A 55,431-nucleotide genomic window follows, 5' to 3' on the forward strand; every position below is an offset into this window, starting at 1 on the left:
CCCTGCACCCCCCAGCCGCGGGGGTCGGGTCCGCCGCCCCCCCCGCCCCCCCCCGCCGGGCCCCCCGCGCCGGCGTCTGGGGGGCGCGGCCCGCACGGCTGGGCGGCACGCTCGAAACGCGGTCGCGACGCGGCGAAACCGTGCTGGCCCTGCATGTGCCCGCCGACGCAATTCCAGGAATGGCATGAACGGTTTTCCGCTCGCACTCACGTGAAAACGAGGAGATAGGCGGTTCGACATTGCCGCAGGCGACGAACCGCCTTGAGCCCGGCATAGCTAGTTTCAACGATATCGCGAGCCGGGCTTTCGCGGGATGCTGCAGGCTGGAGAGATTCCAGCGCAATCGGGTTGTGCCGGACACGATGGGATTGACATGGGCCGGAAAGAAACCACTGAACTCATCAAGAAGGGTAAGGAAAAGATCCTGCGCCTGGGAGCCCCGCTTGCCGTCTCGCAACCGATACATCGGATGCCGCCACGCAATCTCGCCCGTCCTCGGCAAGCTAATGGTCCACTAGTGGCCCTTCTGACCCGTCTTCTATGCGCGAGCGCGCTGGGGGCCGCCATGGCTGCACCGGTCCTGCTGACGTTCTCGCCATCTGTGGCACGGGCGGATGGCGGCGCGGGTGCTAGTGGCGCGGCCGGAGGGCAAGGATACACCGGCGCCAATGGAAGCGACAGTACAGGTACGGGCGGCGGTGGCGGCGGCGCCGCCGGCGGGGGTGACGGCGGAAAAGGTGGGGACGGTGCCCAAGGCGGAGCCGGAGGCGCCGGTGACCTCGGCAGCGGCACGACCACCGGCGATGGTGGCGCCGGCAGCGGCGTCTTTGGCAGTGGAGGGGGGGCGGAGCCGCCGGTGCCGATGGTGGAGGAGGTGGTGCAAGCGGCGTTGCCAGCGGCGCTTTCCTGACATTGAGCGGCTACGATGGACAAGGTGTTGCAGGCGGAAACCCGGGTGGCTCGGGGGGGGGCGGCGGGAGGTGGCGGGGGTGGCGGAGGCAACGGCAATGGGGCTGGCACTTCAGCGATCTCGATCGGTTCAACCGACCTGCTCCTGGGTGGCGGCGGCGGCGGTGGCGCTCTCGGCTATACTACAAGCAACAACGGCGCGCTGACGTTTGGCGGCGGCGGCGGCGGGGCCGGTGGCTATGGGGCTATCGTGACGGGCGGCGGCTTGCAAAACACCAACAGCGGGACGATCAGCGGCGGCGGCGGCGGTGGCGGCCCTGGCAGCAAGGCTGGCGCAGGAAATGGTGGTGATGGAGGCGTTGGCATCATCTTCACCAATGGCGGAGAAACCTTCACCAACAGCGGCACCGTTGCGGCCGGCGGCGGCGGTGGCGCCAGCTTCAGCTTCAGCGACGATATTCTAACCGCCGGGCCCGGAGGCAATGGCGGCGTTGGCGTGATCTTTGCCGGCGGCGGCGCCACCTTGATCAACAACGGCGTGATTCAAGGTGGCAATGGCGGCGGTGGGGGCGGCAGTGGGGTTGGAAGCACGGCCGTAGGCGGCTTCGGCGGTAATGGTATCGTCATGTCGGGTGGCGGCACGATCGAAAACCGCGGCACTATCCAAGGCGGTGCCGGGGGCTTTTCCGGCAGCAACAACGGATCCGCGAATCGCACAATTGGAGGATATGCCATTATCGGAGCCGGCCTGACCGTGACCAACAGCGGCACCATCGCCGCAGGTCCTGGGCGCCTCCCTAGCATCCAGTTCACCGGCGGCGTCAACGCGCTGGAACTGCGGGCAGGCTCGGTGATTACCGGCGCTGTGTGGGCGTTCAGCGCGGCCGACACGTTGAGGCTCGGCGGAAACGTCGACAGCAGCTTCGACGTCTCCACGATCGGGCGGCAATACCGGGATTTCGGCATCTACGAAAAGACCGGCACCGGCACATGGACCTTGAACGGCAGCACCAGTGAGGTGACGTCGTGGACCATCGGCCAGGGCACGTTGTCGGTGTGGTTGGACGCCCATCTCGGAGCCGCCTCGGGCGCCCTGACATTCGACGGCGGCGTGCTGCGGGTCATGAGCACTATGTTCACCGCCACCAGCCGCACGATCAACTGGGGCCCCGGGGGCGGCGGCTTCGACATCGCCGACAGCGCCAACAACTTCACCGTGAGCCAGGCACTGACGGGCCAAGGGGGGCTCACCAAGCTCGGCGCCGGAACCCTGACGCTGACCGGCATCAACACCTATTCCGGCGGCACCGTCGTCAACGGCGGCACGTTGAGGATCGGCGGCGACTGGGCGCTGGGCGATGTCTCGGGCGCCCTGACCTTGAACGGCGGCGCGCTGCAGGTGACGGGCAGTCCCCTCAATTTCACGCTGGAGCGCCAGGTAATCCTCGGCGCCAATGGCGGTACCTTCGATGTCGGCGCCGGCAAGAACCTGATCCTCGACGGCGTGGTTTCGGGTGACGGGCAACTCGCCAAGACCAGTTCCGGCACGCTGACGCTGAACAGCGCCAACAGCTATTCGGGCGGCACGGCGGTGCGCGGCGGCGGCCTTGTCGTGGCGGCGACAGGTGCGCTCGGCGACGGGCCGGTCACGATAAACTCGAACGGAAGCGGGGGATGGGCCAAGCTCTATTTCTCGGGCAACGACGCCGCCAATCCGGTCAGCGCCCAGGATCTCTCGATCACCGTCGGGTCAGGCGACCTCAACTTCCAGCGCAATGCGACGGCGGGCGCGGCCACCATCGTCCTGGCGAAGGACGGCTACGGCGGGCTCAATTTCAGCACTGGAACCGATGCCGGCACGGCCAGCATCACCAATCAGGGCGGCGGCTTCGTCGCCTTCACGGGGGCAAGCGCCGCCAACGCGACCATCGTCAATGACGGCCTGGGCATACCGTATTATTTCAGCCGGACAACCTTCGACGGCGATTATTCGAGCAATGTGTCTTCCTCCGCCGGAGAGGCCACGATAACCAACCGGAATGGCGGCTCGACCGTTTTTTACGGACATTCGGACGGCGGAACCGCGACGCTGGTCAACGAGGCCGGCGGCACGCTCGATTTCCAGGGATCGTCGCAGGCGCAGGACGCTACCGTCGTCAACGGCGCCGGCGGCAGCGTGCTGGTGCGCTTCCGGGACCAGGACTCGGTGCTCGATGTCGGCTCGCTGTCGGGCGACGGAGCCATACAAATCGACGATTCACAGCTTTCGCTCGGCGCGCTCGGTCATGACGACGTCATCGGCGGCGTGATTTCCGGAAACGGCTCCCTGACCAAGACCGGCACGGGCAAGCTGACGCTCAACGGACAGAACAGCTATGCGGGCCCGACCACCGTCGGCACGGGAACGCTGGTGGTGGGCGACGCCAGCCATGGCGACGCGAGCCTCGCCGGCGATGTCACGGTGGATTCCGGCGCGCGCCTTGGCGGAATTGGCACCATAGGCGGCAATGTCACCATCCTCGGCACGCATGGCGTCGGCAATTCCATCGGCGTCCAGACGGTCGGCGGCAACTATGTCAATCACGGCATATTCGAAGTCGAGGCGACCCCATCCGGCGCCGACAAGCTGATCGTCGGCGGCACGGTCGACATATCAGGCGCGACGCTCAACCTGGTCCTGACGCCGGCGACAGCCGAGAGCTGGAACCTGCGCAACGGGCCGTACACGATCATCCAGAACAATGGCGCGGCCGATGTCGCCGGCACCTTCGCCTCCGTCGGCAACCTCAACGACCTTCTCTTCCTCGACCATCTCATCAACTACAAGGGCGGCGACGGCAACGACATCACCCTCACCTTGGCGCGCAACGACGTTGCGGTCGCCAACGTCGCCACCACCGGCAACCAAATCGCGACCGCCGGAGCCCTCGACCGGCTGGGCGAAGGCAGTGCGCTTGCATGGGCCATGCTGCTGATGACCGACAAGGATGCCGCGCGCCTGGCGCTCGATGCCGCGTCGGGCGAGGTTCATGCCTCGGCCAAGGGGATGCTTATCGAGGACAGCCGCTTCGTCGCCGATGCCGCAACCGCCCGCGTCCGGGCGGCCATGGGCGACGTCACCGCTCCCGCCATGCCAGTGATGGCTTATGGCGAGGGCGGCCCGGAGCTGGTCGAGGCCGACACCAGCCGTTTCGTCGTGTGGGGGCAGGCTTTCGGCTCCTGGGGCACGGCGAGCGGCGACGGCAATGCCGCCGGCCTCGACCGCTCCACCGGCGGCTTCCTCGCCGGCGGCGACACCGCGATCGGCGAAGCCTGGCGGGTCGGCCTGCTGACCGGCTACAGCCACGCCAGTTTCGACGTCGACGATCGTGCCTCTTCCGGCTCCAGCGACACCTATCACATCGGCCTTTATGGCGGTGGACAGTGGGATGGCCTGGGCCTGCGCGGCGGCGTCGCCTACAGCTGGAATCGGATCGACACCAGCCGCAACGTCGTCGTTCCAGGCTTCGCCGATGCGCTGACGGCGAAGTACGATGCCGGCACCGCGCAGGTCTTCGGCGAGGCCGGCTATCGCGTCGAGACGCGCATGGCTGCCTTCGAGCCCTTCGCCAGTCTCGCCTATATCAACCTGCACACCGACGGCTTCGCGGAAAAGGGTGGCGCCGCGGCGCTCACATCCGCGGCCTCGACCACCGAGACCACCTTCACCACGCTCGGCTTGCGTGCCACGGCGGGCTTCGACCTCGGCGGGGTGCAGGCAACCGCGCAGGGTACGCTAGGCTGGCGTCATGCCTTCGGCGACACCACGCCGACTACGGACATGGCCTTCGCCGGTGGCGACCTCTTCACCATTGCCGGCGTGCCGATCGCCAAGGATACAGCCATTGTCGGGGCCGGGCTCGATTTCCGGATCGCCGACAGAACCACGCTGGGGATCAGCTACTCCGGCCAGTTCGGGACGAAAGCGGCCGATCAGGGCGTTCGCGCCACGATGGAAGTGCGGTTCTGATTTTACGGCTTGCGCGTCAGCCTTCGGCAGGAACCGCTTTCGGCTTGCCCTCGCCATCCAGCGCCACCATGACGAAATCGGCATGGGTGACCTTTTCCATCAGGTCGGAGAGGTAGCGCTGCGCCCAGGCCTCGACCTTGAGCGTCATCGACGTGCGGCCGACACGCTCGACATGGGTGTAGATGCACAGCGTGTCGCCGATCTTCATCGCCTTGGCGAAGGACATCTCTTTCACCGCAGCCGTCACCACGCGGCCCTTGGCGCGCTCGGCGGCACGGATGCCGCAGGCCAGGTCCATCTGCGCCATCACCCAGCCGCCGAAAATGTCGCCGGCCGCATTGGCATCCGAAGGCATGGCCAGGGTGCGCAGCGTCAGATCGCCAAGCGGCCGTCCTTCAGCGTAGTGCACCATGGGAGAATTCCTTCGAGACCGGCCGCCCTCGATCCCGTATCGTCACGGCGCCCGAAGGTCAACGCGCCACGACATGGCCACAGGCTCCGAACTGACAAAAGACCTGCGACTGCCGGGTCGCGGTGTCGGCAGCTTTTTTGCCGGCAGCTTTTCACGATAGGAATTTTTTCTAGACTCAGTGACCTCAGCTATGGTACATTTTTGCCTATGGTGCTGATTTGCGCCAGTGACCCGCCGCACAGGCGGGTTTTTCGTTTGATGCACCGTCAGCCAACGCCCGGCGAAGGCTCCGTTAACCCGAGTTGGTGGGCTCTGGCATGGCGATGGGTGGAAGACGGCAATTCGCATCACCCGGCGAAGGTCGATCAGAAATAGCGCCTGAGGTTCGTGCGAATACGATCGAGCACGCTGTCCCCGGAAAGGTCTGGAGAAAATTCCTTGCCGGTGATCGCCTCATAGGCCTGCGCATAGACCCGCGAAGCCTGTTCGACGATCTCGTCGGGTATCTCTGGAATCGGGTCCTTGTAAGGATCGCATCTGGCCGAGACCCAGGAGCGGATGAAATCCTTGTCAAAACTCTCCGGCCGGCTGCCGCTGGCGAGCGCCTGTCCGTAGCTCGATGCGATCCAGTACCGGCTGCTGTCCGGGGTGTGGATTTCATCGGCAAGAATGATGGTCCCGTCCTTGTCGGTGCCGAATTCGTACTTCGTGTCGGCGAGGATCAGGCCGCGTTCGGCGGCGCGCTGCTGGCCGCGGGCGAACAGCCGCAAGGCGTAGTCCGATACGGTATCCCACTGCGCCTGCGTGAGAAGACCCTGCTCGAGAATCTCCGCTTTGGACAGCGGTTCGTCATGGCCGCCATGCGCGGCCTTGCTGGTCGGCGTGATGATCGGCTCCGCCAGTCTTTCATTGTCGCGCAGGCCGTCCGGCAGGCGGATGCCGTACATGTCGCGGTCACCGCGCTTGTAGCGCGTCAGGATCGAGGTGCTGGTGGTGCCCGCCAGATAACCGCGCACGACGATCTCGATCGGCAGGATGTCGAGCCTTGTGCCGACGACGACGTTCGGGTCGGGGTATTCGAGAACATGGTTCGGGCAGATGTCGGCGGTTTCCTCGAACCAGTAACGCGCCGTCTGAGTAAGGATCTCGCCCTTGTAGGGGATCGACGTCAGGATGGTGTCGAAGGCACTGAGCCGGTCGGTGGCGATGATGATGCGCCGGCCATCCGCAAGGTCGTAGTTCTCGCGGACCTTGCCGCTGTAGTGGCCCGGCAGTTCGGGAATGAACGCGTCAGGAAGGGTCCGCATATGATTTCCTGCCTTCCGCAGAGTGGCCGATCCCATCGCATAAGCTGTCGCCCCGGTGCATATCAAGCGCGATTGTCGGGAATCCCCGTAAACTAGGCCAGTTCGGCGGTCGCTTTTTTCACAACTGATGCCGGATGGCGCGGCGACTTCGGAATGCCGTCGCGTCTAGGCTGCAGCCAATTTTCCGGAGCCGCCCGCATCATCATGCAGACCTATGATTTCATCATCGTCGGCTCCGGCTCGGCCGGCTCGGTCCTGGCCGAAAAACTCTCGGCCTCGGGACGCTTCTCGGTGCTGGTGCTGGAGGCCGGCGGCACAGACCGCCGCTTCTACGTCCAGATGCCGCTCGGCTACGGCAAGACCTTCTTCGATCCCGACGTCAACTGGAACTACAAGGCCGAGCCGGACCCGGGCCTCGCCGGCAATGCCGACCACTGGCCGCGCGGCAAACTGCTCGGCGGTTCGAGCTCGATCAATGCCATGGTCTGGATCAGGGGCGCGCGTGAGGATTTCGATGCCTGGGCAGCCGCCGGCAATCCTGGCTGGGGCTATGACGATCTGCTGCCCACCTTCAAGGCGCTCGAGGACAACCAGGCCGGTGCCGACACATGGCGCGGCACGGGCGGCCCGCTGCATGTCACCGACTGTTCGGACGCCGTCCACCCGCTGACCAAGCGCTATCTCGCCGCCGGCCAGCAGGCCGGCATGCCGCTCAACCCGGATTTCAATGGCGCCGTCCAGGAAGGCGTCGGCATCTACCAGATCTCGACCCGCAACGGCCGCCGCATGTCGGCGGCGCGCGCCTTCCTGCGCCCGGCGATGAAGCGCGGGAATGTCCGCGTCGAGATGAAGGCGCTGGCGACAAAAATCCTGTTCGAGGGCAAGCGTGCCGTCGGCGTCGAATACCAGCAGAACGGCGAGATGAAGACGGCGCGTGCCGGCCGCGAAGTCATCCTGTCAGGCGGTTCGATCAACTCGCCGCAATTGCTGCAGCTGTCCGGCGTGGGGCCGTGCGCCCTGCTCAAAGGCCTGGGCATTCCCGTCGTCCATGCCAACGAAAATGTCGGCGCGCATCTGCAGGACCATGTCGGCATCAACTACACCTTCAGGGGCCGGCTGCCGACGCTCAACCAGACGCTGCGTCCCTGGTGGGGCAAGCTGCTGGTCGGCATGCAGTACATCCTGACCCGCTCCGGCCCGCTGTCGCTGTCGATGAACAATGCCGGCGGCTTCTTCCGCACCGACCCTGCGGCGACGCGGCCCAACATGCAGCTCTATTTCCAGGCCTTCTCGACCGTCATTCCCAAGAGCGGCGAGCGCCCGATCCTGACGCCGGACCCATGGCCGGGCTTTTCCATCGGCCTGTCCAACTGCCGGCCGTCGAGCCGTGGAGAGATCATGATCCGCTCGGCCAACCCACGCGACTACCCCAGGATAACGGCCAATGCCTACTCCACCAATGCCGATGTCGAGGAGATGCTGTCAGCGGTGAAATTCGTGCGCAAGATCGCCTCGATGCCCGCCATGGCCGAGATCATCGAGGAAGAGGTCCTGCCCGGTCCCTCGATCACCTCCGATGCCGATCTGGTCCAGGATTTCCGGAAGCGCTCGGGCACCGTCTATCATCCGGTCTCGACCTGCCGCATGGGGCCGGATCCCGCGCGCGCCGTCGTCGACCCGCGTCTCAAGGTGCATGGTCTCGAAGGCTTGCGCGTCATCGATGCCTCGATCTTTCCCGACAACATCACCGGCAACACCAACGCCGCCTCGATCATGACGGGTTGGAAGGGCGCCGAACTGGTTCTGGAGGACCAAGAATGAAGATCACCGACGTCAAGACCTGGGTTGTCGGCAATCCGCCGCCCGGCATCGGCGGCAAGTATTTCATCTTCGTCAAGCTGACCACCGATGGCGGCGTCGTCGGCTATGGCGAGGCCTACAACGCCACCTTCTCGGCCCATGTTACCGCCCGGATGGTCGAGGACATGGCCGAGCGCTATCTCATCGGCCGCGATCCGCACGACATCGAGAATTTCTTCCGCCGCGCCTATTCCTCCGGCTTCACCCAGCGCCCCGATCTGTCCGGCATGGGCTGCCTCTCGGCGCTGGAAATGGCCTGCTGGGACATCATCGGCAAGGAAGCCGACAAGCCGGTCTATAAACTGCTCGGCGGCCAGGTGCACGAAACGCTGCGTTCCTACACCTATCTCTATCCGCACAGCGGCAGCGTCCATTCCGAGGATGCGCACGGCAAGAACGTCTACAACGATCCAGATCTCGCCGCTGCCTGTGCGCTCGAATATGTCGAGCAGGGTTTCAATGCCGTCAAGCTCGACCCCGCCGGCCCCTACACCGCCTTCGACGGTCATCAGCCGCGCCTCGTCGATATCGACCTGTCCACCCGCATGATCAAGGCGATCCGCGAGGCGGTCGGCACCCGCGCCGACATCCTGTTCGGCACGCACGGCCAGTTCACCGCGTCTGGCGCGCTGCGCATGGCGCGCGCCATCGAACCCTATGATCCCTTGTGGTTCGAGGAGCCGGTGCCGCCTGATATGCCCGAGGTGATGGCGCAGGTCGCCCGCGGCACCTCGATCCCGATCGCAACAGGCGAGCGGCTGACGACCAAGTTCGAGTTCGCCCGCGTCATCGAGAACCGCGCAGCGACCATCCTGCAGCCGGATCTCGGCCGCTCCGGCGGCATTCTCGAAACCAAGAAGATCGCCGCCATGGCCGAGGCCTACCACATCCAGGTCGCCCCGCATTGCTATTGCGGGCCGATCGTCGGTGCCGCCAACATCCAGCTGGCGGTAACGCTGCCCAATTTCCTCATCCTGGAATCCTTGAAGCAGTGGGACGGTTTTCACGCCACGCTGCTTACGAAGAAGATCGAGTGGCAGGACGGCAAAATCATCCCGTCGAAGGAGCCCGGCCTCGGCGTCGAGCTCAACGAAGCGGTCTGCGACGCGCACCCCTATACGGGCAAGGACCTGCATCTGCAGATGATGCAGACGCCGTTGATGCCGTGAGGTGTGAAGACTTCTTGGCAATACCGCCTGCAGAAGCCCCCTCACCCAGCCTCCGCTTTGCTCGGCTGACCTCTCCCCGAGGGGAGAGGAGACCGTCGGCGCCGAAGCGGTCGGATGAGGGGGCCTTTGGCGCACGCTTACCGGACCGCACATTAGCCGAGGACAAGTCATGAGCGACCGGCAAAGCTACGCCTTCATCGGTCTTGGCCACCTCGGCGGCAACCTTGCCGCCAGCCTGATCCGCAACGGCTTTGCCGTCACCGCCTTCGACCGTGATCCCGCCGCCGTGGGGCGCCGGGGGGGGGGCGGGGCCACAGCGGCAAGCAGCCCCGCCGAGGCCGCCGCACGGGCCGGCAACGCCATCTCCTGCCTGCCCTCTCCGAAGGTCAGCGAAGCCGTGCTGGCGGGCGCCGATGGTCTGCTGGAGGGCCTGCCCACAGGCGGCACCTGGATCGAGATGTCGACCAACGGCCGCGACGAGATTCTCCGCCTCGCGGCCCTCGCCTCGGCCAAAGGCATCGAGACCCTGGAATGCCCGGTCACCGGCGGCGTGCATCTGGCGGCGGCCGGAAAGATCACCGCGCTGGTCGGCGGCGATCCAGCGCTCTATGCGCGCCATCGCCCGGCAATCGAAGCGATGTGCGCGAAATCGTTCCTGATGGGGCCGGTCGGCTCGGCGGCGGTGATCAAGGTGATCACCAACATGCTCGCCTTCATCCATCTCGTTGCCGCCGGCGAAGCGCTGATGCTGGCCAAAAAGGGCGGGCTTGACCTCGCCCAATCCTACCACGCCATATCAGCCTCCTCCGGCAACAGCTTCGTCCACGAGACCGAAAGCCAGCTCATCCTCAACGGCTCCTACGACATCGGCTTCACCATGGACCTGGCGCTGAAGGACCTCGGCTTCGCGCTCGCCATGGGCGAACAGTCCGGCGTGCCGCTTGAGCTGGCATCGCGCGTCAACGCGATTTTTCAGCAAGGCAAGGCCGCCTATGGCGGCAGCGCCTGGTCGACCCACATCGTCAAATTGCTCGAAGATATCGTCGGCACTGACCTGCGCGCGCCGGGCTTCCCGGCCAAACTCGAACTCTGACGCCGGCTGGATATCAAGCGATTTCAGTGCGTTGGCTGGATTGGCGGATTCATTTGAATCAATCCGTTAACAGCTTGATTCAGTATCTGAGCGTCAACGCACCCGGCAGGATCTCGAAGGTCGCGGGTATGCGTCCCGGCGACTCGCCGTCTACGTCGACCAGCGCGCCGTTCTTTTCGGCATCGCCGAGCGGTTCGACCACGACTTTCCTGCCGCGCAGGATGGTGATCGCAGGATGATTGCGATGCCGGCCGCCATAGAGCAGCCGGATGTCCCAGATCAGCTTCAGCTTGCCGGCCGCGCGCAGGATGACGATGTCGAACTGCCCGTCTGTGAACTCGGCGTCCGGCGCGATCATCATGCCGCCGCCGAAGAACTTTCCGTTTGCCACCGCCACCAGCGCCATGCGCGCTTCGACGGGGACGCCGTCGTCGACCGTTATCCTGACCTCCTGGAAGCGGTAGCGGATGAACTCGACCACGGTGCGCCACAGGAACAGCGCCTTGGCCGACATCCTGCCCTTGCGCTTGTCGGCATTAACGGCGCGGTCAGTGGCGCCGGAAAGCCCCAGGCTGGCGATGTTGATGAAATGCCGGCTGGCCAGCGCGCCGTGATCGTCGACGTAGCAGATGCGTCCGGCATCGACCTTGCGGGGCTTGGCTTCGGCGATCCGCTTCAGCACGGCATCGACCTTTTTCGGCAGACCTAGCCCACGCGCGAAATCGATGCCGGTGCCGCATGGCAAGAGCCCAAGCTCGGTGGTCCGGCCACTTTCCCTGGACGCTTGCAGCAGCCCGTCGGCCACTTCGCTGGCGGTGCCGTCGCCGCCGGCCGCGATCACCAGGTCGAAGCCAATCATCGCGAGATCGATTGCCAGCCTTTCGGCGTCACCTTCCGCCTGCGTTTCGCGCAGCTCGAATTCGCCAAAATGCTTTTTCAGCGACACGGCGACATCAGGCCAATGCCGTTTCAGCCGGCCGCCACCGGCAATCGGGTTGAGAACCACTCCGACTTTCAAGCAACCCTCCCGCAAGGATCGAGGCGCTCGGCGCCTCGAATCCTTGCCGGCATTGAAGACTGCACCCGCCCGCAGAGCAAGGCCGAATGTCCGCCGATGACGCCATCGTGGCGGACAGGAAAAATTTCGTTATCCCAGCTTGATCCCCGATAATCCCGTTATCCACAGGCCTCCGGCCATTCCCCAGGACCCTTGCCCGGCGTAGGTTAAACCCATCTCAGGCGGCTACCGGTCATCAAGCCGAAAGGCGAAGTGAAGGCGGATTTCCTGAGGCCCGTACGGCCCGAAGCGAGAGCAGGCTTGCCTGTTTCGAGGGACGGAGCCGAGACCTACGGGGCCGCGGAAAGCGTGCCAACGCCGACGGCGGACCGATGCTGCCATGAAGGACGGCAAAAACCTTCGATGGTGCGCAGGGCAAAGCCCGCAAGGGTGGAAACCGGCGTGGTCCCGAACGGACGCTGCTCTCGGGCGGCGGACTGGCAGGACCGTCAAAATCAAGGCCGGCAAGGCGCGACGACTTTACGGAAGTTGCTGCCGCGACCGTGTCCTGATCTGACAGGGAGGCGCTGGGAGAAATCCCGGCGCCGACTGTCTTTTTGCCCTCGATATCTTTCGCCGGCGATCTCGCGGGCGCCGCTTCACCGCGCGCCAAAATCGGTTAGTATCCCAGCCTCAGAGTCTGTTTTCAGGCGGACTCTTCGAGGGGGATACTTCATGACGCTCATCCAGAAGCTTGCCGTCGCCTATGCCTTCCTGTTCTTCGGCGTCGTCGCCATTGGCTACATACCCGCGTTCAATGACGCTGGCGGCAATCTGTTCGGTCTGTTTTCGCTGCAATGGTATGACGACCTGCTGCACGCCTTCTCCGGCGTCTGGGCGCTGGCCGCCGCCTTCATCTCGCACCGCCAGGCGGTGTTCTATTTCAAGCTGTTCGGTTCGGTCTACCTGTTCGATGGCGTGCTCGGTCTGGTCACCGGTTCCGGCTGCCTCGATGCCGGTATCTTCATCAACGGCTTCCGCTCCCTCAACGATATCGAATTCCCGGCCCGCTTCTTCGCCAACCTGCCGCACCTGGTCATCGGTGGCTTCGCCGTCTATGTCGGCTTCCGGCTGGCCAGGCGCATACACGAACACTTCGCCACGGCCTGATCTGGCATGTTCCTGTTCCGCTGGCTGAAGCGCATCATCAAGACGATCCTGTGGGTGATCGTCCTCGTCATCCTCATCCCGATCGCCGGGCTGAGCTACGGCTTTCTGACGACGTCGTCGCTCGACAAGACGCCGCTGCCCGGAATTGCCGATGGCGCGCCGCCCAAGGCGCTGGCCGACAAGGTCCGCGCCGAGATCCCCTTCTACCAGCGGCCGGAGGAATCGACCTTCCTCACCTATCCGGAATGGGCGATCGTCTACGCCGCGCGCGAATATGCCGGCTTCGTCGACAAGGACCAGCCGAGCGGCTTTCCCTACTGGTCCTATGTCGGCCGCTTCTGGCAGGACTACGCCATGGTCATCCGCGCCAGTTCTGCCTACAAGTTCAACTACGCCAACCACCAGATGCTGGTCATCATCGGCACCAGCCACTCGATCGAGCATATATTGCAGTGGGCCTATGAGAACACGGTCGGCCGCATCACCGAGGCGACGACGGCCAAGCGCACCGCCGCCGACATCTATCAGGCCAAGCTGGCGGCGGACTATGCAGGGTTTCTCGACCAGGTGCCCTGGTATCAGTTCCCCTATGCCGAGAAGCGCGCCGGCCTGTTTGCCGTGCAGCCGGCGCCGGGAGACAGCTCGATCCGGACCAGCGAACGCAAGCTGGCGTTCGGCCTCGCCGACACCATCAAGCAGGGCTATGCCGACCTGATCACCAAGGCGCTCGCCGCGACGATGGACCCTGCCTTGCTCGACGTCCATGTCTGGGCCAAGGGACCCGTCGGCGAAGCCACCCGCAACGAGCCCGACACCTTGCTCGAACGCGACATGGGCGCTGACGGCACCATCTTCGTCACCAGGCGCTATCAGGTCTTCACCGAAATGATCCCGCGCCTGATCGACAAGGGCGTCTCCTTCGTCGAGATCGGCGGCAATGACGAGATCATGGTCACGGTGCTCTCCACCGATACGATCGCCATCCCTGAAGGCATGCGCATCCTGTTCAGCTATCCGCTCCCGGCCGATCAATCCACGCGCCGCACCGGGCTGACCGTCGCCGTGCGCAAGCTGCATCTCGTGCTGCCGGCGCTGATCAAGGCTGGCGCCAGGCTTGAACACGTCTACGACTACTGAGGCCTTTCGGCCACGCCCGGCCAGGATTATGCATTTCCTGGGCTCCGCCACGCCCATTCCACAATCGCGGCCAAATCCCGCCTTGTTCGCGCGCGAAGGAATGGGAAGAAATGGATGGGTTGCCGGGGGCATCTCGAAGGGACAAGACCGTGATCAAGACCGCCCTTGTCGCTATGACCATTGTCGGCTGCGACTGCGACGCCAAGCTTTGCGAATATATCGGCGAGACGCCGGCCAAGTGGTCGACCGTCGCCGAGTGCGAAGCGGCGATGAAGAGCCAGATGCTGCACGAGCGCAATTTCAACTATCCGCTCGTCTCCGGCATTTGCCGCACGAAGGGTTCGTCGTCCTCCTCGCAACTGGCCGCGACCGCGTCGCGCCCGGAGCTGAAGCCGGCCAGCCGCGTTGTCAGAACCGAAAGCCCGCTACCGCCTGAATTGAGCCACCGGCCGAGCGTCTCGGTCGGTTCGCCGACGACGGCCATGGAAGCCGACGCCGCCCGGCCCGTCGCCTATGAACAGGTGGTCGATGGCGGAACCGGCGTGCTCTATCGCACCAAGAACGGCTACGCCGTGGTCAAGACCGATCTCGGCCGCGCCGCCTCGGCGACCGCCGATGCCGCGAAACGCTCCGTGAACTGGCTGGCCGGCTTGGTGCCAAAGGGGCTGTAGTCCTGCTAGCGTCTCGGTTTGACGACCGCTTAATCAGGCAGGCACATAGGTCAACCTGATTACGTCATCGCCGATCAAATCGCTGGCCACAAAGCGAAGCGGCGGCCGGGGGCCGGCGAAGAATGGCTTGCCATGACCGAGCACGAACGGGTGGAGGTAGAGTTGATATTCATCGATAAGACCAAGGTCGGTCAGGCTTCGTGCCAGGTTTGGTCCGGAAACTGAAATCTCCCCGACGAGCTCAGCCTTAAGCCCACCTATCACCGCCTCACGTCGTCCCCGACAAGTGTGGCGTTGGGGCCGAGCGACTTCAGAGAGCGCGACACAACCCACTTCGGTTGGCTCCGCCACGCCGCCGCGAATTCGTGCGCCTCCGCGCTCCATTCAGGACTGTCTTCGTCCCAATAACGCATGACCTCGTACATGCCGCGACCGTAAACACTGCCGCTCAAATTGCGCACTTGCTCTATCCAGTGACGAAAGATTGTCGGGCCTGACGGCATTTTCTGGTGGTCGACATAGCCGTCGAGGGACTGGTTCATTCTGAAAATGAGCTTCGCCATGCTGCAGGATCTCCAACATCCGGATCGTCAGAATAACTTGAGCCGCCGTTATGCAAAAGTATGGATTCCCCCCCGAAACCCAAACTGAGAGACGAGCCTAGTCCCGCTGCAGCTTGACTTTCAGGCTCTGCCAGAACTTGTCGATAAGCGGCTTTTCGGTCGCTGCATCCTCGCCGGCAACGCGGGTGATGAACAGCAGCCCCCGATCGGCCAGGCCGAAGCCGACGATCTCGAAATCGGCGGTGTCGGTGCGTGTCTTCACCTCGGCGCGAATCCCGGTCAATTCCTTGCCGTCGGCGAGTTTGCGCGTCGTCGGCTCCTGCGTCAGCTTGGCGCCGGCCTGCACCGATTCCTTGGTCATCTCCTGCAGCATCAGCTGGTTGAGCGACACCGGGTTCATCGTGCCATATTCCTGCACGACGACGATCGTGCCGAGAGCCGACGCCATCAGATACTGCGTGATATCATCGCCGAGATCGGTCTTGGTCACCGAAATGCTGCTGGGGTGAACGAAGGAGAAAACGCTGCCGGAAAAGGTGGCGAAGTCGTTGCGCTCGAGCGTCACCTTGCTGTGCTTACCGCCGGGTAGCGTCACATCAGTGCTCTCGCCGGGATCGATATCGATCGTTACCCCGTCGATGGTCAGCTTGAAGGCTTTGAGATCCTCGCCCCCGGCCGGTCCAGCGCACAGCGCGATGAGGGTGAATGCCGCCGCCGATACCATGCGCATGGCTGTTCTCCTGCTTCTTATGCCACCCCGCTCAGCGCCTTGATGGCACGGTAGAAGGTCGAGGAAAACAGTTCCGTAGGGTCATACTGCCGCTTCGCCGCCAGGAAGGCCGGCAGTTCGGGATAGGAGGCCAGCAATTCCCTGGCCGTATAATGCAGCTGGTAAGGCAGGAAGAAGCGCCCGCCATGCTTGATCGTCACGTCGATCAGCGCCCGCGTCAGCGCGCGCATCCTGGCATTGCCGTCGGCATCGGTCGGCTGGTTGATGTAGAGCACTAGCGAATAGGCTGGCTCCGGCGCGTAGGTCAGCGCCACATCCTCCTTGTGGACGATGCGCACCGAAGCATTGAGCACCGGCAGCGTCTGGTTGCGCAGGATCTCGCGCGCTTCCGCGATGAATTCGACATAGGCGGCACGTGGAATAAAATATTCGTGCAGGATGTCGGTCTCTTCTATTTGATCGTTGAAGAGATAGGGCACCGAATCATGCATCGGGTTGTTGCGGGTGACGAGACAGGCCTCGCCCTCGGCCATGGCCGAAGTACGCGCCACCGTGCAGCTTTCGAATTTCGGCTCCAGCGTCTTTTCGGTGAACCACTTCAACTCCTGGAACAGGCTGCCCCATTTCGCCAGGTTGATGATCACCCGCTTCAACCCGACTGAACCCGGCTCGCCGATCTCAGGCTGATCCGCCGGCGGCTGCTCCGCCACCTTGTCGTAACGGTAGACGATCATATCCTCGAGGAAATTGCCGGGCGCCGTCGACAGATGGCCGTAGAACAGGCCGATATTCTTGTTCGGCTCCAGCACCTCGGCGAAGAATTTCGGAAAATCGTCCGATCTGATGATTTCGCGCGAGGTCCGGTAGACGGCGTTTTCGACGATATCGAGCGTCGCCTCCAGCACCACGCCGAACAGGCCATAGCCGCCGACGACGTGGCGGAACAGATCGGTGTTCTCGGTGGGCGAGCAGGTCGTCACCGAGCCGTCGGCCAGCATCACTCGCATCGAGCGGATCGAGCCCGCCACCGACCCTGCCTGGTGGTCCATACCGTGCGCATTGACCGACAGCGAGCCGCCGACCGAGAAGATGTCGGTCGACTGCATCGCCTTCACCGCAAAGCGCGGATGCAGAAGGTTCTGGATGTCGTGCCAGCGCGCGCCCGGCTGCAAGGTCATGGTCTTCGCCGCCGCATCCACGGTCACATTGTTGAACTTTCTGAGGTCGAGTACCAGCGCGTTGTCGTCGAAGGCATGCCCGCCCATCGAATGGCGGATGGCGGCCAGTGAGACTTTCAGGCCATTGGCACGCGCGAAGGCCAGCGCATTGGCGATGTGCTCGTCCTCGCTGACCTCGACGACGCCGTAGACCGGCGTCATCGACAGGCCGCTGGCATCGTTGATGTCGCCGCCTTTTGCCGACCAGGGCAGCGACGCATCGAAGGCCGGCGCATTGTCCAGCGGCTTCAAAGGCAACGCGAAGCCGTCGATATCGGCTATCCGTCCGGCGTTCTTCGGCCCCGAAGGCGCGCGCGCCAGCCGCGCCACGGTGTTGCCGCCCCACAGCACCGCGCCACCTAGGACAGCCGCACCCAGCAGCAATCGCCGCGACAGGCGAAACCCTTTTTGTTCGTCGGCCATGAATATCCCCCGTTGGCCAAGGGATAGCGCGGCTTTTTGGCAAAAACCATAGCGATGCCGCCGGACAGCGTTCCGCCGGCCGGCCCTGGGGTCCAGCCGGAAGACCTCATCCAGGTCGCCCGGCATCGAGGGGCGAGGCATGAAAATGGCCGATCCCCGGAGGGACCGGCCATGAGTGGAACAGGGTTTGAAAAATCCGGTCAGCAGGTCTGCCGACGCACGATGCTCTCGCGTTACGAGGCCTTCTTGATCGACGTCACGATGCCGGTCTTGTCATCGACAGTCACCGCCACCTTGGCGCCGACCTTCAATTTCCCGATCGTCGCTTCCGGTGACAGCTGGTAGATCTTGCCGTCGTCGAGGGTGATCGACTTGGTCGTCGGGTCGACGGCCTGGATCGTGCCCTGAACGGTCGCGGCATAGGCCGTGCCGAGGAAGGCGAGCAGAGCGGCGGTGGTTGCGAGGGTCTTCTTCATGGGGTGCACTCCGTGCTGTTTCACTTTTCCGGGCCGCCTTGGGAAACGACAGCACCGGACGGCCTTAAACTGGAACGGAAGCGCTCGCTCCGCAAATCACGTTGGGTGAATTTTTGCAAACAATATCATAGGCTTAATTCCGACACATTGTCTGCGACCGAGATCATTTCAGGCCGCTTCGGCTCCCCCAATGAGCGGACTTCTGTCCGCGAAAAGAGTCGTTTAGCCGGATTGTGGCGGGCGGTTTCGATCACGGCGCGGCCGCCGCAATCCGTCTCAAGCGGCATCACGAAACAGACTGCCGACCGGTCATCGATACACATTTTGTTTCATGGATCAGCTCAACTCGCCGCTCCGAAGTGGATGAAACTCGCGCTCCGGTTGCAAATCGGGAACGGATGCAGGATGGTGCGCCGTTACGATGAAAGGGGGCCTTCCATGAAACTTGCAGTCCGGACCGCGATGTCCCTGATGCTGGCGCTTGCGCCGGGGTCCGCCTGTGCGCAAGGCGCGGATCCGGGCGATGACAAGACGATTATGTTTACCGAGGACGATCCCGAGATGGCGGCAGCGACAGCGCAGGCGCTCGCCAGCCTGGATGAATTCCTGGCACTGTCCGAGGCTCCTTCCTCCGACACCGACAGGTTCAAATTGAAGGTCAAGGTGCGCGACGGCAACGTCAGCGAGCACTTCTGGGTCATCCCGTTCCGCCGCACTGAAACAGGCTTTGTCGGCATATTGGCGAACCAGCCGGAGCAAGTGCGTAATGTGGTCCTCGGGCAGAATATAGAATTCACCCGAAACGATATTTCCGACTGGGGCTATATGCGCGCCGGCCATCAGGTCGGCAGCTTCACCGTCTGCGTTATGTTCAACAAAATGTCGAAAGAGGAGGCGGACACCATGCGCGACCAATACGGCTTTGACTGCTGACAGCGAGGCCCAACTAATCGATCTCGTCCTTCGCGCCGATCTTGCGCACAAGTGCCGCCGTCGCCAGCATCGCGCCGATGTCCGATATCATCGGCGCGACATGCGTGGTGTAATCGAGCGGCACCGAAATATCCGGCAGCTCGAAGAAGTTCTTCGTCTGCGGCAGCAGCAGGAACCCATCGCTGCCATTGAGCGCGACACGGGCCGGATCGTCCGGCCAGGTTTCGCCAAGCCATTTCAGCGCCTGCGCCAGCCGGCCGCTCACCAGTGGCTGTGCCGCCCCGAGATTGTCGGTGCGGAACTCGTACGCGGCGTCGAGCGCCACGTCGCCACTGGACAGCTCCTGCAGCTTGCTGGCGAATATGCCGCGAAAGAAACTGATGACCGCGTTGGTCCGGCGCGTCGCCACCAATATGCCGGGGAACGGCGCGATGGTCTCGAAGGCGACGATGACGCCCTGAAAGGCCGTCGACGAGCCCTTGCCCGACCCTTCCCGCAGATGCGCCTCGTAGAGCTCGAACGGAAACCCTTCGTAGCGGCCCGCGACGATGTCGTCGAACGCCTGCCGGTTGAACGGACCAACCGCCGTGCGCGGCAACCGGTCGAATGAATTCGGCGTCACGCCATGCTGGTAGCGCATGTCGGCGATGAAGCCGAAGATGATCGGCAACAGCGTCTCGCGGAACGATTGCTGCAGCCGCGTCGCCGGTTTCCTGGCCTGGAAATAGAGCAGGATCGAAGCCGCGAAGCCGATGACATACAGGAACACATGCGGCGTCGAGACCCATTGCTCGTTGGGGTCGGCGACCTTGTTGAACAGCCAGGCGACCAGCACCACGGCCACCAGCACCAGGCCGACGAACACCGGCACCCGCCAGCGCACCTGCCTGACCGCCGACGCCCTCGCCGCTTCATAGGCCGCGATGTCTTTCCGGATGCCGGCGATGACCGTTTCGCTCGGCATGAAATCCGCTGTTTCCACCGCTATCCCCCGCAATCCTGCCTCTGCGGGAGCATGATAGTCGGTTTTGCAGGGGCCGCCAGACGTTTAAGCGGGTACGCCTTGATCGGTTGGTGGAGAAGGGAAGATCGCTTTCAGTCGCCCCTCGACCTTGTCACGCACTCGGCCCTCCAAAGCCTCCACCAACACCAGCCGCTCATGGTCGCCGGCGCGCAGGCGCATGAAGGGATGCAGCCGGTAAGACGCGATCGTCCCGCGCGTACCGGCATCGGCACTGACATCGACAGTGAGGATAGAACCGATGCGACCCGGCCATGGCTGGCGGGCGAAGGCGGTGCCGAGGAAATCGCCAAGTCCATAAGCGACCACCGTCTTGTCGATCCTTTCCACCGGCTGCACGACATGGGCGTGATGGCCGGCGATCAGTCCGACGCCCTGCCCGGCCAGCCGCCTGGCCAGCGCCCGCGTCTCGGCACGCGGAAAATGCCGGAACTCCCAGTCCCAATGCGGCACGGCGCAGAGAAGATCCAAGCCAGCGCGCGGCCAGCCCGTCGGATCGCTGTCCATCGAAACGCGCCCCGCAAACAGTTTTTCATCGGCGTTGCGCCACAGCGTGAATGCGGCGAAGCCGATATCAAGCGGTCCGACCTGGACAGGCACCACCGGGCCATTGGCGGCCAGGCCGACCGTGCGGATGCCGAGCCGCTGCAACGCCGCCACCGTCTCGTCGAAACCGGCGACGCCCTGATCCAGCACATGGTTGTTGGCCAGCGACAGCACGAGCCTTTCTCGCGCAATACCAACCGCCGCCAGCGCCTCGGCCAGAAACAACTCGCTCATCGCATGATGCGTGCCGAGCCTTGTGCCCAGCGCCGCGCTTGGTCTGTCCACCACGGGGCTTTCGCAATTGCCGATCACCAGATCGGCAGCGCCGAGCAGCGCCTTGATCGCCGGATCGCAATCCGGCGCGCTGCGGTTGGCCACCGCCGAGATGTCCCCGACAAAGGCAAGCCGCATTGTCTGCCTCGGCGGCGGATCCATAAGCGTCCCAGCCATCAGCGCAAAGTCTTGCACATCGCCGGCCAGAGACGGCTTCAAGAAACGCGGCAGCCAGGACAGTTTGTAGGAAAACGGATAATTCGACACGCGATGCCCAATTGTTTGCCCTGTGTAGACCGTCCGGCGGGCGGGTTGAAGCGCAGCGCTGCAAATGGTGTATATCTGCGCTGCGCGACAAATATTGGGGGAAAAGATGACACGACTGGCAGGCCTGCTGACCGCTTTCATTTTGCTCCTGCCGCTGTCTTCCGCGTCGGCGGCAATGCCCGAAGCGGCTACCCGACTGTTCGAGGCGAAGAGCGTGGCCGCGCGCGACGCTGCCCTGTCGATGCTGGAGGCCGCCGCGCCAAACGACCCGGCATCCGCCTATGCGGCCGGGGCGGGCGAGTTCTTCACCGCATTGGAGATCCTGGCCACCGGCCTGCACCGCCATGGTTTCGAAAGCCCGCAGTCCTTCATGCTGCCACTGATGCGGTTGCCGGTGCCCGACAATCCCAATCCCGAGCCGCTGACTTACGAGCAGTTCCGCGCCATCCTGGTCGGCTTCCGCGACCGGCTGGAAAAATCCGCGGCGACGTTTGCGTCGGTGCCGGCGAACGCCGATATCGGCATGGCGATCGATCTCACCCGTGCGGGCATAGACCTCAACGAGGACGGCACCATCGCTCCGGACGAGAGCATGGCGGCGATCATCGCCGCGTTGTCCCGTGGCGGCATTACATCGGACGACGCCGTCCCCACGCTCACCTTCCGTTTCGACCGCGCCGACGGGTACTGGCTGCAGGGCTATGCCGAGTTCCTGATGGCCCAGGCCGATTTCTGGCTGGCGCATGATTTCAGGAGCACCTTCGACGGCTCGTTCCACATGCTGTTCCCGCGCGCCAAGCTGCCGTTGCAGGATATTCTGGTGCCGCCGGCCGGCGACATGGGCTCGAGCATCTTCTCGTCGGAATGGCGCATCGCCGATTTCATCTCGATGGTGCATCTCATCAACTGGCCGGTGGTCGAACCGGAGCGCCGGCAAGCGGCGCGCCGCCACCTGCTGGAAATGATCCGGCTGTCGCGCGAGGACTGGAAGGCGATCCGCGCCGAGACCGACAATGACCGCGAATGGCTGCCTGGACCGCAGCAGAAGGGCGAGAACCCGCTCACCGGCCTCGAAGTCGGCGAGGAGCAGGTTCAGGCCTGGCTCGCCGCCCTGACCATGGCCGAAGATCTCCTGGAGGGCCGCAAGTTGCTGCCGCATTTCCGCGTCACCGCCGGCACGGGCCTTGGCATCAACATGAAGCGCTTCTTCGATGACCCGAAAAACTTCGATCTGGTGCTGTCGATCACCGGCCCGGCCATCGCGCCCTACCTCGAAAGCGGCGAGCTCGTCACCAGCAGCGATTTCGACCAGATCCAGCGCCAGTTCGGCGGCGGCGGGTTTCTGACCTTTGCGCTCTGGTTCAACTGAGGGCGGGATGTTGAGGCTCTTCCGCAGGGGAAATCTTGGCAAGACCGGCAACATTTTTACTGGAAACAGGCGCCTTTCCCAAGCGATGTCTGCTGGCAGTCACCTCACTGCAGATGCCGCGCGAAGGCGCTTCGCAAAAATTAGCAGCGGCTGTTTTGCTTGACTCGGCCGCCAAAAACAGGCAGCAAAACCAGGTCGGAAGGGCGACAACACCACTTTCCTGGCCGTGGACGAAGGCTGATTTGGCCAAAATCCACATCTCGTCGTTGGTTTTGAGAGGAATTGATTAACCAACTTTGTCCATATTTTGAAGCAATTGGCAACCAACTACAGACGCGGCAAACGCGTCGGGGACCACCTGGGATCACTCACAGAATGGTCGTCGCGGCTCTCAAGGCCACGTACGGGGAAACCGATTGAAGCGAGATTGGTTGCATGGCGTTGTTGAGTACACATAAAAAAAACCGGGGACAGCGTGAGGGCGGCGAGTTCGTCGATGCTCCGCGTTCCTCTTCCTTCAACGCTGGCCGGGTGGCCCGCTGGGTCGCACTGCCCTGCGTCAGCACTGCCATCGGCCTTTGGCTGATCGGCACCATGGCCGGCCTCAGTTCCGTCGGCGCCTCGCTGTCGGCGACTTCGGTTGGCCTGCCCCAGACGCTGTCCATGCCGGGATCGCTCGCATTTACCGATCCGCTGAAACAGCACTTCTTGAAAGCACCCTTCGTGCTGGCCAATGCCAATGGCGGCACTCAGGCCCTGCATGATCATTCGGTGCAGTGCGGTGCCAGCTGTTTCAAGCTGGCCAGGGTAAGCTCACGGGCGGAAAAGTCCGAACGCCTTGTAGCGCAGGCAAAGCCGATGCCAGCCGCCGTGAAGTCGAAGGCGCAGGAGCGCTTCGAACGCATGGAAGCGTCGCTTTCGCCGATGAAGCTGGCCGCTGCCTTTGCCGACGCCGGAAAGCCTGCCGCCACTGCCAACACGCGCCCGGTGATCTCCACCGTCGCACCGCGAATTGCCGAGGCGTCGCTGGTGCCGTCCGTCCAGGTCACGGCCAGCCTGTCCGATAACATGCCAGTTCCGGCGGCCGAACGTTTCGCCCGGCTGGATACCGGCTCGGTGGTCGTGCAGACCGCACCGCAGCCGATGGGCTTTGCCCAATCTGATACGCCAGACAATTCGCAGTTGGCACTTGCCCTCGTGCAGTCGCTGCCGGTCGACGCCGGGGCGTTTGCCTCACCGCTGCCGATCGAGGAATCGTCAGCCGATGTCGCGGTTTCCCCCGTCGAAACCCAGCAGGATCAACCCGGTGATGCCGCCTCGCTGCCGGACGCGCTGACCAACGACGTGCCGTTGCCGACCCGCCGCCCGCAATTCGACCCGCCGCAGCCCAAAATCGTCCAGCAGCAGCCTAAGCCCGTTCAGCAGCCCAAATCTGTTCAGCAGCTCAAGCCCGCCCAGCAATCGAAGCCGGCACGCGAGACGGTCCAGCAGGCCCAGCCGGCGAAACCGACGCGGCAAGGCCGGCCAGCCGATGGCGGCGATGTGCTGGCCTATGCTAAGCCCGACACGCCTTCGGGCGGCCTTGGCAAGGCGTTCAGAAATCTGTTCAACTCGCCGGGATCCAGAAGCGGAGCCGGAAATGGCGTCGCCGTCTACGATATCAGCGCCGGCACCGTCTACATGCCTGACGGCTCAAGGCTCGAGGCTCATTCTGGCATCGGCGCCATGACGGACCAGCCGCGTTATGCCGACCAGAAGAACCGCGGACCGACACCGCCCAACACCTACAATCTGTCGCTGCGCGAGACGCGCTTCCACGGAGTGGAGGCCTTGCGCCTGACACCGGCCGATGGCCGCAACAAATACAATCGCGACGGCTTTCTGGCCCATACCTACCTGCTTCGAGGCCGCTACGGCCAGTCGAGCGGTTGCGTCGCCTTCAAGGACTATGCGCGCTTCCTCGCCGCCTACAAGAAGGGCAAGATCAAACGCCTTGTCGTGGTGCCGCGCCTGAACGGGTCGGCGACGCAGGTCGCATCAGCCGCCAGGGGCGTGTAGCGACAAGAGGCTTTCGGCCGCACCTTCCCGCCTGCTCCTGACAGCCTGCTGTCAGGAGCAGCGCTGTTCGGCACGCCTCTCCCCACCGCGCTCTTTCCATTTTGGCCAGGAAATCCCATATTCGGGACATGGCCAAATCCCCCGATAAGAAAACGCCGCCGACGGCGAACGACGACCGCGCCGCGCCGAAGCGGCGCAGCCCGCTGACCGATTTCCTCGACGCCTCCGAGCCGCTGCACAAAGGCGGTTTCGCCGAGATGCCGCAGCCGGAGCTCTCTGGCACGCCGCTGACCGGTTCGATCGCGGATTGGGCCGAGCAGATCGAGCAGGAAGCCGAAAACGAAGGACGTCTTGTCGGCAAGGGCGACGGCGGCAAATCGCCGAAGCCGTCGAAGAAGATACCCGAGCGCTCAAGCTCGCCGGGACGCAGTTCGCGCGGCACCTCGATGGGTGGCGCGGCGTCAGCCAGGGAGCGCACGGCAGCCGGCCTCAACCCGGTCGCCGGTCTCGACATCTCGCTGGAAGACGCCGAGACGATGGCCTCGGGCAGCGTCACCGCTACCGTCGCCGCGCTGTCGGCGCTGATCGAATCCGGCAATCCGCTGCACAAGGACGGCGTGCTGTGGACGCCGCACCGCCCTGCCCGCCCCGAAAAATCCGAAGGCGGCATTGCCATCAAGATGGTTTCGGATTTCGAGCCGGCCGGCGATCAGCCGACCGCGATCAAGGATCTGGTCGAAGGCGTCGACAACAACGACCGGACCCAAGTGCTGCTCGGCGTCACCGGCTCCGGAAAAACCTTCACCATGGCCAAGGTGATCGAGGAGACGCAGCGCCCTGCCTTGATCCTGGCGCCGAACAAGACGCTGGCGGCGCAGCTCTATTCCGAGTTCAAGAAATTCTTCCCGGAAAACGCCGTCGAGTATTTCGTCTCCTACTACGACTACTACCAGCCGGAAGCCTACGTCCCGCGCACCGACACCTTCATCGAGAAGGAATCCTCGATCAACGAGCAGATCGACCGCATGCGCCATTCGGCGACGCGTTCGCTGCTCGAGCGTGACGACGTCATCATCGTCGCCTCGGTGTCCTGCATCTACGGTATCGGCTCGGTCGAGACCTATACGGCGATGACCTTCCAGATGCAGATCGGCGATCGGCTCGACCAGCGCGCGCTGCTCGCCGATCTCGTCGCCCAGCAGTACAAACGGCAGGACATCAATTTCGTTCGCGGCTCGTTCCGCGTGCGCGGCGACACGATCGAGATCTTCCCGGCCCACTTGGAGGATCGCGCCTGGCGCATTTCAATGTTCGGCGACGAGATCGAGCAGATCACCGAATTCGACCCGCTGACCGGCCAGAAGACCGGCGAGCTGAAAAGCGTCAAGATCTACGCCAATTCGCACTATGTGACGCCGCGCCCGACGCTGAACCAGGCGATCAAGTCGATCAAGGAAGAGCTCAAGCACCGGCTGGTCGAACTCGAGCGCGCAGGCCGCCTGCTCGAGGCGCAGCGGCTGGAACAGCGCTGCCGCTTCGACCTCGAGATGCTGGAAGCCACCGGTTCCTGCGCCGGCATCGAGAACTATTCGCGCTATCTCACCGGCCGCCAGCCGGGTGATCCGCCGCCGACGCTGTTCGAGTACATTCCCGACAACGCGCTGGTCTTCATCGATGAAAGCCATGTCACCGTGCCGCAGATCGGCGGCATGTATCGCGGCGACTTTCGCCGCAAGGCGACACTGGCCGAATACGGCTTCCGTCTGCCGTCCTGCATGGACAACCGGCCGCTGCGCTTCGAGGAATGGGATGCCATGCGTCCGCTTTCGGTCGCCGTCTCGGCGACCCCTGGCGGCTGGGAAATGGAGCAGGCCGGCGGCGTCTTCGCCGAACAGGTCATCCGCCCGACCGGCCTGATCGATCCGCCGGTCGAGGTTCGCCCGGCCAAGACCCAGGTCGACGATGTCGTTGGCGAAATCCGCGACACCACCAAGGCCGGCTACCGCACGCTGGTCACGGTGCTGACCAAGCGCATGGCCGAGGATTTGACCGAATATCTGCATGAGCAAGGCATCCGCGTCCGCTACATGCACTCCGACATCGACACGCTGGAGCGCATCGAGATCCTGCGCGATCTGCGCCTCGGCGCCTTCGACGTGCTGGTCGGCATCAACCTGCTGCGCGAAGGCCTCGACATTCCCGAATGCGGCTTCGTCGCCATTCTCGACGCCGACAAGGAAGGGTTTCTGCGCTCGGAAACCTCGCTGATCCAGACCATCGGCCGCGCCGCCAGAAACGTCGACGGCAAGGTCATCCTGTATGCCGACCAAGTCACCGGCTCGATGGAGCGGGCGATGGCCGAGACCAACCGCCGCCGCGAAAAGCAGGTGGAATGGAACGAGGCCAACGGCATCACCCCGGAATCGGTCAAGTCGCGCATCTCCGACATTCTGGATTCGGTCTACGAGAAGGACCACGTCCGCGCCGACATTTCGCAGTTCACCGACAATGCCGGCGCCATGATGGGCAACAACCTCAAGGCCCATCTCGACGCGATGGAAAAGCAGATGCGCGATGCCGCGGCCAATCTCGACTTCGAGAAGGCGGCTCGTATCCGCGACGAGATCAAGCGTCTGCGAGAGATGGAACTGTCCATCTCCGAAGACCCACTGGCCAAATACGCCGATATGGAAAGTCCTGCCTCAGGTCGCGAAAAGGGCAAGCACAACAAGGGCGTGGCCAAACATCGGACAGCAGAGGAACAGGAGCGTTTCCGCAAGTTCGACGAAGCCCGTGCCGCCGAAGAGGCGGCCAAGGCTGCGCGGCCCAACCTCTTCCGCAAGCCTGATCTCGACGAGATGGGCGCCGATGGCGCCGTACCAGTGAAAAAACCGCTGTTTTCGAAACCCTCGATCGACGACATGGGTCCGGGCACCGACATGCCGACGCCGGCCGGCGCGGTGTCGCGCTCGTTGTTCAAGAAACAGTCGGCCGAAGAGGCGCATGGCTCCGATTTCGGCATTCCCGGCGAGCCGGTCAAGCCGCTGTTCAAGAAGAACTCGCTTGATGAGATGACCGTGCGGCGCACGGAAAAGCCGGTCGAGGGAAAAGTGCCGGCAAAGCCACAGCCGATCTCCCCCCAAGTGGGGGAGATGTCCGGCAGGACAGAGGGGGGCACAAAGGAACGCGACGGCAAACCAATCGTTCGCCAGCGCGCCGGCATCGGCTCGTATGAAGACGCGGGAGATGCCCGCCGCGAAAAGCGTCGGCCGGGAAAGACAGGTAGGCCGGGGCGGTAGGAAGCTGCAGCATCGAGCCTGCGATCGGTTGCGGATTTCAGATGCCGCCGCTTAGAATAGGTGATGGTCGTCGTTCGCAGACTTGATGAAGAGGAGTTCAAGGCTTGCTTTGCCGAGCCGATGACGAATATCACCGCGACGGCGAATGCTGTCGTAGACATATGGCCCTATGTCGACGCGCTAAATCTGGACGAAGTCGGCGTGCCCTATTTGAACGACGTCCACTATGTTTACCGGGACGTTCAAAACCGGTTTGATCAAGTTTTGATTGGCACCGGCAGGTTCAACGCCCTGCTTGTGATCGTTGTCGATCTCGGCAGAAGCGCGGTGTTCGGCATTTCCTACTCGATCTCAACAAAGAATATGGACTAAGCGGCGGTTACTTGAGACCTGTCTGATCCGGCCCTTTGACCTGTGAAGCTCAATCAATCAGCTGGGTAGCACAATGGTCAGGGCAGGCGGAATATGCTCCCTGCGACGGGATATCCAGCCAACCAAGGTTTGATCGATGCGACAGCGAGGCAAACTCCATATTCTCCCCCTAATCTTAGGTAGCAAAGACACGCCTTTGCGGGCCGGAGCTGATCTCGGTCCGGTCGAGAAACACCTTGGCTTTCCTAAATGGTTGTATGTCTATCAGGATCAGCCGTGCGGCTTTCTTCTGGGTTATGGCGATCTGGAAATCGACATTTTGACCAGGCGCAATCGAGCACGCGTCCATCGCATCAGCATCAAACTTTGGGACATGCCTGATGTCCCCAAGCCTTTGCCTTTGAAATGGAGCGGCAACAGCCAAATCGATCTCGATGGCTTTAGCCCGGCAATGACGATTTCGGCCGCCAGGACGCTCCTCGCAGGTCTAGGACTGCATGCCGAGGAATATAAGGTGGAAAGCGTATCTGAAACTGTCCGCCGGCTCGTGCTCCCCCACGCCGAGCTTCATTTCTTCAAGGGACCGGAAGAACCGATCCTGATGGAGTTTCACTTCCTGACACCGCAGGAAATCCAGGGAAATAAGGGGGACTGGGTAATCCGCCGCGAGACTAAGGCCGGCCTGCAGAGGACACACTTGCCAGCGGCCCCACCTTTGGTGTAGCCAGTCCACACACTCGAACGTTTTGAAAGGAGGGCTCACGTGTTTACGTTTCATCGTCACCATCGTCAGCGTGGCCCGATTTCTGCCCTGCGAGCTTGCTTGCAGGGCTGACCAGGGACGGTCCGGGTTTTCCCGCTTCGATTTTTTGGTCTGCCCTTCGTGGTTTTGCAACGCCGAGCCTGATGGCCAGCCTGCGCACCGTCAAAGTGCATTGAACCGGACTTTTCCTCCGGCAAGACCAGAGAAATCAAAATGGCCCTGATCAGCCTCAAATCCCTCGGCGTCACCATGAGTGCGCCGCTGTTTGCCAATCTCGACCTCACCATCGGCTCCGGCGACCGGCTCGGCATTGTCGCCGCCAATGGCCGCGGCAAGTCGACCTTGCTGAAATGCCTGACCGGCGAGATGGAGCCGACCTCCGGTGACATCACCCGCACGCGCGGCCTGCGCGTCGGTCATGTCGAGCAATCCGTCGCCCCTGCCCTTCTCAGCCGTACGTTCCACCAGGTGGTGGCCGACGCCTTGCCGGCCGAGCAGGCCGAAAGCGAGCTGTGGCGCGTCGATGTGGTTCTGGATTCGCTCGATGTGCCGGAGCCGATGCGCGAGCGGCAAATGCAGGCGCTGAGCGGCGGCTGGCAGCGGCTGGCGCTGATCGCCCGCGTCTGGGTCACCGATCCGGATGTGCTGCTGCTCGACGAGCCGACCAACCATCTCGACCTTGCCCGCATCAGCCAGCTCGAAACCTGGCTGAACACGCTGCCGCGCGAGGTGCCGGTCGTCATTGCCAGCCACGACCGCGCCTTTCTCGACGCCGCCACCAACCGGACGCTGTTCCTGCGCCCGGAACAGTCGCCGGTGTTTGCCCTGCCCTACTCCCGCGCCAGGCTGGCGCTCGACGAGGTCGATGCTTCGACGGAGCGCAAGTTCCAGCGCGACATGAAGGTGGCGCAGCAATTGCGCCGACAGGCGGCCAAGCTCAACAACATCGGCATCAATTCGGGCAGCGATCTGCTGACGGTCAAGACCAAGCAACTCAACCAGCGGGCCGAAAAACTGGAGGAAGCGGCGAACCCGGCGCATCGCGAGAAGTCGGCGGGTGCCATCAAACTGGCCAATCGCGGTACCCACGCCAAAGTGTTGATCACGCTCGACGACGCGGCTGTCGAAACACCCGATGGCACGCTGCTGTTTCGGACCGGCAAGCGCCACATCTGCCAGGGCGACCGCATCGTGCTGCTCGGCCGCAACGGCGTCGGCAAGTCGCGCTTCGTCACCCTGATCCGCAATGCCATTGTCGAACCGGACACGGTGCGGAATGTGAAGGTGACGCCGTCGACGGTGCTCGGCTACAGCGATCAGGCGTTGTCGGGCATCAGCGGCGACGACACGCCGCTGGCGATGGTCTCGCGCCGCTACGATGTCGGCGAGCAGCGCGCACGGTCCTTGCTGGCCGGCGCCGGCGTGGTCATCGAGATGCAGGAGAAAAAGATCGGCGTGCTGTCCGGCGGCCAGAAGGCGCGGCTGATGATGCTGGCGCTGAGGCTCGCCGATCCCAACTTCTATCTGCTCGACGAGCCGACCAACCATCTCGACATTGACGGCCAGGAAGCGCTGGAAGCGGAACTGCTGGCACATCAGGCAAGCTGCGTGCTCGCCTCGCACGACCGCTCCTTCATCCGCGCCATCGGCAACCGCTTCTGGCTGATCGAGAAGCGGAAGCTCACCGAAGTCGAAGACCCGGAGGATTTCTTCCGCTCGGGGGTTGAAACGGCAGGATGAGGCCACGGAGTCGACTGGCATGTAAATTATTTGCTTACAGACCTTGTTTTTTGTAAGCAATCTGTTTACATATACCGATGATCAAGTCCTTCAAGAACAAGGCGCTGTCGGACCTCTTTCAAACTGGAAGACCGGCAAGATCGACGCCAAGATGCACAAGCGCATTCTTGTCCGGCTTGACCGCCTGGAAGCTTCGGAGAAGCCGGAGGAAATGAACCTTCCCGGCTTCGATTTCCACCCGCTGAAAGGCTTCGATCCAATCCGCTACACGGTCCACGTCAACGGTCCGTGGTGCATCACATTCGAGTTCGACGGCAAGGACGCCGCCCGCGTCGATTTCGAGCAATATCACTGAGGCGGCCAGACTGGAGAAGTTCGACTTATGACCGTGCACGAGCCGACGCGTCCTATTGAGCGTTGTCCCTCCCACCCGGGAGCGCTGCTTGAGAACATTATCCCGGCAACTGGAAAGACCAAGGTGGAAATTGCAAATCTGCTCGGGATCTCCCGGCAGCAGCTCTATGACATCATCCGCGAAAAGAAGCCGGTTTCGCCGGCTGTGGCCGCTCGCCTCGGGAAGCTGTTCGGCGACGGCGCCGCGATTTGGCTTCGAATGCAAGCGGCTTTCGATGCTTGGCACGCAGAGCGTGAAGTTGATGTTTCAGCGATCCCTACGCTCAGGGTTGCGTAGGTCCGCACGGCAGCATTCGGACAGACCATCAGACGCCGCGATAAAAAATCTCGACGGTCTGTCGGATAGCCTCAGCCCGTCGCGTCCTTGGGATGCCGACACGATGATGCCGGCGCCAACCCAGGGAGAATTATCATGTCGGTTCTTTCATCCATCGGTCGCGTCGCAACCCGATATGCGGCAGCGCGCGCTCGTCACCGCAGCGAGCGCATCCTGCTTTCACTGCCAGCCTCGCTGCGCAAGGATATCGGCTTTCCGGACGTCTTCGACGCGCAAAACAACCGTCGCTATTGACGCCGAATGTCACGAGGTGCTGGTCAGTCATGCGTATCGCCTGAAAGCGGCGTCGCCTGCATCGATACGCGCTTCTCGAAAGCGTCGAACCAGCGCGTCAGCCGCGCCCGTGAGCGAAAAGGCGGAAGGTGGCGGAACGCCATCCAGGACAGCGTCGTGGCCAAGGCTATATGGCCGACATGGAGCGGTGCCTCGTCGTCCAGCGTGCTTTCGATCCAATCGTAGCTCGCCTCGATCTTTTCCCGGTGTCCGTCGGCGAGAGCGCTATAACGCAGCTGTTCGGGTCTTCTTTCCGTCTCCCAGCGCAAGGCTATACCCGTCTGAGCCAGGCCTTGGGCAACCGACTGCAGCCGCAACGCCTGCCAGCGCGCCTCGCCGCCCTGCGGCAGCAGCTTGCGGCCGTCATGCAGTGTGTCGAGATAGGCGCAGATGACATCGGAATCGAACATCGGCGACGCGTCGGGCCGCAACAGCACCGGCACTTTGCCGAGCGGATTTTCGGCGTAGACGCGAGCATTGCGCAAGGTCGGACTGGTCTCGTGATGAATGACCTCGAGCCGATCGGCAATGCCGACCTCATGAGCGAAGACGAGCGCCTTGCGCGCGAAGGGCGAGTGAGTCTGATAATAGAGGATCATTGTCGTCCCGGGGTTGAAGAGGCGTTCGCGTGATCCATCTGTTCTAGCCCGCGAGCAGCGAGAATTGCGCTCTGATTGGGGGCGGTCGACGCAAGTTCGTTTCACGTCTCTCGTTCAGCTGCCGGCTGCCTGGCCAGTCCAGGGCCGGTCGGCCAAAAAAAATCTCCCGGCCATGTAGGATCGCCGCCGCCTCATCCGTCCTTTGGCTCGCAAGGCCAAACGCAAAGAGGAGCAAGACATGACCGACCAGACCCCCGTTCAGCCCGCGGCCAAAGTGCTCGGCGGATTGACCCCCTATCTGCAGCTGGATGGCGCCTTCAAGGCTGCCGAATTCTACAAGAAAGCCTTCGGCGCGGAGCAGGTCTTTGCCTACCCGGCGGACGAAAAAGGCCGCACCATGCACATTCACCTCCACATCAATGGCTCGACCCTCATGCTCTCCGATTTCTATCCAGAAAACGGAATGCCCGCCGTCAAGCCGCAGGGGTACACCATGCAGCTTCACCTCGGCAGCGACGACATCGAAGCCTGGTGGAAGCGCGCCGTCGATGCCGGCTGCGAAGTTGCCGTGCCGCTCCAAGTCATGTTCTGGGGTGATCAGTGGGGCAATATGCGCGACCCGTTCGGCGTCGAATGGGCGATGAACGCGCCGGTGAAGAAAGCCTGATCTGCCGCCGATAGCCCGAGCCCTCACCGGCCAGCCGGTGAGGCCCTGTGAACTTCCAGGAGGAGATCCAAAATGTCCTATGTCGATGGTTTCGTACTTGCCGTATCCAAGGCAAAACTCGATGACTACAAGAAGCTGGCCAACCTCGCAGGGCCTATCTGGAGGGAACATGGCGCGCTCGCCTATGTCGAATGCATCGGCGACGACGTGCCCTATGGCGAGGTCACGTCCTTCCCGCGTGCCGTGCAGGCCAAGGACGACGAGATCGTCGTCTTCGCCTGGGCCGTCTATGAGTCGCGGGAGAGCCGCGATGCCGTCATGGCCAAGGTGATGGCCGACCCGCGCTTGAAGGCCGATTGGGCGGACATGCCGTTCGACGGCAAACGCATGATCTTCGGTGGCTTCAAGCCATTCATTGAGATGTAGGCGCGCCGACCCAAGGTGGCCTGCACACCAAATACTCCAAGCGCGTCGCGCGGATTCCTTTCGCGCGGCGCTTTCTTGCCCTTAACCTAATCGCCCATCGCTTCGTCATCCTATGGCGGAGCAAGGAGCGAAGCGAAGCCGCGCAGGTCATGGGATGACGAAGCTTGTGCTTCGGCTAAACTGTGACCAGGCCGCTAATCCAGCTTGTCCAGCAGCGGCTTGAGCCGGTCTCCATAGCGCTTCCACAGATCGACCGACCCCTGATACATCGGCTGGCGCACCTGTGCGGCTGAAGCCGTGCGAACCGGTCGGTCGGTTTCGTGGAACGATAGTGCCGCATCGTCCCAAGGCAGGCCGAGATGAGCGATCAATGCCCGCGTCTGTCCGTCCTGGTCGGCGACAAAATCCTCGTAGCGTACATCATGCACGACGCCCGGCAGCACCGTGTGCCAATGCTTCATGATGTCGGTGTAGAGATTGTGGAAGTCGGCGAGCTCGCCGAGATCGTAGCCATAGCGATGGCTGTCGCCGCGGAAATGCACCTTGTAGATCGACAGGCAGGTGGCCGCTGCATCGCGCGCGCAGTGGATGATCCTGGCCTTCGGCATCATCATGTGGATGAAGCCGACAAGCAGGAAGTTGCCTGGCATTTTGTCGGTGACGTGACGCATGTTCGGATAGCGGGCATGCAGCATGTCGAGATAGGCTTGGCCTGCCTCGGCAAAATCCGCATCGCCGGTATCCGATACGCCCCATGGGAAGCCACCCGGCATGGTCGCCGGGAACTGCTTGCCGACCGCCTTCTTCAAGATGCTGAGCTCGCCTGCGCCGTAGACCTGCGGATGGCTGGCAATGATCTGTTCGACCAGCGTCGTGCCCGAACGCGGCATGCCGACGATGAAGATCGGCGTGTCGTCGCTGATTGAGCTGGGCCTGTGCTTCTCGAAGAAGCCGGCATCGAAGGTGGCCTTCATCGCTTCGAACTCGGCCCGCGTCCTGGCCTGATCGTAGTCGATGCCTTTGCGGCGGATCGCATTGCCTTCGGCGAAATAGTCGAAGGCCCGGCCATAATCCCTGAGATCGTCATTCGCCTTGCCGAGTCCGAAAGACAGCTGCATGCGTGCCAGGCTGTCCTGCGGCGCCTTGGCATGCTGGGCCTCCATGCCCCCAAGCTCGCTGTCGCGCTCCTTCTGGCGCTTGACCTGCGTCAGCATCAGCCAGGCTGTGGCCATGGCGGGATTGATCGCCAACGCCTGCCGGAACAGGTCGGCCGCCTCGTCGAGCTTGCCCTTTTCCATCAGCCCGACGCCGAGCCCGTGCAGCAGGTCGGCATCCTTGGGCCGGATCGTCAGCGCTTCGCGGAAGATGGCGAGCGCCTCATCCAGCCGCCCGGCTTCCTGCAGGGTTTCGGCAAGCCCGATGCGGGCGCGCACATGAAATGGGTTGCGTGCAACCGTGCCGCGATAAATCTCTTCGGCCTCTTCGAACTGGCCGACCTGCTTCAGCGATGAGCCGAGATTGTCGCGCGCCGCGAGCTGGTCCGGCCGCAGATCCACCGCACCGCGGAAGAAATCGATGGCCGCAGCAGGGCGGCCGAGGTCGCGCATCACCGTACCGAAATTGTTGAGAAAATCGGGATTCGTCGGCTGCAGGCTCACCGACCGTTCGATGAGATCCAGCCCTTCTTCGCTGCGCCCGGTCTGGTGCAGCAGCAGTCCCAGGAAATGCGCCGCGGCCGCATGCTTGGGCTGACGCGCCAGCACCTGCCGGTAGATCGTCTCAGCCTCTTGCCGGCGCCCCGCCTGATGCAGTTGTAACGCCTGCTGCACATACTGGTCGAGGCCCAGCGGCGGCTGTCCGCCTGCGCCAGACCTGGCTCCCGCACCCGCCGCTCGTCTTTGATCTCTGTTGATGGGAAACCTGCCGTGTTTTATCCGCCTGTGGCGATCTAGGCCATTGGCGCGCCAGGTTCAAGGCTTCGCTTGCTGTCTCGCCCTTTCGTCGGCGCGGAAAGATCAAATCAGGCGATTGGTCTCGGCAACCTGCCTGGCACGCCGAACCGTTCCATCGGTGTCGGCGATCCTTCGCTTTGCCGCCTCGTCACTTCTGACAGTCAGCCGCGGCGACAGGACAACCATCGGCTTTGCCATTACCGGCTTTGCGACCGGCGTGATCGTTACGGGGGTGACTGTTGGCGTCTTTACGGACATCTCGAGGTCTCCTTCTTCAATTCACAAGAAAAATGAAAATACCGGGAGAATTATTCCCGCTAAGCTTCAAACAGTTTTTGAATTGTATGAATTTGTATCATCATTTTTCTGATAGTTACAGCGCGCAATTTTTTGAATGAAACCCAATTTTATTTTAAAACGCCTTGATTAAATTACAACAAAGGCCTATTTGTACAGGATCGCTTTGGGCCAGAATTGGCATCTCGCGGCGTCAGAGGTTCTCGACCCGCCAATCTCATTCCAAATCATCGATACCGGGCGCGCGGCATATTCGCTCCGCGCGACCATTCTCATTCTTCGAAAGACCGACATGAACACCGGAACCGTGAAGTTCTACAATGGCCAGAAGGGCTTCGGCTTCATTCAGCCGACCGATGGCGGCAAGGACGTCTTTGTCCATGTCAGCGCACTGGAGCGCGCCGGCTTCCCCGGCCTCGCCGAAGGCCAGAAGCTGCAGTTCGAGTTGGAGCGTGACACCAAGGGCCGCGAGTCGGCCGCCAATTTGCAATTGATCTGATCCGGCCGAATTCGATGAACGCTGACCACGGATGTACTGGCAGCTCTCGAAAGCGGCTTATTTCCAGCGACTGCCGGAAATAGGAAAGCGGGGCTCGTCCCCGCTTTTTTGTTTTCAGGACCGCTGCTTTGCATAGGTAAGACAATGCCGGACCGCACCACCCACTCCATCGCGCACTTCACCGCACCTTTCGTGCTCGGCGGACTGGAAGGGCAGCTGCCGGCCGGCGACTACGACATCGACCACGACGAAGAGCTGATCGAGGGCATGTCGCGGCTTGCCTGGCGCCGCGTCGCCACTTTCATCCATCTGCCGGCAAGGGCAGCGAAAAACCCGCCCACCAGCCAGCTTGTCGCCATCGATTACCTCGAACTCGAAACAGCGCTGAAGCGCGACAGGGAGAATGCAGCATGATCCGTTTCCAGCAGAATGCGCGCCCGCGCACCGACACGCCCGCGCACCAGTTTTCGATCGGTCAGACCGTGCGCATGAAGAGCCGCACCGGCCTCGTCCAGAAGACCGCCGAACTGTTCCAGATCAAGAGCAGGCTGCCGGTCAAGGATGGTTCGCCGCAATACCGCATCCGCAGCGAGCAGGAGACCTATGAACGGGTCACCACCGAAGACAATCTCGAACCGGCAGATCCGGTTGTTGCCGGCAACCCGGTTGTTGCCAGCAACCCGCTCATCTGAGACCCCACCGCCAACACTGAAGCAGGAGCACGACATGTCCAAAGGTCAACAGCGAAGCAACCGCGAAACGCGCAAGCCGAAGAAGGACAAGGTCGTGGCCAAGCCCGCCTCCCCGTTCGGCTCCTCGGTCAAGCAGGCGGAGAGCAGCCTGAAGCCGAAGTCGAAGGGCTGACAAACTGGAGGGCGCGCCTCGTGCGCCCTTTCCGTCGTCCCTCTGTGAGGGGACGAATTGACTGGACAGGCCTGCGCAATGCTCTGCCACGGAGGCGCGCTTGAATTTCGTCATCGAGTTCTACCGGTCGCGCGACGCCGACGAAGCCACTCTCGACAAGGTATCACTGGAGGCGCCGAACCTGCGCGCCGCGCTGCAGGGCGCCACCGCGCTGTTCCACACGCTGGCCATGCCGCAAATCCCCGATCGCCTGCGCATCTGCGACGACAATGGCTGCGAGCTTTACGCCGGCCCGGCCGACGGCGCCTATCCGGTTTAGAGCGGCGGTGCTGCCCCACGACTCCATTAAAGTTCACGTAAGATCGAGGCCCTAAGATCCGCCTGAACCGGGCCGCTGCCACGATTGGTGGCCGAGACGTTGCGGGCGACCACCCACGATCGCCGCTCATGCCCGAAGGCAGGAGGCGCATGGACAGGTCGCGCATCATCGTGACGGCGGTGGTGTTGGCCATGCTGGGCGCCATCGTACCGATAGCGGCTATGTTTCATCTCGCTTGGCTTCAGGCCGTCCAAAAGGAACATGAGCGGCTGCAGTTGTTCGCCAGCCGCGCCATCGCCAGGGCCGACATCTCGCTCAAGGATGCGACCGTCGCCTTGCGGCAGATCGACCAGTTCACCGGCGTCCGCTGTTCGGCGGACCATATAGCCCGCATGCGGCAACTCACCATCAACACGCGCCCGATCGAAGAGATGGGCTATTTCGAAAATGGCCTGCTCAAATGCTCTTCCTGGGGACTGACTGAAGGGCGCGTTGCGCAATCCATCCCGGACTTCACCACCAGGGACGGCATTGCCGTCACCGCCCGCATGCAGCCGGTGATGAGCGAGGACCATTTTCTGATGGCGCTGCAATACAGGGACCACAATGTCCTTGTCGATCCGGTACGCTTTGTCGACGTCATCGTCGATCCCGGTGTCCAGCTCGCTTTGACGACGCAAACGGGCATCCTGCTTGGCGCGCTGAACGGACCGGATCCCGCCCGCATCGAGAAGATCGTCGCCGGCCCCGGCGAAGGCATCGATGACGATCTCCTGTTTGCCACCGCGCGCGAGACGGGCTGGATCGCTGTCGCCACCGAACCGACAAGCCAGATCCTGGGCAGCGTTCGCCAGCAGCAATTCCTGCTGCTCCCGCTCGGCGCCTTCATGGCCGCCTTCATCATCGGCATGGTTGTGTGGCTGTCGCGAAGGCGGCTTTCGCCCTTGGGAGAATTGCAGATCGCCGTGCGCAAGCGCGAATTCATCGTCCACTATCAGCCGATCGTCGAACTCAGGACCGGCAATTGCATCGGGGCGGAAGCGCTGGTGCGCTGGAAGCGGCCGAACGGTTCCCTCGTCCGGCCCGATCTCTTCATTCCGCTGGCGGAAGAGAGCGGCCTGATCACGGCGATCACCGATCAGGTCATTGCGATGGTTGTGTTCGACCTGAACAGGCTTCTGGTCGCCGACCGCTCGCTTCACATCGCCATCAATGTCAGCGCAACCGATGTCGGCACCGCGCGGGTCCTGCCTATCATCGAAAAGGCGTTGCAGCACACCGGGATCCGGCCCCAGCAAATCTGGCTCGAGGCGACGGAGCGAGGTTTCGTCGATATCAACTCGGCCCGCTCGACGCTCGTTCGTGCCCGCGAACTTGGCCACGCAGTGGCAATCGACGACTTCGGCACCGGCTATTCCAGCCTGTCCTATCTCGAGGGGCTGCCGCTCGATGCGCTCAAGATCGACAAATCGTTCATCGATACGATCAGCACGAATTCCGCCACCAGTTCCGTCACCCCGCATATCATCGACATGGCCAAGACACTAAAGCTGAAGATCGTTGCCGAGGGCGTGGAAACGCAGGCGCAAGCCGACTACCTCGCGGCCCGCGACGTCGACTACGCCCAGGGCTGGCTTTTCGCCAGACCCATGCCCGCGTCCGAGTTCATCGCCTACTGTCGCCAGGTGAAGCCGACGGCTTGACGCCTGTCGTCCTCAACAAGGCGCATCGTTCTCAGCACGGCCCGTCGCCAACGACGCGATAGTCCGCGGCGCGGGCTTCGCAGGAATTGGGGAAGGTGCGCATCTCGCCATGACGGCGGCCGCAGACCGGAGCATATTCGCGGGTGCAGAACGTCTGCTCTTCACCGCCACCGCCACCGCCACCGCCACCGCCGCCGTCGCGGCACGGGCCGTCGCGCACGATGCGGTAGCCGGCCCGGTCGGCAAGACAGGCATTGGCGAAGGTCTGGCGGTCGCCGCCGCGGCGGGCACAGACCGGCTCGTACTGCTTGCTGCAATATTGCGGTTCGGGCCGTGGCGGACGCGGGCGCGGCCCTGGTCCCTCATCGACGACGACGGTGCAGGCGGCAAGAATTGCCGACAGCAACAGGATGACAAAACCCTGCCGCGAAAAGATTGCCGCCAGAAATTTCATGATGATCTCCCACGATCGGTCCCCGGTTACCGATCCTCGCCATTCCTTTGCCAAATGCAACCCCGTTTGAGCCTCGCAAACGACAACGGCGCCTGGCCCGCAAGGGGGGATAGCGCGCCGCCGATGTCTGGCCCATTCGTGGGCTGGCTCTGGCCGATGACCCGACCGGCAAGCAAGCCTATGCCGAGCCCATCGATGCCCAAGTCAGTCGATCCTTGCGTCGGGATGCGCCCAGTGTGGCGGCCCGCGGCGGTATCTTGCAACCATCACGTTTCCGTGCGATAAATTCCGTGTTCGGGCATTTGCGACCCGGAGAGCGGAACGTTTTGGACGACCTTTCCCCGATACTGTGAATCTCTGACGGCCCCGTTTTCGGCGGGGGGTTTGACCATGCGCCAATGCATGACTGCCGAAGCAACCACCGGGAACTGCCCTTTGCGCCAGGCGGCGGGCGGGACCACCAAAGACTGAACGGGTGAAGGAGTTTCCCCAATGGCCCAGACCGGCACCGTTAAATTCTTCAACGCGACCAAAGGCTTCGGTTTCATCACGCCCGATGGTGGCGCCAAGGATGTGTTCGTCCATATCTCCGCGATCGAAGCCTCCGGCTTGCGCACGCTCGTCGACGGCCAGAAGGTCACCTTCGACGTCGAGCCGGACCGCATGGGCAAGGGCCCCAAGGCCGTCAACCTCCGCGCAGCCTGAGCCATCGGCGCGCCGCATGTCACTCGGACGTGCGACGGAGGCTCCATGCCTGCACCTGGCTTGGAGAGGGATCTGAATTTTGAAAGGCGCGGCGATCTTCGTCGCGCCTTTTCCTTATCGAAGGCGCGGGCCGGTGATGTCGCCCAAGCCGCCAGGTTCTGGGCAACGACTTGCATAAAAACAAAGACCCAAAGCATGCCGCAACGTGCTTTAGACGCCCGCAAAACTTTCCCTTGCCGATGACGCTAAAATAAAGGACAAATTTCCACTCGGGCATTTGCCGGCCCGAGACTGGAGTCTATGGGACAAAGGAGCTTCCCATGCCGCAGACCGGCACCGTCAAATTCTTCAACCATGCCAAGGGCTTCGGCTTCATCACGCCCGATGATGGAGCGAAGGATGTTTTCGTCCATATTTCAGCCGTGCAGGCGTCCGGTCTTCCCGGTCTCGAGGATGGCCAGAAAGTGTCGTTCGACACCGAGCCGGACAAGCGCGGCAAGGGTCCCAAGGCCGTCAACCTGTCGGTCGGCTGAGCCGGCTTCAAACCGGCGATCCCAGGCAGATCGCTCCCTTGAGAGCCTATGATTTTTGACGTCTGTTTTGAATAGACACGTAAAAATCCGTTCAGCCCCCGTTCAGCCACGGTCGCATATTAGTCTTCGGTAAAGCCGGACCGCATCCCCGAACTACACGGGCCGGCACGAAGGAGATCGACATGAACCGAATTTTCAAAACCGCCGTCCTGGCCGCTGCGATGGTCGCTACCACGCTCACGGCCTTGCCCGCCGCCAATGCACGCGACTGGCGCCGTCATCATGGCCATCATGGCAACGGCGATGCCATTGCCGCCGGCGTGCTCGGCCTCGCGGCCGGCGCGCTGATCGGTGGTGCATTGGCCAATGACCGGCCGCCGCCCGGCGCTGACCGCTACTACGATGACGGTTACGATCGTGACGTGGTGATACGCCCGGCCCCGGTGCGCCGCTACTATGCGGAGCCGCGGGTGGTCTACGCCGATCGTTATGCCGAGCCGTGGACGCGTGACTGGTACGAATACTGCTCGGACCGCTACCGCAGCTTCAATTCCCGTACCGGAACGTTCACCGGCAATGACGGCGAACAGCATTTCTGCACTGCCAATTAAGCCAAGGGCTTCCCTGCCCCAAAACAGAAAAGCGCTGACCGCAAGGCCAGCGCTTTTTTGTTGTGGTCCCTACAATGTCAACGGTCGCTTGAGGCTGATGAAACAGCTACGGTTCCGAGCCTGGTTCAAGTCAAAAAAGGGTTGGTCCGCCTCTCCTCGCCAAAACGTCCGCCGGGACCGTGGCCACAGATGAAGCCGATGTCGTCGCCGAGCGGCAGGAGCTTGTCCTTGATCGAAGCGATCAGCGCCGCGTGGTCGCCGCCCGGCAGGTCGGTGCGGCCGACCGAGCCGCGGAACAGCACGTCGCCGACATGGGCGAACTTGGCCGCGCGGTTGTAATAAACAACGTGACCTGGTGCATGGCCGGGGCAGTGCAGCACCTCGAACACATGGCCGCCGAACGACACGGTCTCGCCTTCGGCCAGGAACCGGTCGGGCACGCAGTTACGCGCTCCGGCGATGCCGTAGCGCTTGCCCTGGTTTTCCAGATTGTCGAGCAGCGACTTGTCGGCCTCATGCGGACCGATGATCTCGACGCCGAGCGCCTCCTTCAACTCCATTGCGCCGCCGGCATGGTCGATGTGGCCATGCGTTATCCAGATAGCCCCGGCTGAGATCGCATTGTCCTTCAGCACCGCCAGCACCTTGTCGATATCGCCGCCAGGATCGACGACAACGCCATGCTTGTCATCCATGTCGAACAGGATGGTGCAATTCTGCTGGAACGGTGTGACCGGCACGATGCCGGCATTGAGCTGACCCATGATCGTCCTTTCGATGTTCACGGGTGATGTAGAGGCGCGGACAAAGGGCGTCCACCCTCGAAAGACGAACATCGGTAGCTCCGAAAACGGAAATGGGCGGCCGAAGCCGCCCATTTGAAAAGACCGAAACGGCCTGCCTACTTCTTCATGGCGCCCATGACCGCGCCGAGAATGGCGGTCAAGATCGCGCCGCCGCCGGCGCCGCCGACGATGTTCTGCAGGTTCAGCGCGCTGCCGAGACCGCTCGTTGCTGCTGCCGCAGCCGCCGGATCGACCGCACCGCCACCCAGCAGGCTGCCGAGGATCGCCGCACCGCCGACGCCGCCAATGGCTCCGCCCAGGATTTTGGGAAGCTGACCCATCGCCGCCGTCTTGAGCGCCGCACCGACCGCCTGACCACCGATGACGCCAGTAATCACCTGTATGATGATCGGAAGAAGCGTGTTCATGTCCATATGATTAGTCCCTCCATAGCTGTCAGCCTCCCGGGCCGACACCATCATGAGACGCCGAATTGGACGAAAGTCAAATGCAGAAACGCTGAAATAAAAGGGGCGGCCCGAAAACCGCCCCTACTTCCTAAAAAAGCTGTGACTTTCGTTATTCTGCGGCGATCGCGTGCTTGGGCTGAACGGCCGCAGAATAGTCATTCATAAGATTCTTGGCTATTTCGCCGACCTCGAATCGGTAAGGCCCGATCTCGGAAACCGGCGTCACTTCCGCTGCCGTCCCGGTCAGGAAGCACTGCTCGAAGCTTTCCAGCTCTTCCGGCAGGATGGCGCGTTCAATCACCTCCAAGGCGCGATCCTTGGCCAGCCCAATGACCGTGCGGCGGGTGATGCCGTCGAGGAAGCAGTCGGGCTTGGGTGTGTGAATCTTGCCCTCCTTGACGAAGAAGATGTTGGCTCCGGTCGCTTCGGCGACCTGGCCACGCCAGTCGAGCATCATGGCGTCGGCATAGCCCTTGGCCTCGGCGGCGTGCTTGGACATGGTGCAGATCATGTAGAGGCCGGCTGCCTTCGACTTGGAAGGCGCGGTGCGCGGGTCGGGCCGGCGCCATTCCGCCACATCGAGACGGATGCCTTTCAGCTTCTGCGCAGGATCGAAATAGCTCGGCCATTGCCAGATGGCGATGGCGCAGTTGATGCGGTTGTTCTGCGCCGAGACGCCCATCTGCTCACTGCCGCGCCAGGCAATCGGCCGGACATAGGCGTCCTGGAAACCCTGCTTCTTGAGAAGCGTGGAAGAGGCGTCGTTGAGCTCGGCCACCGAATAGGGGATATTGAAACCGAGCAGGCGTGCCGATTCATGCAGGCGCTCGGTGTGTTCGTTGAGCTTGAAGATCTCGCCGCCATAGGCGCGCTCTCCCTCGAAAACGGCGCTGGCGTAATGCAGCCCGTGCGTCAGCACATGGATCTTGGCGTCACCCCATTGGGCGAATTCGCCGTTCATCCAGATGAAGCCATCGAGTTGATCGAAGGGAACGGATGCCATGTTAACCTCCCACGGGCGGCAGCCCGGATAGTTGTATCGTTGTGTGTTTCGTGTCGGCCGCCCAAAGCGGCTTTTATGGTGGAGCGTAGGCGGATAATTGCGCTCTGGCAAACTTAGGAAATTCCGGAAAAACCGGCCTCCCTTGCCTTTTCGTTCGCAATCCGCCCAAAAGCTTGTCAAAAATTACCATTGCAGGGAAATTACGTCAATAGTACTGACATAATCTCTCTTTCCCACGGAGAAATAATGACGGATCGAAGCCCAGCCGCCGGAAAACCGATCAGGACCGCCATGTCGGTCGAGGACGGCATCGACTTCGCCATCATCGAGCTGCTCTTCTTCGCCTATCGTGACTTCACCTCCGATCCGGACCAGATCCTGGCCGACTACGGCTTCGGCCGGGCCCACCACCGGGTGCTGCATTTCGTCAACCGCAGGCCGGGCCTGACGGTCGCCGAACTGCTCGACGTGCTGAAGATCACCAAACAGAGCCTGGCCCGTGTGCTCAAGCAGTTGATTGACACCGACCATGTCGTGCAGTTGCAAGGTCCGCGCGACCGCCGCCAGCGCGAACTTTATCCGACGGCCAAGGGCCGTGCGCTGGCGCTGGCGCTGGCGCGGCCACAGTCGCGCCGCATCCATGCTGCATTGGGGGATTCCGGAGTAACCGAACGGACCTTGGTGGAACGGTTCCTCGAAGCGATGGTCAATCCGGAACTGAGGGCGCAGATCGACGTTGGGTCCGCAAAAATGTCAGGGAAAAGCCATGGAGAGCACTGAACGGGTCGATCATGCGGCCGCGCCGGACGACGACGCGCCGCATCTGCTTGTCGTCGACGACGACACCCGCATCCGCAATCTTCTCAAGCAGTATCTGACCGAAAACGGCTTTCGCGTCACCGTCGCCGGCAATGCCGGCGAAGCCAGGCGCAAGCTTGCCGGCCTCGACTTCGACCTTCTGGTGCTGGACGTCATGATGCCCGGCGAGACGGGCGTCGACCTGACCAAGTCGCTGCGGGCCGAAAAGAACGTACCGATCCTGATGCTGACGGCCCTGTCGGAGACCGACAGCCGCATCTCAGGGCTGGAGGCTGGCGCCGACGACTATCTGCCAAAGCCGTTCGATCCGCGCGAGCTGATCCTGCGCATCAACAACATCCTGCGCCGCGGTGGCCCGGCGACCACGCCCAAGGTCGAGCAGCTGGTCTTCGGCCCCTACACCTTCCAGATCGCCAGGCGCGAATTGAAGCGAGGGGGCGAGGCGTTGAAGCTGACCGACCGCGAGCAGGAGATCCTGGCGATCTTCGCGGCAAGGGCCGGCGAGACGATACCCCGCCACGAGCTTGTCGGTGACGATTCGGAGGTCGGCGAGCGCACCATCGACGTCCAGATCAACCGGCTGCGCCGCAAGATCGAGCGCGATCCGTCCAACCCGGTCTGGCTGCAGACCGTGCGCGGTATTGGGTATCGGCTCAGCGTGGAATAGAATGCCGCCTGCGGCCTGCTGAGCGGCTGCGGGCAAGCGAAATGAGCGAATGGCAACCACGGAACTGGAACAGCCGGGCAATGGCGGCTTGAGCGCATGCGCCGCGCGGACGCTGAAGGCGGTGCCGCGCGCCTGGAACCGCTTCTGGCGCCTCGTCTCGCTCTATATGCCCAAGCGGCTCTATGCCCGCTCGCTGATCATCGTCATCGCGCCGATGATCCTGCTGCAATCGGTCGTCGCCTTCGTCTTCATGGAACGTCATTGGGCAACCGTGACGCAGCGCCTGTCGCAGGCCACCGTGCGCGACATTGCCGCCATCATCGACCTGATCGAGACCTATCCGCGCGATGCCGACTACACCAACATCATCCGCATCGCCCAGGACCGCATGCAGCTGAAGGTCGACCTCTTGCCGCCCGACCCGCTGCCCGCGCCCGGTCCAAAGCCGTTTTTCTCGATTTTGGATGATGTTCTCTCGTCCGAGATCACCCGCCAGATCAACCGCCCGTTCTGGATCGACACGGTCGGCAACTCCAACATCGTCGAGGTGCGCGTGCAGCTCGAGGGCAAGGTGCTGCGCGTCTTCGTGCGCCGCAGCCAGGCCTATGCCTCCAACACCCACATCTTCCTGATCTGGATGGTCGGCACCTCGCTGGTGCTCCTGATGATCGCCATCCCCTTCCTGCGCAACCAGATCCGGCCGATCCTGATGCTCGCCGAAGCCGCCGAAAGCTTCGGCAAGGGCCGGCCGATGCCGCGCGACTTCCGGCCGCGCGGCGCCGAGGAGGTTCGCCGCGCCGGCTTTGCCTTCATGCAGATGCGCGAGCGCATCGAGCGCCAGATCGAGCAGCGCACCGCCATGCTGACCGGCGTCAGCCATGACCTGCGAACCATCCTCACCCGCTTCAAGCTGCAGTTGGCGCTTTCCGGCGGCAAGGCCGAGACCAAGGCCGCGCTCGACCAGGACATCGACGACATGCAGTCGATGCTCGAAGGCTATCTCGCCTTTGCCCGTGGCGAGGCTTCGGAAGACGCCGGACGGTTCGATCTCGAGGCCTATTTCGAGAAGCTCGACGAGGAGGCCAGGCTGCGCAAGCGCAAGCTGTCGACGACGCTTGCCGGAGACCCCGATGTGCATGTGCGGCCGAACGCCTTTGCCCGGCTGATGTCCAACGTGATCGGCAACGCCTTCCGCTATGCCAAGACGGTGGAAGTCAACGCCACCCATGGCCGCGGCTCGCTGCTGGTCACCATCGACGACGATGGTCCGGGCATCCCCGCTGACCGGCGCGAGGACGTGTTCAAACCCTTCGTGCGGCTCGACGAGGCCCGCAACCTCGATGCCAGCGGCACCGGGCTCGGCCTGTCGATCGCCCGCGACATCGCCCGCTCTCATGGCGGCGACATCACTCTTGAAGACAGCCCGCTCGGCGGACTGCGCGCTGTCATCAAGGTTCCCGCATAACCGGGCACGATTCCGAAAAGTGGAAACCGGCTTCATCGGCCCGTCATGAAACCATGATCAAGAGCGTGCATGAAGCGCGCGACCTCAATTGATTCGGGCCTACCGTCTATCTTCGACCCCGTGCCCGTCCGGGTGCGCTGGAGCGAAGCGAGAGCAGCGGGCTGGTCGCCGTTCCGGCATCGTCTCAAGGCAACCGTCGACCTTTCCTGCAAAGGGCCGCCATGCGCATATTGATGGTCACCGATGCCTGGCGGCCGCAGGTTAACGGCGTTGTCCACACGCTGGAGCGGCTCACCGAGACGCTGAAATCCTTCGATGTCGCCGTGGATTTCCTGACGCCGAACATCTTTCGCACCCTGCCCTTGCCGACCTATCCCGACATCAGGCTGGCGCTGACCACGCCCGGCCATGTCGCGCGCCTGATTGACGCCGGCAGAGCCGACCACATCCACATCGTCACCGAAGGACCGCTCGGCATCATGGCGCGGCGCTATTGCCGCAATGCCGGCCGGCCGTTCACCACCAGCTATCACACGCGCTTCCCCGAATATCTCAGCGCACGGCTGCCGGTGCCGGAGAGCTGGGCCTATCGCTGGCTGCGCGATTTCCACAATTCCGGCCAAGGCACGCTGGTCGCCACCCAGTCGCTCGCAGACGACCTCTCAGCGCGCGGCTTCACCAAGCTGCGGCCGTGGACGCGCGGCGTCGACACCGACCATTTCCGGCCCGACAAGAAGAAGGATCTCGGCTTCCCCGGCCCTGTCTTCCTCTGCGTCGGCCGCGTCGCCATCGAAAAGAACCTCTCCGCCTTTCTCGACCTCGACCTGCCGGGCAGCAAGGTGATCGTCGGTGAAGGCCCCGAGCTTGCCAGGCTCAAGGCAAAATATCCGCAAGCGCATTTCCTCGGCCATCGCCCCAACGACGAACTGGCCGAGATCTATGCCTCGGCCGATGTCTTCGTCTTCCCGAGCCGCACCGACACGTTCGGCAACGTCATCATCGAGGCATTGGCCAGCGGCACGCCGGTTGCCGCCTATCCGGTGACAGGGCCGATCGACATCGTCGGCGACGGCTTTGGCGGCGCGGTCTCCAACGATCTGCGCGAGGCCTCGCTTGCGGCGCTCAATGTAGACCGTGCCGAAGCCCGCGAACGTGCCATGCGCTATAGCTGGAAAGCCTGTGCGGAGATGTTTCTCGATACGGTCGAGGAAGCACTGGGCACAACGCGCAAGCTGGCGGCCTGACCAAAGGCTGGCGGCACCGTACTGTTCGACATCAGCAGCACGGAGGAAGCGCGAAGGAACGCGACGGTCGTTCCTCTAGCCTAAAACAACCGCCCGCCATCCTGCACCTTGCGCTCAATCGCGCCGAGCACCACAGCGCCCTCTTCGTCGGGAAAGCCGAGCGTCAGCACTTCCGACATGAATGGACCGATCTGGCGCGGCGGGAAATTGACCACCGCGAACACCTGCCGGCCGATCAGCGTCTCCGGTGTATAATATTTGGTGATCTGCGCCGACGATTTCTTGATGCCGATGCCGGGGCCGAAATCGATCTTCAGCTTGAATGCGGGCTTGCGCGCCTCGGGAAACGGTTCGGCCTCGACGATCGTGCCGGCGCGGATGTCGATACGATCGAAATCGGCAAAACTGATCTCGGGCTTGCGCTCGCTGTTCGAACTCATCTTGGTCTTGTCTGCCTCACGGGGACTCAGGCGTTGCCGTAGGTCTCGAACAGCACGCCGGCCAGGGCGTCCTTGGCCGAGGTTCCCGACCAGACGACGAACTGGAACGCCTGGAAATAGCATTCGCAGGCTTCCAGCGCCGACGACAGCAACACTTCGACCTGCTGGCTCGACGGCTCGACCCCGCCGGCCAGCAGCAGCGACTGGCGGAACATAATCGCGCCCTCCTGCTCCCAGAGGTCGAAATGGCCAAACAGCATCTGCTCATTGATCAACGACAAGAGCCGCATCACTTCCAGCGCGCGGGTCTCCGGCACCTTGATGTCGAAGGCACAGGCCAGGTGCAGCGCTTCGAAATCCTCCATCCACGAAAAGGAGACGTGATAGTCGGTCCAGCTTCCGGCAACCGAGATCGAAATCTCGTCGTCGCCTGCCCGCTCAAAGGACCAGTCGTTGTTGTGGGCCACCTGCTCGATAACATCCACCGGATGGATTTCGCGGGAGAATTCGAGTTCGAGAAGTTCCATGGAATGCTTCCTGTCGTTCTGTACGAGCGCCGCCACACGCTCCGCGGGAGGGCACACACAACGAACAATCTTGTCTAGAACTCGGACGGCCAGGACTTTCCTGCGCAAAAGACTACTTCTCGACGCAAAGACCCCAGACCGGACCCCACCGCCCGGTCGCATGACCCTGCTCCGAATCATGCAACAACTTCAGTCTATTGATCGGGAGTCGCGTGAACAGCCCAATTTTTCGCACTGCGTCATTCGCATGTGGAAAGCCGCTGTCACAAAGATTCATGCAATGCCGTTAAGCGATTCACGGCAAAGCGCTTTTCAGGATCGGGCTATGTGGAAAAGTTTAACGATTATTTTTTTGTGCGCGGCTTAGCCGCCGCCGCCGGTGCGGCGTCACCGGCCAGTTCCGCAAGCTTCGCCTCGAGCGCCTCGATGCGGGCGGCAAGGCGGGTGTTTTCTTCCCGGGCCTTGGCGGCCATCTCGCGCGCTGCCTCGAACTCTTCGCGCTGCACCACGTCCATGGTGTTGAGGATGCGTTCGGCCTGGCCTTTGAAGGCGGTCTCCACCTCCCGGCGCACGCCCTGGGCAGCGCCGGCGGCATCGGTCATCAGCTTGGCGAATTCATCGAGAATGCGGTTCGGTCCGGTCGACATGGCAAATCCTCGCTTGCTCGAAATGAGGTAATGGCGCCGCGCGTCGAATGCAAGCATGTTGCGCCGCGCTACGGCATCAAGTCGAGGGCGCCCACCTTGCCTTGACCCTGCCCAAACCCTGCCGCATGGTCCGCGCCCAAACACGTTCGCAACCGAGAGTTCCCCGTTGAACGAATATTTCCTGCTGCCTCTGGCCTCCCTACCCTTCCCCAACATCAACCCGATCCTCATCCAGATCGGGCCGCTGGCGGTGCATTGGTATGGCGTCGGCTATATCGTCGGCATCCTGTTCGCCTGGTGGTATGCCAAGCGGCTCGCCTCTAATGCCAAGCTATGGCCGAACGGCGTCCTGCCGATGAAGCCGGAGGATCTCGACGACTTCATCGTCTGGGCGGCCATCGGCGTCGTGCTGGGCGGCCGCACCGGCTATGTGCTGTTCTATGATCTGCCACGCTACATCGCCCACCCGCTCGACATCTTGGCGGTCTGGCAAGGCGGTATGTCGTTCCATGGCGGCCTGCTTGGCGTCATCCTCGCCATGACGCTGTTTTCCATCAAGCGCGGCATCCGCATCTGGTCGCTGTTTGACGTCGTGGCGGCCGGCGTGCCGGTCGGCCTTGGCCTGGTGCGCGTCGCCAACTTCATCAACTCCGAGCTATGGGGGCGCCCGACCGACGTGCCCTGGGCTTTCGAATTCCCCAATGGCGGGCCGTTTGCCCGTCACCCGAGCCAGCTCTACGAGGCGCTTCTCGAAGGCGTGGTGCTGTTCCTCGTGCTGCGCATCCTCACCCATTCGCGCCTCAAGCTGAAGACGCCGCGCTTCGTCGGCGGCGCCTTCATCTGCGGCTACGGCCTGTCGCGCATTTTCGTCGAGTTCTTCCGCGAGCCCGACCAGCAGCTCGGCTACCTCCTCGGCACCAACTGGCTGACCATGGGCATGATCCTGTCGACGCCGATGGTGCTGGCTGGCATCTGGGCGATGCTGACCGCCAGGCCGGTGGCGCAGCCGCAGCCGGCATGACACGGCTGAAGACCCGCATCGTTGACCTGATCGAGGCCTTGGGGCCACTTCCGATCAACGAATACATGGCGCTGTGCCTGTTCGACCCGGCGGACGGCTACTACACGACGCGCGAGCCTTTTGGTGCGGGCGGCGACTTCATCACCGCGCCGGAAATCAGCCAGATGTTCGGCGAACTGGTCGCCGTGTGGATGTACCAGGCGTGGCAGGCGAGCGGCCGGCCGCTGCCGGCCACCATCGCCGAGATCGGCCCCGGCCGCGGCACGCTGATGAAGGACATGCTGCGTACGCTGTCGCGGCTCGATCCTGATCTGGCCAGCGGCGCCACCTTCGCCATGATCGAGACCAGCCCGCGCCTGACCGAGGTGCAGAAGCAGACGCTTGGCGCCACACCCTTCGCGGTTGGCTGGCATGAAACCATCGAGACCTTGCCGCAGCAACCGCTGTTCATCGTCGGCAACGAACTGTTCGACGCCGTGCCCATCCGCCAGTTCGTCCGAGCCGGCACCGGCTGGCGCGAGCGCATGGTCGGCCTCGACGAGACCAACGACCTTTGCTTCTTCGCCGGCGCCGGTTCGGTCGACCCGACGCTGCTGCCCGCCGATGCCACTCAAGCGCCGCAAGGTGCGATTGCCGAAGTGGCGCCTGCCCGCACCGCGCTCATGGCAACGATCGCCGAGCGCATATCCAGGCATGGCGGCGTTGGCCTGTTTCTCGACTACGGCCATTTCCAGCCGGGTGTCGGGGACACGCTTCAGGCCTTGCGCAGCCACGATCACGAAGATGTGCTGGCCAATCCCGGTGAGGCCGACCTCACCTCCCATGTCGATTTCGCCGCCCTTGCCGCGATCGTGCGTGCACATGGCCTCGAAGCCCATCTGACGACACAGGGCGACTTCCTCCTCGGCATGGGTATCCTCGAGCGCGCCGGCCGGCTTGGCGCCGATGCCGGCCAGGCGGCGCGCGAAAGGATCGCCGGGGACGTCGAGCGCCTCGCAGGGCCGCAAGCCATGGGCGAGCTGTTCAAGGTGCTTGCGGTGCTACCCCGCGGCGTGGAGGTTCGGCCTTTCGCCGGGGCGGATTGACTTTTTACCGCCACCCCTCCCAATCTCCCGTCCGCGCTTTGCAGCGCCTGTTCTCGACCAAGCACCTTCTTCTTGACGAAACCGCCCACACGGACAACAACGCCCGCATGCTGAATCAGACCAAACCGGATCCCGTTCGGTCGCCGCTGCTGGACAAGGCGCGGGCACAAGGCATCCGCCACGGCTATTTCACCCGCGTCGGCGGTGTCTCCGGCGGCATCTACCAGGGCCTCAACATCGGCACCGGATCGAATGACGACCCGATGCTTGTGGCGCAGAACCGCGGCCGCGTCGCGGCATGGATGGGCGTGCCGGCGAGCCATCTGTTGACCGCCTGGCAGGTCCATTCGCCCGACGTCATCATCGCCAGGGAGCCCTTTGCCGGCGAGCGGCCCAAGGCAGACGCCATCGTCACCGACCGGCCGGGCATCGCCATCGGCGCTTCTACCGCCGATTGCGGTCCCGTGCTGTTCGCCGATGCGCAGGCGCGCATCATCGGCGCCGCGCACGCCGGCTGGAAAGGCGCGTTCACCGGCGTGCTCGAAAACACCATCCTGGCGATGGAAAGCCTCGGCGCCCGGCGCCAAAACATCGTCGCCGTGCTAGGCCCCTCCATCGGCCCGAAAAACTACGAGGTCGGCCCGGAATTCGTCGCCCGCTTTGTCGAAGTCGCCGCCGAAAACATCCTCTATTTCGCGCCGTCCGCCAATGCCGGCCATGCGATGTTCGATCTCAACCGCTACACGGTTGACCGGTTGGCCAAGGCCGGCGTGACGGCTGAGGGCCTTGACCGCTGCACTTACGCCGAGGAAGGCCTGTTCTACTCCTACCGGCGCACCACGCATCGCAAGGAGCCCGATTACGGCCGGCAGGTTTCGGCAATTGTCTTGGAGAGGGAATAATGGCGCTGCATTTTGAACGATCTGAATTTGACGCGCGGCGCGACCGGCTGGTCATCGAGATGGCCGAAAAGAAGCTCGACGCCATCCTGCTGTTCGCGCAGGAAAGCATGTACTGGCTGACCGGCTACGACACGTTCGGCTTCTGCTTCTTCCAGTGCCTGGTAGTGAAGGCCGACGGTTCGATGGTGCTTCTGACCCGCTCGGCCGACCTGCGCCAGGCGCGTCAGACCTCGATTATCGACAACATCGTCTTGTGGACGGACCGCAACGGCGCCAATCCGGCGGTCGACCTGCGCAATCTGCTCAACGAACTCGACCTGCTCGGCGCCCGCATCGGTGTCGAATACGACACCCATGGCCTGACCGCGTTCAATGGCCGACGGCTCGACGAACAGTTGCAGACCTTCGGCCAGATCGCCGATGCGTCCGGCATTGTCGGCCGTCTGCGCCTGTTCAAGAGCCCGGCCGAGGTCGCAAAGGCCGAGAAGGCCGCCAATCTTTCCGATGATGCGCTCGACGCGGCGCTGCCGCTGATCAAGCAAGGCGGCGACGAAGCCCTGATCCTGGCCGCCATGCAGGGTGCGATCTTTGCCGGCGGCGGCGACTATCCGGCCAACGAATTCATCATCGGCTCCGGCATCGATGCGCTGCTGTGCCGCTACAAGGCCGGCCGCCGCAAGCTCACCAAAAATGACCAGCTGACGCTCGAATGGGCCGGCGTCTTCAACCACTACCACGCACCGATGATGCGCACGGTGCTGACCGGCAAGGTGTCGAAGCGCCATCAGGAACTGTTCGACGCCGCCCGCGCGGCACTCCTGGCTGTCGAAAAGGCGATGACGCCGGGCAACAGCTTCGGCGACGTCTTCGATGCGCATGCCCGCACCATGGAGGCGCACGGCCTGACCAAGCACCGGCTGAACGCCTGCGGCTATTCAGTCGGCGCCCGCTTCACCCCGTCCTGGATGGACATGCCGATGTTCTACCAGGGCAATCCCGAACCGATCGCGCCCAACATGACGCTGTTCGCCCATATGATCATCATGGACTCCGATACCGAGACGGCGATGACGCTTGGCCGGACCTACCTGACCACCGAATCCCAGCCCAAGCCGCTGTCCCGCCATGATCTCGACTTGATCGTACAGTGAATCCACAGTGGGAGGCGTTCTTCGCCAAGGAGTTAGAAGGCAAATGAGACGATCGCATGTGACGACCGTGTCATTGCTTGTGGCATTGGCTCTTGCCGCCTGCACCAACGCAAAGGACGTGCTCGAACCGTCGGCGATCACGCCGCCGGCGACGTCGACCCAGACGCTGCCCGCCACCAGCACGGCGGGCGCTCCCGCAACCACCGCCGCACCGGTCACATCAGCCCAAAGCGCTGCCATCCTGTCGAAGACCCGCCTGCAGATCGCGCCGATCGTCGGCGCTTCGGTGGAAGCCGCGACACCTCTGACGGCGGAGTTGCAGACCCGCGCCAGGCAGCGCGGTATCACGCTCGCCGGCAGCGCCGACCAGACCGTGACACATGTGCTGAAGGGCTATTTCTCGACGATGTCGGAAGGCGCCGACATCACCGTCATCTACGTCTGGGATGTCTATGACCCCGCCGGCAACCGGCTGCACCGCATCAATGGTCAGCAGAAGGCCCCGTCGGTCAATTCCGGCGCCAGCGCGGGCGGCGACAGCTGGAAGGGGGTCTCGCCGGCCACCATGCAGACGATCGCCGACCAGACCATCGACCAATTCGCGGCCTGGCTCGGCGGCAAGGCGGGCTAGAGGCATCGGACCCAAAAGTGGAGACGGTTTTGGGAAAATCCGATGCCCGACGAGAAGAAGGGGCAGCGCAAGTCCGCTGCTCCCTGTTGCAGCCCGGCGATGGCGCGGAGCTTTCTTGAGTTTAGCCGGCGGATTCCCGATCTCGGCGCTTGCAATACCGGCGCGGGCCGCTAAAAGCCCGGTTAAAGGGCGCAAGCGAGTCCGTCAGGTCTCATCATCCTCCACCAGGAACCGTGCATGAAACTCTTCGCGGGCAATTCCAACAGGGTGCTGGCCGAAGCGGTCGCCCGGTACCTCAACGTCCCGCTGGGCAAAGCTACGGTCAGGCGCTTCGCCGACCAGGAAATCTTCGTCGAAATCCAGGAAAACGTGCGCGGCGAGGATGTCTTCATCCTGCAATCGACCTCGTTCCCAACCAACGATCATTTGATGGAATTGCTCATCATGATCGATGCCTTCATGCGTTCCTCGGCCAAGCGCATCACGGCGGTCATCCCCTATTTCGGCTACGCCAGGCAGGACCGCCGCGCCTCCGGCCGCACGCCGATCTCGGCCAAGCTGGTCGCCAACATGATCACCCGCGCCGGTGTCGACCGCGTTCTGACGCTTGACCTGCATGCCGGCCAGATCCAGGGCTTCTTCGACATTCCGACCGACAATCTGTTTTCCGTGCCGGTGATGGCCCGCGACGTGAAGGCCAAATACAAGCAGCTCGGCAACGTCGTGGTGGTCTCGCCCGACATTGGCGGCGTGGTCCGCGCCCGTGCGCTGGCCAAGCGCTTCGATGCGCAACTGGCCATCGTCGACAAGCGCCGCGAGCGTCCCGGCGAATCGGAAGTCATGAACATCATCGGCGCGGTCGCCGGCAAGGATTGCCTGCTTATCGACGACATCGTCGATTCCGGCGGCACGCTGTGCAACGCCGCCGATGCGCTGCTGGCCAACGGCGCCACCAGCGTCACCGCCTATATCACCCACGGCGTGCTGTCGGGCGGCGCGGTTGCCCGCATCAGCGGTTCGAAGCTCCAGGAACTGGTGATCACCGATTCCATCCAGCCCACCCAGGGCGTGCTCGATGCTCCCAACATCCGCGTCATCTCGATCGCCGACCTGATGGGCGAAGCCATTTCGCGCACC

Annotated in this window: 57 protein-coding genes and 2 pseudogenes (1 of these 59 only partly in view); 41 read left to right on the forward strand and 18 right to left on the reverse strand. The window is 63.0% G+C overall.

From position 1 onward, the window contains the following. Positions 1 to 925 precede the first annotated feature (925 nt). Positions 926 to 4,918 carry an autotransporter domain-containing protein gene (locus NKH95_RS13205; RefSeq protein ID WP_352891722.1) on the forward strand — a complete coding sequence of 1,331 codons (3,993 nt, stop codon included), beginning with the start codon at positions 926 to 928 and terminating at the stop codon, positions 4,916 to 4,918. Between the two features lie 16 nt (positions 4,919 to 4,934). On the opposite strand, the gene NKH95_RS13210 is transcribed toward NKH95_RS13205, so the two are convergent. Then, positions 4,935 to 5,330 (reverse strand): acyl-CoA thioesterase, encoded by a 396-nt coding sequence (locus tag NKH95_RS13210; protein WP_024504171.1) that lies wholly within the window; start codon positions 5,328 to 5,330, stop codon positions 4,935 to 4,937. Between the two features lie 365 nt (positions 5,331 to 5,695). Next, positions 5,696 to 6,637, reverse strand: coding sequence for a phosphoribosylaminoimidazolesuccinocarboxamide synthase (locus tag NKH95_RS13215; RefSeq protein WP_352891724.1), 942 nt, complete (start codon positions 6,635 to 6,637; stop codon positions 5,696 to 5,698). A gap of 204 nt (positions 6,638 to 6,841) precedes the next feature. On the opposite strand from NKH95_RS13215, the gene NKH95_RS13220 reads away from it, so the two are divergent. From NKH95_RS13220 to NKH95_RS13230, 3 genes are all read left to right on the forward strand, one after another. Further along, the gene (locus NKH95_RS13220) at positions 6,842 to 8,458 is read left to right on the forward strand and encodes a GMC family oxidoreductase (RefSeq protein ID WP_352891801.1); all 1,617 of its coding nucleotides are present in this window, start codon (positions 6,842 to 6,844) and stop codon (positions 8,456 to 8,458) included. Continuing rightward, the gene (locus tag NKH95_RS13225; RefSeq protein ID WP_352891725.1) at positions 8,455 to 9,666 is read left to right on the forward strand and encodes a mandelate racemase/muconate lactonizing enzyme family protein; all 1,212 of its coding nucleotides are present in this window, start codon (positions 8,455 to 8,457) and stop codon (positions 9,664 to 9,666) included. Before NKH95_RS13220 ends, NKH95_RS13225 begins: the two co-directional genes overlap by 4 nt. Before the next feature lie 169 nt (positions 9,667 to 9,835). After that, complete coding sequence (locus NKH95_RS13230) at positions 9,836 to 10,759, forward strand: NAD(P)-dependent oxidoreductase (RefSeq protein ID WP_352891727.1); 924 nt, start codon at positions 9,836 to 9,838, stop codon at positions 10,757 to 10,759. Positions 10,760 to 10,838: 79 nt separating this feature from the next. On the opposite strand, the gene NKH95_RS13235 is transcribed toward NKH95_RS13230, so the two are convergent. Then, the gene (locus NKH95_RS13235; RefSeq protein WP_352891729.1) at positions 10,839 to 11,777 is read right to left on the reverse strand and encodes a diacylglycerol/lipid kinase family protein; all 939 of its coding nucleotides are present in this window, start codon (positions 11,775 to 11,777) and stop codon (positions 10,839 to 10,841) included. A 714-nt stretch (positions 11,778 to 12,491) separates the two neighbouring features. On the opposite strand from NKH95_RS13235, the gene NKH95_RS13240 reads away from it, so the two are divergent. The 3 genes from NKH95_RS13240 (at position 12,492) to NKH95_RS13250 (ending at position 14,734) form a co-directional block, all read left to right on the forward strand. Further along, positions 12,492 to 12,926 carry a hypothetical protein gene (locus NKH95_RS13240; protein WP_127294990.1) on the forward strand — a complete coding sequence of 145 codons (435 nt, stop codon included), beginning with the start codon at positions 12,492 to 12,494 and terminating at the stop codon, positions 12,924 to 12,926. A gap of 6 nt (positions 12,927 to 12,932) precedes the next feature. Further along, complete coding sequence (locus NKH95_RS13245; protein WP_352440389.1) at positions 12,933 to 14,063, forward strand: hypothetical protein; 1,131 nt, start codon at positions 12,933 to 12,935, stop codon at positions 14,061 to 14,063. Positions 14,064 to 14,212: 149 nt separating this feature from the next. After that, positions 14,213 to 14,734, forward strand: coding sequence for a hypothetical protein (locus NKH95_RS13250; protein ID WP_023809774.1), 522 nt, complete (start codon positions 14,213 to 14,215; stop codon positions 14,732 to 14,734). 33 nt (positions 14,735 to 14,767) lie between these two features. Here the strand turns inward: NKH95_RS13250 and NKH95_RS13255 are convergent. From NKH95_RS13255 to NKH95_RS13270, 4 genes and pseudogenes are all read right to left on the reverse strand, one after another. Further along, positions 14,768 to 15,297 (reverse strand): annotated as a pseudogene (locus tag NKH95_RS13255) (dihydrofolate reductase family protein). 97 nt (positions 15,298 to 15,394) lie between these two features. Further along, positions 15,395 to 16,027: a hypothetical protein gene (locus NKH95_RS13260; protein ID WP_352610454.1), complete on the reverse strand. Its 633-nt coding sequence runs from the start codon at positions 16,025 to 16,027 to the stop codon at positions 15,395 to 15,397. 17 nt (positions 16,028 to 16,044) lie between these two features. Further along, on the reverse strand, positions 16,045 to 17,667 hold the full coding sequence (locus tag NKH95_RS13265; protein ID WP_352752058.1) for an FAD-binding oxidoreductase: 1,623 nt from the start codon (positions 17,665 to 17,667) through the stop codon (positions 16,045 to 16,047). Between the two features lie 233 nt (positions 17,668 to 17,900). Then, positions 17,901 to 18,143 carry a DUF1344 domain-containing protein gene (locus NKH95_RS13270; protein WP_013530037.1) on the reverse strand — a complete coding sequence of 81 codons (243 nt, stop codon included), beginning with the start codon at positions 18,141 to 18,143 and terminating at the stop codon, positions 17,901 to 17,903. Positions 18,144 to 18,155: 12 nt separating this feature from the next. Here NKH95_RS13270 and NKH95_RS13275 point away from each other — a divergent pair, with 12 nt between their 5' ends. Further along, positions 18,156 to 19,076: a YegJ family protein gene (locus tag NKH95_RS13275; protein ID WP_352440385.1), complete on the forward strand. Its 921-nt coding sequence runs from the start codon at positions 18,156 to 18,158 to the stop codon at positions 19,074 to 19,076. A gap of 13 nt (positions 19,077 to 19,089) precedes the next feature. Here the strand turns inward: NKH95_RS13275 and NKH95_RS13280 are convergent, their stop codons facing one another. Together NKH95_RS13280 and NKH95_RS13285 are read right to left on the reverse strand one after the other, a co-directional pair. Further along, positions 19,090 to 20,040, reverse strand: a complete 951-nt coding sequence (locus tag NKH95_RS13280; RefSeq protein WP_352796031.1) for a hypothetical protein — start codon at positions 20,038 to 20,040, stop codon at positions 19,090 to 19,092. A gap of 84 nt (positions 20,041 to 20,124) precedes the next feature. Further along, the gene (locus tag NKH95_RS13285; RefSeq protein WP_023809780.1) at positions 20,125 to 21,183 is read right to left on the reverse strand and encodes a CapA family protein; all 1,059 of its coding nucleotides are present in this window, start codon (positions 21,181 to 21,183) and stop codon (positions 20,125 to 20,127) included. A gap of 106 nt (positions 21,184 to 21,289) precedes the next feature. Here NKH95_RS13285 and NKH95_RS13290 point away from each other — a divergent pair, with 106 nt between their 5' ends. From NKH95_RS13290 to NKH95_RS13335, 10 genes and pseudogenes are all read left to right on the forward strand, one after another. Beyond that, positions 21,290 to 22,552, forward strand: coding sequence for a hypothetical protein (locus NKH95_RS13290; protein ID WP_023809781.1), 1,263 nt, complete (start codon positions 21,290 to 21,292; stop codon positions 22,550 to 22,552). A gap of 35 nt (positions 22,553 to 22,587) precedes the next feature. Continuing rightward, positions 22,588 to 22,842, forward strand: a complete 255-nt coding sequence (locus NKH95_RS13295; RefSeq protein ID WP_155930561.1) for a hypothetical protein — start codon at positions 22,588 to 22,590, stop codon at positions 22,840 to 22,842. 145 nt (positions 22,843 to 22,987) lie between these two features. Further along, entirely contained in the window at positions 22,988 to 24,610 is a 1,623-nt protein-coding gene (locus NKH95_RS13300) for a DUF2778 domain-containing protein (protein ID WP_023809782.1), read from the forward strand. A gap of 128 nt (positions 24,611 to 24,738) precedes the next feature. Beyond that, positions 24,739 to 27,909, forward strand: coding sequence for an excinuclease ABC subunit UvrB (gene uvrB / locus NKH95_RS13305; protein ID WP_023809783.1), 3,171 nt, complete (start codon positions 24,739 to 24,741; stop codon positions 27,907 to 27,909). A gap of 63 nt (positions 27,910 to 27,972) precedes the next feature. Beyond that, the gene (locus tag NKH95_RS13310) at positions 27,973 to 28,281 is read left to right on the forward strand and encodes a hypothetical protein (RefSeq protein ID WP_023809784.1); all 309 of its coding nucleotides are present in this window, start codon (positions 27,973 to 27,975) and stop codon (positions 28,279 to 28,281) included. A 136-nt stretch (positions 28,282 to 28,417) separates the two neighbouring features. Further along, positions 28,418 to 29,005, forward strand: coding sequence for a hypothetical protein (locus NKH95_RS13315; RefSeq protein WP_081734780.1), 588 nt, complete (start codon positions 28,418 to 28,420; stop codon positions 29,003 to 29,005). A 252-nt stretch (positions 29,006 to 29,257) separates the two neighbouring features. After that, positions 29,258 to 30,784 (forward strand): ABC-F family ATP-binding cassette domain-containing protein, encoded by a 1,527-nt coding sequence (locus NKH95_RS13320; protein WP_352891731.1) that lies wholly within the window; start codon positions 29,258 to 29,260, stop codon positions 30,782 to 30,784. A 77-nt stretch (positions 30,785 to 30,861) separates the two neighbouring features. Continuing rightward, positions 30,862 to 31,139 (forward strand): annotated as a pseudogene (locus NKH95_RS13325) (type II toxin-antitoxin system RelE/ParE family toxin). Between the two features lie 27 nt (positions 31,140 to 31,166). Further along, the gene (locus NKH95_RS13330) at positions 31,167 to 31,475 is read left to right on the forward strand and encodes a HigA family addiction module antitoxin (protein ID WP_352891733.1); all 309 of its coding nucleotides are present in this window, start codon (positions 31,167 to 31,169) and stop codon (positions 31,473 to 31,475) included. A gap of 135 nt (positions 31,476 to 31,610) precedes the next feature. Then, positions 31,611 to 31,769 (forward strand): hypothetical protein, encoded by a 159-nt coding sequence (locus tag NKH95_RS13335; protein WP_352553483.1) that lies wholly within the window; start codon positions 31,611 to 31,613, stop codon positions 31,767 to 31,769. A gap of 23 nt (positions 31,770 to 31,792) precedes the next feature. Here the strand turns inward: NKH95_RS13335 and NKH95_RS13340 are convergent, their stop codons facing one another. After that, positions 31,793 to 32,407, reverse strand: a complete 615-nt coding sequence (locus tag NKH95_RS13340; RefSeq protein ID WP_352610467.1) for a glutathione S-transferase family protein — start codon at positions 32,405 to 32,407, stop codon at positions 31,793 to 31,795. Between the two features lie 238 nt (positions 32,408 to 32,645). Between NKH95_RS13340 and NKH95_RS13345 the strand changes: the two genes are divergently transcribed. Both NKH95_RS13345 and NKH95_RS13350 read left to right on the forward strand, forming a co-directional pair. After that, positions 32,646 to 33,074, forward strand: coding sequence for a VOC family protein (locus tag NKH95_RS13345; RefSeq protein ID WP_127268665.1), 429 nt, complete (start codon positions 32,646 to 32,648; stop codon positions 33,072 to 33,074). Between the two features lie 72 nt (positions 33,075 to 33,146). Then, complete coding sequence (locus tag NKH95_RS13350; protein WP_127294961.1) at positions 33,147 to 33,500, forward strand: DUF1428 domain-containing protein; 354 nt, start codon at positions 33,147 to 33,149, stop codon at positions 33,498 to 33,500. Between the two features lie 194 nt (positions 33,501 to 33,694). Here NKH95_RS13350 and NKH95_RS13355 read toward each other — a convergent pair whose 3' ends face one another. Then, positions 33,695 to 35,329, reverse strand: coding sequence for a tetratricopeptide repeat-containing sulfotransferase family protein (locus NKH95_RS13355; protein ID WP_352759573.1), 1,635 nt, complete (start codon positions 35,327 to 35,329; stop codon positions 33,695 to 33,697). Between the two features lie 127 nt (positions 35,330 to 35,456). On the opposite strand from NKH95_RS13355, the gene NKH95_RS13360 reads away from it, so the two are divergent. From NKH95_RS13360 to NKH95_RS13390, 7 genes are all read left to right on the forward strand, one after another. Further along, a complete protein-coding gene (locus NKH95_RS13360) occupies positions 35,457 to 35,822 on the forward strand; it encodes a hypothetical protein (protein ID WP_352891736.1) in 366 nt (121 codons plus the stop codon). Between the two features lie 219 nt (positions 35,823 to 36,041). Then, a complete protein-coding gene (locus NKH95_RS13365; protein WP_023809797.1) occupies positions 36,042 to 36,248 on the forward strand; it encodes a cold-shock protein in 207 nt (68 codons plus the stop codon). Between the two features lie 144 nt (positions 36,249 to 36,392). Beyond that, a complete protein-coding gene (locus NKH95_RS13370; protein WP_023809798.1) occupies positions 36,393 to 36,662 on the forward strand; it encodes a hypothetical protein in 270 nt (89 codons plus the stop codon). Next, on the forward strand, positions 36,659 to 36,940 hold the full coding sequence (locus NKH95_RS13375; RefSeq protein WP_023809799.1) for a hypothetical protein: 282 nt from the start codon (positions 36,659 to 36,661) through the stop codon (positions 36,938 to 36,940). Before NKH95_RS13370 ends, NKH95_RS13375 begins: the two co-directional genes overlap by 4 nt. A 34-nt stretch (positions 36,941 to 36,974) precedes the next feature. After that, on the forward strand, positions 36,975 to 37,112 hold the full coding sequence (locus tag NKH95_RS13380) for a hypothetical protein (RefSeq protein WP_164482279.1): 138 nt from the start codon (positions 36,975 to 36,977) through the stop codon (positions 37,110 to 37,112). A 100-nt stretch (positions 37,113 to 37,212) separates the two neighbouring features. Continuing rightward, positions 37,213 to 37,431: a hypothetical protein gene (locus tag NKH95_RS13385; protein WP_127294949.1), complete on the forward strand. Its 219-nt coding sequence runs from the start codon at positions 37,213 to 37,215 to the stop codon at positions 37,429 to 37,431. 149 nt (positions 37,432 to 37,580) lie between these two features. Beyond that, positions 37,581 to 39,134, forward strand: coding sequence for an EAL domain-containing protein (locus NKH95_RS13390; protein WP_352891737.1), 1,554 nt, complete (start codon positions 37,581 to 37,583; stop codon positions 39,132 to 39,134). A gap of 31 nt (positions 39,135 to 39,165) precedes the next feature. Here the strand turns inward: NKH95_RS13390 and NKH95_RS13395 are convergent, their stop codons facing one another. Continuing rightward, positions 39,166 to 39,588, reverse strand: a complete 423-nt coding sequence (locus NKH95_RS13395; protein ID WP_352610473.1) for a Kazal-type serine protease inhibitor domain-containing protein — start codon at positions 39,586 to 39,588, stop codon at positions 39,166 to 39,168. A gap of 492 nt (positions 39,589 to 40,080) precedes the next feature. Between NKH95_RS13395 and NKH95_RS13400 the strand changes: the two genes are divergently transcribed. The 3 genes from NKH95_RS13400 (at position 40,081) to NKH95_RS13410 (ending at position 41,437) form a co-directional block, all read left to right on the forward strand. Next, positions 40,081 to 40,293 carry a cold-shock protein gene (locus tag NKH95_RS13400; protein ID WP_006202520.1) on the forward strand — a complete coding sequence of 71 codons (213 nt, stop codon included), beginning with the start codon at positions 40,081 to 40,083 and terminating at the stop codon, positions 40,291 to 40,293. Positions 40,294 to 40,613: 320 nt separating this feature from the next. Then, entirely contained in the window at positions 40,614 to 40,826 is a 213-nt protein-coding gene (locus NKH95_RS13405) for a cold-shock protein (RefSeq protein ID WP_013530020.1), read from the forward strand. A 182-nt stretch (positions 40,827 to 41,008) separates the two neighbouring features. After that, entirely contained in the window at positions 41,009 to 41,437 is a 429-nt protein-coding gene (locus NKH95_RS13410) for a BA14K family protein (RefSeq protein WP_352891739.1), read from the forward strand. Positions 41,438 to 41,562: 125 nt separating this feature from the next. On the opposite strand, the gene NKH95_RS13415 is transcribed toward NKH95_RS13410, so the two are convergent. From NKH95_RS13415 to NKH95_RS13425, 3 genes are all read right to left on the reverse strand, one after another. Then, positions 41,563 to 42,201, reverse strand: coding sequence for an MBL fold metallo-hydrolase (locus NKH95_RS13415; RefSeq protein WP_024505622.1), 639 nt, complete (start codon positions 42,199 to 42,201; stop codon positions 41,563 to 41,565). Positions 42,202 to 42,338: 137 nt separating this feature from the next. Beyond that, positions 42,339 to 42,656, reverse strand: coding sequence for a hypothetical protein (locus tag NKH95_RS13420; RefSeq protein WP_023809804.1), 318 nt, complete (start codon positions 42,654 to 42,656; stop codon positions 42,339 to 42,341). 145 nt (positions 42,657 to 42,801) lie between these two features. Then, on the reverse strand, positions 42,802 to 43,695 hold the full coding sequence (locus NKH95_RS13425) for a branched-chain amino acid aminotransferase (RefSeq protein WP_352796052.1): 894 nt from the start codon (positions 43,693 to 43,695) through the stop codon (positions 42,802 to 42,804). 246 nt (positions 43,696 to 43,941) lie between these two features. Here NKH95_RS13425 and NKH95_RS13430 point away from each other — a divergent pair, with 246 nt between their 5' ends. The 4 genes from NKH95_RS13430 (at position 43,942) to NKH95_RS13445 (ending at position 47,890) form a co-directional block, all read left to right on the forward strand. Beyond that, a complete protein-coding gene (locus NKH95_RS13430) occupies positions 43,942 to 44,475 on the forward strand; it encodes a MarR family winged helix-turn-helix transcriptional regulator (protein WP_027039379.1) in 534 nt (177 codons plus the stop codon). Beyond that, complete coding sequence (locus NKH95_RS13435) at positions 44,462 to 45,181, forward strand: response regulator (protein WP_013530014.1); 720 nt, start codon at positions 44,462 to 44,464, stop codon at positions 45,179 to 45,181. Before NKH95_RS13430 ends, NKH95_RS13435 begins: the two co-directional genes overlap by 14 nt. 49 nt (positions 45,182 to 45,230) lie before the next feature. After that, entirely contained in the window at positions 45,231 to 46,646 is a 1,416-nt protein-coding gene (locus NKH95_RS13440) for an ATP-binding protein (RefSeq protein ID WP_352891742.1), read from the forward strand. A 221-nt stretch (positions 46,647 to 46,867) separates the two neighbouring features. Beyond that, complete coding sequence (locus NKH95_RS13445) at positions 46,868 to 47,890, forward strand: glycosyltransferase family 4 protein (RefSeq protein ID WP_128303772.1); 1,023 nt, start codon at positions 46,868 to 46,870, stop codon at positions 47,888 to 47,890. Between the two features lie 80 nt (positions 47,891 to 47,970). Here NKH95_RS13445 and NKH95_RS13450 read toward each other — a convergent pair whose 3' ends face one another. From NKH95_RS13450 to NKH95_RS13460, 3 genes are all read right to left on the reverse strand, one after another. Then, a complete protein-coding gene (locus NKH95_RS13450) occupies positions 47,971 to 48,330 on the reverse strand; it encodes a tRNA-binding protein (RefSeq protein ID WP_352891743.1) in 360 nt (119 codons plus the stop codon). A gap of 26 nt (positions 48,331 to 48,356) precedes the next feature. Continuing rightward, positions 48,357 to 48,857, reverse strand: a complete 501-nt coding sequence (locus tag NKH95_RS13455) for a type III secretion system chaperone family protein (RefSeq protein ID WP_013893499.1) — start codon at positions 48,855 to 48,857, stop codon at positions 48,357 to 48,359. A gap of 344 nt (positions 48,858 to 49,201) precedes the next feature. Next, positions 49,202 to 49,504 carry an accessory factor UbiK family protein gene (locus NKH95_RS13460; RefSeq protein WP_183449274.1) on the reverse strand — a complete coding sequence of 101 codons (303 nt, stop codon included), beginning with the start codon at positions 49,502 to 49,504 and terminating at the stop codon, positions 49,202 to 49,204. Positions 49,505 to 49,670: 166 nt separating this feature from the next. On the opposite strand from NKH95_RS13460, the gene lgt reads away from it, so the two are divergent. The 7 genes from lgt to NKH95_RS13495 all read left to right on the forward strand — a co-directional run. After that, a complete protein-coding gene (gene lgt / locus NKH95_RS13465) occupies positions 49,671 to 50,525 on the forward strand; it encodes a prolipoprotein diacylglyceryl transferase (protein WP_128303769.1) in 855 nt (284 codons plus the stop codon). After that, on the forward strand, positions 50,522 to 51,610 hold the full coding sequence (locus NKH95_RS13470; RefSeq protein ID WP_128303768.1) for a class I SAM-dependent methyltransferase: 1,089 nt from the start codon (positions 50,522 to 50,524) through the stop codon (positions 51,608 to 51,610). The genes lgt and NKH95_RS13470 overlap by 4 nt, the downstream gene beginning before the upstream one ends. Before the next feature lie 107 nt (positions 51,611 to 51,717). After that, positions 51,718 to 52,512 (forward strand): peptidoglycan editing factor PgeF, encoded by a 795-nt coding sequence (pgeF, locus tag NKH95_RS13475; protein ID WP_128303767.1) that lies wholly within the window; start codon positions 51,718 to 51,720, stop codon positions 52,510 to 52,512. Further along, positions 52,512 to 53,663, forward strand: a complete 1,152-nt coding sequence (locus NKH95_RS13480; RefSeq protein WP_352440378.1) for a M24 family metallopeptidase — start codon at positions 52,512 to 52,514, stop codon at positions 53,661 to 53,663. Before pgeF ends, NKH95_RS13480 begins: the two co-directional genes overlap by 1 nt. A 43-nt stretch (positions 53,664 to 53,706) precedes the next feature. Next, on the forward strand, positions 53,707 to 54,294 hold the full coding sequence (locus NKH95_RS13485) for a hypothetical protein (RefSeq protein WP_352440377.1): 588 nt from the start codon (positions 53,707 to 53,709) through the stop codon (positions 54,292 to 54,294). Positions 54,295 to 54,336: 42 nt separating this feature from the next. Continuing rightward, positions 54,337 to 54,468, forward strand: coding sequence for a hypothetical protein (locus tag NKH95_RS13490; RefSeq protein WP_280940280.1), 132 nt, complete (start codon positions 54,337 to 54,339; stop codon positions 54,466 to 54,468). Between the two features lie 63 nt (positions 54,469 to 54,531). Continuing rightward, on the forward strand, positions 54,532 to 55,431 hold the 5' portion of the coding sequence (locus tag NKH95_RS13495) for a ribose-phosphate pyrophosphokinase (protein ID WP_013530002.1). The gene runs 36 nt beyond the window's last position; only the first 900 of its 936 coding nucleotides appear in the window; the start codon lies at positions 54,532 to 54,534; the stop codon falls past the right edge of the window.

It is taken from the genome of Mesorhizobium sp. M0848, from assembly GCF_040319805.1.
Lineage (GTDB): Bacteria > Pseudomonadota > Alphaproteobacteria > Rhizobiales > Rhizobiaceae > Mesorhizobium.

What these genes read in the sequence shown, in the direction of transcription:
- NKH95_RS13205 (WP_352891722.1), top strand. Translation starts at nt 926, where the DNA reads ATGGACAAGGTGTTGCAGGCGGAAACCCGGGTGGCTCGGGGGGGGGCG.
- NKH95_RS13210 (WP_024504171.1), bottom strand. Translation starts at nt 5,330, where the DNA reads ATGGTGCACTACGCTGAAGGACGGCCGCTTGGCGATCTGACGCTGCGC.
- NKH95_RS13215 (WP_352891724.1), bottom strand. Translation starts at nt 6,637, where the DNA reads ATGCGGACCCTTCCTGACGCGTTCATTCCCGAACTGCCGGGCCACTAC.
- NKH95_RS13220 (WP_352891801.1), top strand. Translation starts at nt 6,842, where the DNA reads ATGCAGACCTATGATTTCATCATCGTCGGCTCCGGCTCGGCCGGCTCG.
- NKH95_RS13225 (WP_352891725.1), top strand. Translation starts at nt 8,455, where the DNA reads ATGAAGATCACCGACGTCAAGACCTGGGTTGTCGGCAATCCGCCGCCC.
- NKH95_RS13230 (WP_352891727.1), top strand. Translation starts at nt 9,836, where the DNA reads ATGAGCGACCGGCAAAGCTACGCCTTCATCGGTCTTGGCCACCTCGGC.
- NKH95_RS13240 (WP_127294990.1), top strand. Translation starts at nt 12,492, where the DNA reads ATGACGCTCATCCAGAAGCTTGCCGTCGCCTATGCCTTCCTGTTCTTC.
- NKH95_RS13245 (WP_352440389.1), top strand. Translation starts at nt 12,933, where the DNA reads ATGTTCCTGTTCCGCTGGCTGAAGCGCATCATCAAGACGATCCTGTGG.
- NKH95_RS13260 (WP_352610454.1), bottom strand. Translation starts at nt 16,027, where the DNA reads ATGCGCATGGTATCGGCGGCGGCATTCACCCTCATCGCGCTGTGCGCT.
- NKH95_RS13265 (WP_352752058.1), bottom strand. Translation starts at nt 17,667, where the DNA reads ATGGCCGACGAACAAAAAGGGTTTCGCCTGTCGCGGCGATTGCTGCTG.
- NKH95_RS13270 (WP_013530037.1), bottom strand. Translation starts at nt 18,143, where the DNA reads ATGAAGAAGACCCTCGCAACCACCGCCGCTCTGCTCGCCTTCCTCGGC.
- NKH95_RS13280 (WP_352796031.1), bottom strand. Translation starts at nt 20,040, where the DNA reads ATGCCGAGCGAAACGGTCATCGCCGGCATCCGGAAAGACATCGCGGCC.
- NKH95_RS13290 (WP_023809781.1), top strand. Translation starts at nt 21,290, where the DNA reads ATGACACGACTGGCAGGCCTGCTGACCGCTTTCATTTTGCTCCTGCCG.
- NKH95_RS13300 (WP_023809782.1), top strand. Translation starts at nt 22,988, where the DNA reads ATGGCGTTGTTGAGTACACATAAAAAAAACCGGGGACAGCGTGAGGGC.
- uvrB (WP_023809783.1), top strand. Translation starts at nt 24,739, where the DNA reads ATGGCCAAATCCCCCGATAAGAAAACGCCGCCGACGGCGAACGACGAC.
- NKH95_RS13310 (WP_023809784.1), top strand. Translation starts at nt 27,973, where the DNA reads ATGGTCGTCGTTCGCAGACTTGATGAAGAGGAGTTCAAGGCTTGCTTT.
- NKH95_RS13315 (WP_081734780.1), top strand. Translation starts at nt 28,418, where the DNA reads ATGCGACAGCGAGGCAAACTCCATATTCTCCCCCTAATCTTAGGTAGC.
- NKH95_RS13320 (WP_352891731.1), top strand. Translation starts at nt 29,258, where the DNA reads ATGGCCCTGATCAGCCTCAAATCCCTCGGCGTCACCATGAGTGCGCCG.
- NKH95_RS13330 (WP_352891733.1), top strand. Translation starts at nt 31,167, where the DNA reads ATGACCGTGCACGAGCCGACGCGTCCTATTGAGCGTTGTCCCTCCCAC.
- NKH95_RS13335 (WP_352553483.1), top strand. Translation starts at nt 31,611, where the DNA reads ATGTCGGTTCTTTCATCCATCGGTCGCGTCGCAACCCGATATGCGGCA.
- NKH95_RS13340 (WP_352610467.1), bottom strand. Translation starts at nt 32,407, where the DNA reads ATGATCCTCTATTATCAGACTCACTCGCCCTTCGCGCGCAAGGCGCTC.
- NKH95_RS13345 (WP_127268665.1), top strand. Translation starts at nt 32,646, where the DNA reads ATGACCGACCAGACCCCCGTTCAGCCCGCGGCCAAAGTGCTCGGCGGA.
- NKH95_RS13350 (WP_127294961.1), top strand. Translation starts at nt 33,147, where the DNA reads ATGTCCTATGTCGATGGTTTCGTACTTGCCGTATCCAAGGCAAAACTC.
- NKH95_RS13365 (WP_023809797.1), top strand. Translation starts at nt 36,042, where the DNA reads ATGAACACCGGAACCGTGAAGTTCTACAATGGCCAGAAGGGCTTCGGC.
- NKH95_RS13370 (WP_023809798.1), top strand. Translation starts at nt 36,393, where the DNA reads ATGCCGGACCGCACCACCCACTCCATCGCGCACTTCACCGCACCTTTC.
- NKH95_RS13375 (WP_023809799.1), top strand. Translation starts at nt 36,659, where the DNA reads ATGATCCGTTTCCAGCAGAATGCGCGCCCGCGCACCGACACGCCCGCG.
- NKH95_RS13380 (WP_164482279.1), top strand. Translation starts at nt 36,975, where the DNA reads ATGTCCAAAGGTCAACAGCGAAGCAACCGCGAAACGCGCAAGCCGAAG.
- NKH95_RS13390 (WP_352891737.1), top strand. Translation starts at nt 37,581, where the DNA reads ATGGACAGGTCGCGCATCATCGTGACGGCGGTGGTGTTGGCCATGCTG.
- NKH95_RS13395 (WP_352610473.1), bottom strand. Translation starts at nt 39,588, where the DNA reads ATGAAATTTCTGGCGGCAATCTTTTCGCGGCAGGGTTTTGTCATCCTG.
- NKH95_RS13400 (WP_006202520.1), top strand. Translation starts at nt 40,081, where the DNA reads ATGGCCCAGACCGGCACCGTTAAATTCTTCAACGCGACCAAAGGCTTC.
- NKH95_RS13405 (WP_013530020.1), top strand. Translation starts at nt 40,614, where the DNA reads ATGCCGCAGACCGGCACCGTCAAATTCTTCAACCATGCCAAGGGCTTC.
- NKH95_RS13410 (WP_352891739.1), top strand. Translation starts at nt 41,009, where the DNA reads ATGAACCGAATTTTCAAAACCGCCGTCCTGGCCGCTGCGATGGTCGCT.
- NKH95_RS13415 (WP_024505622.1), bottom strand. Translation starts at nt 42,201, where the DNA reads ATGGGTCAGCTCAATGCCGGCATCGTGCCGGTCACACCGTTCCAGCAG.
- NKH95_RS13420 (WP_023809804.1), bottom strand. Translation starts at nt 42,656, where the DNA reads ATGGACATGAACACGCTTCTTCCGATCATCATACAGGTGATTACTGGC.
- NKH95_RS13425 (WP_352796052.1), bottom strand. Translation starts at nt 43,695, where the DNA reads ATGGCATCCGTTCCCTTCGATCAACTCGATGGCTTCATCTGGATGAAC.
- NKH95_RS13430 (WP_027039379.1), top strand. Translation starts at nt 43,942, where the DNA reads ATGACGGATCGAAGCCCAGCCGCCGGAAAACCGATCAGGACCGCCATG.
- NKH95_RS13435 (WP_013530014.1), top strand. Translation starts at nt 44,462, where the DNA reads ATGGAGAGCACTGAACGGGTCGATCATGCGGCCGCGCCGGACGACGAC.
- NKH95_RS13440 (WP_352891742.1), top strand. Translation starts at nt 45,231, where the DNA reads ATGGCAACCACGGAACTGGAACAGCCGGGCAATGGCGGCTTGAGCGCA.
- NKH95_RS13445 (WP_128303772.1), top strand. Translation starts at nt 46,868, where the DNA reads ATGCGCATATTGATGGTCACCGATGCCTGGCGGCCGCAGGTTAACGGC.
- NKH95_RS13450 (WP_352891743.1), bottom strand. Translation starts at nt 48,330, where the DNA reads ATGAGTTCGAACAGCGAGCGCAAGCCCGAGATCAGTTTTGCCGATTTC.
- NKH95_RS13455 (WP_013893499.1), bottom strand. Translation starts at nt 48,857, where the DNA reads ATGGAACTTCTCGAACTCGAATTCTCCCGCGAAATCCATCCGGTGGAT.
- NKH95_RS13460 (WP_183449274.1), bottom strand. Translation starts at nt 49,504, where the DNA reads ATGTCGACCGGACCGAACCGCATTCTCGATGAATTCGCCAAGCTGATG.
- NKH95_RS13470 (WP_128303768.1), top strand. Translation starts at nt 50,522, where the DNA reads ATGACACGGCTGAAGACCCGCATCGTTGACCTGATCGAGGCCTTGGGG.
- pgeF (WP_128303767.1), top strand. Translation starts at nt 51,718, where the DNA reads ATGCTGAATCAGACCAAACCGGATCCCGTTCGGTCGCCGCTGCTGGAC.
- NKH95_RS13480 (WP_352440378.1), top strand. Translation starts at nt 52,512, where the DNA reads ATGGCGCTGCATTTTGAACGATCTGAATTTGACGCGCGGCGCGACCGG.
- NKH95_RS13485 (WP_352440377.1), top strand. Translation starts at nt 53,707, where the DNA reads ATGAGACGATCGCATGTGACGACCGTGTCATTGCTTGTGGCATTGGCT.
- NKH95_RS13490 (WP_280940280.1), top strand. Translation starts at nt 54,337, where the DNA reads ATGCCCGACGAGAAGAAGGGGCAGCGCAAGTCCGCTGCTCCCTGTTGC.